The organism is Mesorhizobium vachelliae, from assembly GCF_033977325.1.
Lineage (GTDB): Bacteria > Pseudomonadota > Alphaproteobacteria > Rhizobiales > Rhizobiaceae > Mesorhizobium > Mesorhizobium vachelliae.
Map to the genome: position 1 here is coordinate 57,270 of NZ_JAVIIR010000016.1, position 55,222 is coordinate 112,491.

Sequence of the window (55,222 nt, forward strand, 5' to 3'; positions counted from 1 at the left end):
CCGCTATGACGGCACGGACACGGCGCTGCCGGTGAATTTCGAGCATGGCTCGATCTTCCGCGCCAAAGGCGACTTCGAGGCGGCGCATAAGGCGCAGTTCGGTTTCGTCTATGACGACAAGCCGATCGTCGTCGAGACCGTCGCCGTCGAAGGCATGGAAGCCGCTCGACAGGACAAGGCCGAAGCCTACGCCCCTGCGGGACCGGCGGGAGCTGAGGTCAGGTCTTCGGAAAGCCGGCGCATCTACACCGAGGGCCGCTGGCACGAGGCCGGCGTCCATCGCCGTGAAAACCTGCTTCCATCCCACACGGTCGCAGGGCCCGCGCTGATCATTGAGCCGAACCAGACCATCGTCGTCGAGCCGGGCTGGCGCGCCGAAATCACCGATCTCAACCACGTCGTGATACGCCGGACGGAACGGAAGGCGCGCGCCGCGGCGCTCGGCACCGAGGCCGATCCGGTGATGCTGGAGGTCTTCAACAACCTTTTCATGTCGATCGCCGAGCAGATGGGCGTGACGCTGCAGAACACGGCCTATTCGGTGAACATCAAGGAACGGCTCGATTTCTCCTGCGCCGTGTTCGATCGCCATGGCGCGCTGGTCGCCAATGCGCCGCACATGCCGGTGCATCTGGGCTCCATGGACCGTTCCGTGGAAACCATCATCCGCCTGAATTCCGGCGACATCCACCCTGGCGACGTCTTCGCGCTCAACGCCCCTTACAATGGCGGCACACATTTGCCCGACATCACGGTGGTGACGCCCGTCTTCGACGATGCGCGCAACGAGATCCTGTTCTGGGCGGCCTCGCGCGGCCATCATGCCGATGTCGGTGGCACCGCGCCGGGTTCGATGACGCCTTTGGCCACGACGGTGGATGAGGAAGGCGTGCTGTTCGACAATTTCCGCATCGTCGATCGCGGCCGATTCCGCGAGAAGGAATTGGAGACTCTGCTCACCGACCACCCCTACCCCGCACGCAATCCCATCCAGAACATCGCCGACCTCAAGGCGCAGATCGCCGCCAACGAAAAGGGCGTGGCGGAGTTGCGCAAGATGGTCGCGCATTTCGGCCTCGACGTCGTCGAAGCCTATATGGGCCATGTCCAGGACAATGCGGCCGAGAGCGTGCGCCGCGTGATCGAGCGGCTTCCCGACAGCGCGGTTTACGAATACCCGACCGATACCGGCCAGGTGATCAAGGTGAAGATCACCGTCGACCGGCAAAAGCGCGAGGCGACTGTCGATTTCACCGGCACCTCGCCCGTCATGAAGAACAATTTCAACGCGCCGGAGCCGGTGGCCCGCGCTGCCGTGCTCTATGCTTTCCGCGTCATGGTCGAGGACATGATCCCGATGAACGCCGGCTGCCTGAGGCCGATCAACATCGTCATCCCTGACGGCTCGATGCTGAAGCCCGCCTACCCTGCCGCCGTCGTCGCCGGCAATGTCGAGACCTCGCAGCATGTCACCAACGCGCTGTTCGGCGCGATGAGCGCGATCGCCAACGCGCAAGGCACGATGAACAACCTCACCTTCGGCAACAGGAAATACCAGTATTACGAGACGATCTGCTCCGGCTCGCCGGCCGGCCGGATGAATTCCGGCCGGGGCTTTGCCGGCACTTCCGGCGTCCACACGCACATGACCAATTCACGCCTTACGGATCCCGAGGTGCTGGAACTGCGCTTCCCCGTCGTATTGGAGGACTTCCATATCCGTGAGGGTTCCGGCGGCAAGGGCAAGTGGAATGCCGGCGACGGCACCAGGCGCACCATCCGCTTCCTCGAAAAGATGGAATGCGCGATCCTGTCCTCCCACCGAAATCGGCCTCCCCAGGGCCTTGAAGGCGGCGGCGACGGCGAGGCCGGCTCGACCAAGGTCAGGCGCAATGACGGATCGGTCGACGTCCTGAAGGCGTGCGACCAGACCACGCTCGACGCCGGCGAGGCCGTCATCGTCACGACGCCGACACCCGGAGCGTTCGGAAAGGCGTGAGATTGCGTCAACAGGCTGTCACCTGCCTGTCATGACGCTGCGCTAACCGCTTGCGCCAACGCAAACGGGGAATCACCTTTCCATGTCGGATGTTTCCGGAGAACTCGTTTATCGCCGAGGCAAGGAAGTCGGAAAGGCCGTCTACCAGAACCGCGCATTGTCGAAGGACGGCATTTCCGAGCGGTTGTTCGCTTTCCTCTTCTCCGGCCTCGTCTATCCGCAGATCTGGGAAGACCCGGATGTCGACATGGAGGCCATGCAGCTCGGCGCGGGCCATCGCGTCGTCACGATCGCGTCGGGCGGCTGCAACATCCTGGCCTATCTGACCCGCTCGCCGGCCCGGATCGACGCCGTCGATCTCAACGCCGCGCACATCGCGCTGAACCGCATGAAGCTGGAAGCGGTGCGCCATCTGCCGTCGCAGGGCGATCTGTTCCGCTTCTTCGGCGCCGCCGGCACCAGCCACAATTCGGATGCCTATGATCGCTTCATCGCGCCGCATCTCGATCCGGTGAGCCGCCATTACTGGGAGCGCCGCAACTGGCGCGGCCGCCGCCGCATCTCGGTCTTCGACCGCAATTTCTACCAGACCGGCCTGCTCGGCCTCTTCATCGCCATGGGCCATCGCGTCGGCAAGCTGTTTGGCGTCGACCCGGCCGGCATCATGAAGGCCGAGAACATCGGCGAGCAGCGCCGCTTCTTCAACGAGGAGCTGGCGCCGGTTTTCGACAAGAAGCTCTTGCGCTGGGCGACCTCGCGCAAGGCTTCGCTTTTCGGCCTGGGCATCCCGCCGGCGCAGTACGATTCGCTGATCACTTCCGGCGACGGTTCGATGGCGAGCGTGCTCAAGGCGCGTCTTGAAAAGCTCGCCTGCGATTTCCCGCTGAAGAACAACTACTTCGCCTGGCAGGCCTTTGCCCGCCGCTATCCGCAACCCGGCGAGGCGGCGCTTCCTGCCTATCTCGAACAGCGCAACTATACGACGATCCGCGACAACATCGACCGCGTCGCCATCCACCACGCCAACCTGATCAAGTTCCTGGCCGCCAAGGACGCGGGTAGCGTCGACCGTTTCGTCCTGCTCGACGCGCAGGACTGGATGACCGACGACCTGCTCAACGCGCTGTGGACCGAGATCACCCGCACAGCCTCGGTCGGCGCGCGCGTCATCTTCCGCACCGCGGCCGAACCGAGCCTGCTGCCCGGCCGTGTCTCCAGTTCGCTGCTCGCCCAATGGACTTACGAGGCCGACGCCTCGCGCGAATTCTCGGCAAAAGACCGCTCGGCCATCTATGGCGGCTTCCACCTCTATGTGAAGCGCGCCGCATGAGCACGACGGAGCTGCCGGCCAGCCATGCCGAACTGATGGACGGCGTCTATCGCTGGCAGCGCCACATCTATGACCTGACCCGCAAATATTACCTGCTCGGCCGTGACAGGCTGATCGACGGGCTGGACGTGCCGCAGGGCGGCACCGTGCTTGAGCTCGGCTGCGGCACCGGCCGCAATATCGCGCTTGCCGCCCGCCGCTATCCGGACGCTCGCTTCTTCGGCCTCGACATCTCAGCCGAGATGCTGGAGACGGCGAGCGCGGCCATCGCTCGCGAAGGTCTCTCCGATACGGTCAAGCTGGCGTGCGGCGACGCCACCGATTTCGACGCCAAGGCTCTCTTCGGCCTCGAGCGCTTCGATCGCGTCTTCGTATCCTATTCGCTGTCGATGATCCCTGGCTGGGAAAAGACCGTATCGGCCGCGCTTGCCGCGCTTGCGCCGGGCGGCTCGCTGCACGTCGTCGATTTTGGCCAGCAGGAAGGCCTGCCGCGCTGGTTCCGTGACCTGCTGCGCGGCTGGCTGCGGAAATTCCACGTCACGCCGCGCGCCTCGCTGCGCGACGTGCTTGAATCGGAATCGCAACGCGCCAGCGCAACCTTCCGTTTCAGGACGCTTCATCGCGGCTATGCGTGGCTGGGCGTGATTAAAATCCCCGTCTGATTTTGCAATTTTGAAGCGGTGCTGCTCCAGTCAGCAGCGCAACCACCAAGCATTGCGCTTGTGACCCAAGGGGTGGTACACTATCTCTACCTTGGAAGCATGAGATGATTGTCGGCTTTAGAGATGGATGGCTGCGGGCCTTCTTCGTGGACGATACCCACTCCCGCAATATTCCGTCCGACCTCGAAAGCCGTTTGTTTCGTAAGCTCCAGATGATCGACGACGCGGCAACCGATCAGGATTTGCGCGTACCGCCCAGCAACCATTTCGAGAAGTTGCGTGGCAATCTTGAAGGCTTTCATTCGATCCGCGTCAACAAACAATGGCGGCTGATCTTCCGCTGGGATAGCAGCCGTGGCGAGGCGTGGGATATCTATCTGGACGACCACAGCTATAAGTGAGGTGCGACATGTTGATGACCACACGCAAGCCCGCGACGGTGGGCGAAATCCTTACGGAAGAATTCATGCAGCCGCTCGGTTTGACCCAGGCGGCCCTGGCCGAGGCAATGGGTGTCCAGCGCAAGCATGTGAACGAATTGTGCAACGACCGCCGCAGCGTAACGGCGGCGACGGCGCTCATTTTGGCGCGTGTGTTCGGCAACAGCGCGGATTTCTGGCTGAATGTCCAACGCCGCAGCGATCTTTGGCAGGTCATGAACTCGCCTAACGAGCGGGCGCGCGTGGATCGTGCTAAACCCTTGCCGACAGCCGCATAGGCAGGCTGCTGCCGGTCAGTGCAGCGCCTTCACCAGCGCGCCAACCATCGCTTGTGGCCGATAGCCGAACTTGGCCGGGGTCAGCCCAAGCCGAACCACCACCAGTTGCTCCGAAGGGATGATCGCCACCGTCTGGCCGTCATGGCCCTCCATCCAGTAGATGTCCTTTGGCAGGCCGGCGGCGGCACCCGCGCCGGGCTTTTCTTCGTCGCCCGGCCCCTCGATCCATAACTGGCCTTTGCCGTAGACCTTCGAGGCCGGCGCCGGCTCGCGCATCCAGTCGACGAAGCCGGCAGGCAGGATTTGGTTGCCGTTCCAGACGCCGCCCTGCAGCAGGAACTGGCCGAAGCGCGCCCAATCATGCGCGGTGGCGTAAAGATAGGACGAGCCGACGAAGGTGCCCTGCTCGTCGGTTTCGAGCACCGCGCTATGCATGCCGAGCGGCTCGAAGAGCGCCGTGCGTGGCCAAGCCAGCGCTTTGGCCTTGTCGCCGATGGCGTTCTGCCAAAGGCGGGACAGCATCACGGCCGTGCCGCTCGAATAGGAAAACACCTTGCCGACCTCGCCGGTCAGCGGCTTGGCCTCGGCGAAGCCTGCCATGTCCGGCTCGAGATAGAGCATGCGCGTTACGTCCGCGACGTCGCCGTAATCCTCGTTGAACTCCAGCCCGCTCGACATCGCCATCATGTCGGCAAGGCTGATTGCGGCACGCCCGTCTGTCTTCCACGGCGCGAACAGGCCCTTGTTGTCGATCGCCAGCTTGCCGTCCTTGACCAGCGTGCCGACGATCGCGGCATTCACCGTCTTGGTCATCGACCAGCCGAGCAGCGGCGTCTTGGCCGAAAAGCCTTCGCCATAGCGCTCCGCGACGACGCGACCGTTCTTCGCCACCACGATGGCGCGCATGCCGATGCCGGCCATGGCGGCATCGTCGACGATCTTCGCGACTTCAGGGTTCTGCGAAGCATCCACCCGCTCGCCGTCGGGCCAGAGCGCGTCGGGCTGCGTCGCCGCCGACGGCGCATTGCGCAACGATGTCTGTCTTGCCTTGCCGGTATCGCCGTCGGGAACCGAGGCGCAGCCGACGCCATCGCGTTCCACCGCGACGCTCTTGCCGAGAACCCAGAGCAGGCCGGCCGAAACCAGCCCTCGCTCCTTGTCGACAGAGACCTTCATCAGCTTGAGCAGCGGATGGCCCGGCGCCTGCACATCGACGGCCAGGACCTCTTTGGCGTCGCGGCCGGCGATGAAGACGTTCGAGCAGACGATCTTGGCCGAATAGCCGGAGCCGACACGGATCAGCTCGGGTGGGGCGAAATAGAGCCAGGCGAAGAGCGCCGCGACCGCCAGGATCACAAGGCCAAGCAGCCATTTGATGAACTTTACGACAGCCCGCATCTTTCCCCGCCTCTTGGATTCGCCGGCTCGATTTATGTCATTGATTTGCCGCCATTGCTTTCGCAAAATCACCGGCGTTGTCGAGCGCCGTCAATGGATTCTCAACCATGTTCGGCGATCTACTGCTTCATGCCGCCCAAAAGTGCGCAGCGGTTTTGGGATGACGACATGGACAGACAACAGCAGTTGGGGCGGTCCTGTGGGGCGACCGTCCGGAGGGGCCTGCGCAAGCAACGGCCATCTGCAAAGACCCATCAGCGGCCGGCTGGACCCGGCTCGGGGAATGTCATGCGCCGTCTTGCGGCCATCCTGATGCTGACGCTGCTGGGCGCCTGCTCGACCGTCGACGACCTTTCGCCGTTGTCGCCCTCCGCGCAGACTGTTGCCGTGCATGCGCCCAAATTCGAGGACTCGAAGCCGCATGAGTGGGACAGCGGCGCGCCGTGGAATTATGCCATCCACGGCACGGATGTTTCCAAATACCAGACCTCGGTCGACTGGCCGACCGCCAGGGCCAGTGGCATCTCGTTCGCCTTCATCAAGGCGACTGAGGGCGGCGATCGTTTCGACGACTATTTCAGCGAGCACTGGGCGCGCACCAGGGCAGCCGGAATTCCACGCGCCGCCTATCACTTCTTCTATTTCTGCACGCCGGCCGAGACCCAGGCGCGCTGGTTCATCGCCAATGTCCCGCGGGACCCGTCGGCAATGCCGCCGGTGCTTGACATGGAATGGAACCCGAAATCGCCGACCTGCCGGCTGCGCCCCGATCCGGCCACCGTGCGCAGCGAAATGAGCGTTTTCCTGCAAATGGTCGAGCGCCATTACGGCAAGAAGCCGATCATCTACACCTCGCTCGATTTCTTCGACGACAACCAGCTGGCGACCTTCCGCGGCTATCCCTATTGGCTGCGCTCGGTCGCCGGCCATCCGCGCGAAAAATACGGCAGCCACCCCTTCACCTTCTGGCAGTACACCGGCACCGGCATCGTGCCCGGCATGACCGGCAAGTCGGACATCAACGTCTTCAACGGCTCGGAAGCCGCCTGGAAGAAGTGGCTGCGGCAGAACACCCGTTGACAACCGATCCCCCGCCTGCTTTTCGACACGGCGGGCGGCGAAACATGCAACCGCTGGTAATCCGGAGCGGCGCACTCGCGCGAGTGCCTGGCGCGGCTCCCGAGCTTTGAAATCCTCGCATGCGCCTGTCCGATCCCGGTCCGGGGTCACGATGGGGTCATGCGCCGGTCTCGAAAGGAAAGCGATGCGATTGCGCGTTGAAATCCTGGCGGCGCTTTTCGTCGGCGCATTTGCGCTGCCTGCTGCGGCACAGGAATGCGGCGGCGATTTCGAGGCCTGGAAGCAAGGCGTCGCGGCCGAGGCCAAGGCGGCCGGTGTCGGCGCCATCGGGCTTGACGCGCTGGAGGACGCCACCATCGACGAGCGGGCACTGGCGCGCGACCGCGCCCAGGGCGTCTTCACCCAGACCTTCACCGAATTCGCCAACCGCATGATCTCGGCCTATCGCCTGAAGCAGGGCGCGGCCAATCTGAAGAAATATGCCGGCGTCTTCGACCGCGCCGACAAGGAGTTCGGCGTCCAGCCGGCCATCATCGCCGCTTTCTGGGGGCTGGAGACTGATTTCGGCGCCGTGCAGGGCGATTTCCACACGCTGAATGCGCTGGTGACGCTCTCGCATGACTGCCGCCGCCCTCAGCTCTTCCGGCAGCAATTGGTGCCACTGCTCACCTTGATTGACCGCGGCGTGCTGCCGGCCGACGTCAAGGGCGCCTGGGCCGGCGAGATCGGCCAGACGCAGATCCTGCCGACCGACTATCTTGCCAAGGGCGTCGACGGCGACGGCGACGGCAAGGTTGATCTCAGGAACAGCGTGCCGGATGTCATCATGACGACGGCCAACAAGATCATGTCGCGCGGCTGGAAGCGCGACCAGCCCTGGGTGCAGGAAGTGCGCGTTCCCGACGAGATGCCATGGGACCAGACCGGCCGCACCAACAAGCTGCCGCTGTCGCAATGGGCCCAATGGGGCGTCACCGAACCCAACGGCAACCCGCTCATCGACAATGGTCTGAAAGCCGGCCTGGCGCTGCCGATGGGCCGCAAGGGGCCGGCCTTCCTGACCTACGACAATTTCGACGTCTATCTGGAATGGAACCAGTCCTTCACCTACGCGCTGACGGCGGCCGTGCTTGCCACGCGCCTTGCCGGCGCGCCGCAATTCGATCCGCGCACGCCCGAGCAGGGCCTGAGCGGCGACCAGATGAAGGCGTTGCAGACCAAGCTCGAAGCCAAGGGCTATGACGTCGGCACGGTCGACGGCATCCTGGGCACCAACACGCGCGAAGCGATCCGCAAGGAGCAGACACGGCTCGGATTGCCGGTCGACGGCTGGCCGACGCCGGAACTGCTGGCGAAGCTGTAGATTTCTCGGGAGCGGTCAGTGAGCCGGTTCGACTCAAAGAACAGCTACACCCCGCTTACCGCGCCGCCAAGGCCGTGGGCCGAGATCGAGGCGTTTTATACCTCTCTCACAGCGGCCGCGTTCGATCAGCAGTCGATGGTTGACCTGGTTCGCCACATACGTTCCGCATATGCGGAGGGCAGATTCCACGCCCTCACCTCGATGCACACGCTGGTAGTGAGCGTGAACAATCCTATCGAACTCGACCGCGAAAACCTGCGAATGGATTATCACTTCGCCGATCGCGAATGGGAATTCGATTACAGGTCAAAGCCCTTCAAACCGGCCGAATTCACCAGGCGCTATCCCGCATCGTCCGGCATCGAGAAATTCGACGCCTTCGTGAAGATGATAGGCTGGTAGTCCGCCGTCTCCGGTATGTTCCTAATCCGCCATCGTCTCCAAGCTCGCGAACCCCTGCGGTGCGTCGCCTTCGTCGAACGGCGTCGTCACTTCGACGAATGTGTCGGGGAAGAAGCCGTTGAAGCGGGTCCTCAGCGACAGCGAATAGGCGCCGATATGGCCGATCTCGATCCAGTCGCCGGTGTCGACCGTTTCCGGCAGCCAGAATGGCCTGGACAGGATGTCGACGGAGTCGCAGGTCGCGCCGCAGACCTTGAACGGCACGATGGTTTTCTCATAGCCGTTGCGCGTGCGGATCGCGGGATCGGGGATGAAGCGGGCCGGCAGCGCGATCTTGCCCGTCCACGAATCCGACAGCGACGCCCAGATGCCGTCATTGATGTAGAGCCGCTTGCCCTTGCGCAACAGCACCCGCACGATGAGCGACAGGCAGCGCGCCACGATCACGCGACCCGGCTCGGCCACCAGGGGGATCTGGTCGAACTGGTATTCCTTGAGGTCGCCGGCCAGCCGCGACATCAATTGCCCGAGCGACGGCATCTCGACCTGCTTGCGGTTGGGATCATGGCCGTATTCGGCGGGAAAGCCGCCGCCGACATCGAGCCCGGCAATGTCGAAGGTCAGGCGGTTGCGCACCCAGTCGGCCGAGGCGAGCGCCCGCTCATAGGTGTCGGGATCCTCGATCTGGCTGCCGACGTGGAAGCAGAGCCCCACTTTATAGCCGGTGCGGTTCAGGCGCTCTGCGAGCTCGACCGCATTGGCCGGCCCGGCGCCGAATTTCTTCGACAATTCGTAAGCCGCATGGCCCTTGGTCTGGATGCGCACGAAGACGGTGATGGCGCCCGGGTCGATGTCGAGCGCCCGCACCACACGCGTCAGCTTGGTGATCTCGTCCTCATGGTCGACCGAGATCACCCGGATGCCGTATTTCTCCAGCGCCAGCTTGATGTCCGATTGCGCCTTGACCGGGTGCATGTAGAGCATCTCGGCATCCGCCGAGACCGCGCGCACAGCGGCGAACTCGCCGGGCGACGCGACGTCGAAGGTGCTGACGCCTGCCTCCACCAGCGTCCTCAGCACGATCTGCTCGCCATTGGTCTTCACCGCATAGGCGGTCTTGCCGGGAAACATGCCCATGAACTGCAAGGCATCGGCCTTCAGCACCTGTGGGCGGAAACAATAGACCGGATCGTCGGGACGAAGCGCCAGCGCCGCATCAAGGGCATTTTCGAATCGCTGCATGGACGAATCCTCAGGTCTGGAGCGCGCACAATTAATCCTAGCTAGCCGCCAAAGAAAACAGTTCTGTGTCTGGCCATCCCACGCGGCCAGCCGCACTCTTTCGCCAACACTAAACCACCAGTCAGGTTTCGGGTGGCCCTTGCCGCCGAACGCGATATCGGTTGGTGAGATGTTGACGGGCTGAGGTTGCGATCGGCTCGGGGGAGGAACAGGACATGTCAACTATAGCCGGCGCCGTGCCGACGCGCGGACCGATGACGCTCAAGGATTGGGCGCAGCTTCTCCTGCTCGGCGCGATCTGGGGCGGTTCGTTCTTCTTTGCCCGCATCGCCGTGTCGGAAATCCATCCGCTGGCGCTGGTGCTGTTTCGCGTCGCCATCGCCGCGATCGCGCTCCAGCTCTATCTGGCGGTACGCGGCCCCTCGTTCCGGCTCGCCTTCCCACATGCCGGCCTGTTCTTCCTGCTGGCGCTCACCAACAACGTCGTGCCCTTCTCGCTGATCTTCGCCGGCCAGACGCAGCTCGGCGCCGGCGTCGCCTCGGTGCTCAATGCGACGACGCCGTTCTGGACGCTGGTCTTGGCCAACGCGCTCACGACCGACGAGAAGCTGTCCTGGAACAAGCTGGCCGGCATCGCGCTCGGCGTTGCGGGAACGGCGGTAATGATTGGCCCGGGCCTTGTTGCCGGCCTCGGCGGCCCTGTCTGGGCCAAGTTCGCGCTGATCGGCGCCTCTGTGTCCTACGCGATAGCCTTGATGATCGCGCGCCGCTTCAAGGGCGTGCCCTCGCCGGTCATCGCCACCGGGCAACTGACCGCCTCGACCATCATCATGGTCCCGATCGTGCTCATTGCCTATGGCCCGACGGGCTTGTTCTCGGCCTCGCCACCGGTCTGGGCCGCGGTGCTGGGGCTGGCGCTGCTGTCCACCGCCTTCGCCTATATCCTCTATTTCAACCTCGTCGCCTCGGCCGGCGCCACCAATGCCTCGCTGGTCACGCTGATCGTGCCAGTCAGCGCGGTTCTGCTCGGCTTCCTCTTCCTCGGCGAGCGGCTGGCGCTGTTCGAGATCGGCGGCATGACGCTGATCGGACTCGGCCTGATCACCATCGACGGGCGATTGTTCGGCAAATGGTAGCGGTGTCATGCCACACCGCCGCCACAATTTATTCACAACGGCGAAGCCGGCTTTTGCCGAAGAGTTTCAACGGCTAACGGCAAATTCCAGGTCGCGAATTCCACATTCATGTCGCATTGCAGCACGTTTTCCGCTTGCCTGTGGCACAAATGACCCTAGACTCCTGCCATAGCTCTGAAGAGGAGGCTATGACATGGGACTGACGAGGCCAATCAACGCTTTGATGATTTGTGCCGCATTCGCATTCATCGGTGCCCTTATCATAGGTGTTCTTCCCTGACCCGCCAAAGCCAGGAAGATCAAGTACCGAGAATAGTCCAACAGTTCGAAAAGGCCGGGTTTCTACCCGGCCTTTTCCATTGCAAACCCTGAGTTCCGTTAGCTTTAGTTCACGCGTTACAGCGCTAAAGCATGTCTCCCGAAAGTGGGAACCGGTTTCGGGATGAAGACATGCGTAAAATCAAAAACCTGAAGCGCATGGAGCGAATCTGAAAGATCACGACGCGCTTTAGCTTATGCAGCGGCCGAACCGGCAGCCTCCGCCTCATGTGAGCGGATGCCGATCATGTGGCAGACGGCGAAGACGAGATCGGCGCGGTTCATCGTGTAGAAATGGAAGTCGCCCACGCCGCGCTCGACAAGGTCGAGCACCTGCTCGGCCGCCACGGCCGAGGCCACGAGGGCATGTGTCTGCGGATCGTTCTCCAGTCCCTCGAAGCGTTCGGCCAGCCAGGCCGGCACCAGCGCGCCGCAGCGCGACGAGAAATTGGCGACCTGGGTGAAATTATGCACCGGCAGGATGCCCGGCACGATCGGGATATAGATGCCAGCGCGGCGCGCCCTCTCAACATAGCGTTCGTAAAGGTCGTTGTCGAAGAAGAACTGGGTGATCGCCCGCGTCGCGCCATTGTCGACCTTGCGCTTCAGCATGTCGATGTCGGTGGCGAAATCCGGGCTTTCCGGATGCTTTTCCGGATAGGCCGAGACCGAGATGTCGAAATCGCCGAAGCTCTTCAGCGCGCCGACCAGTTCGGCGCCATTGGCATAGCCATCGGGATGCGGGCGATAGCTTGTGCCCACGCCGGCCGCCGGATCGCCGCGCAATGCCACGAAGCGCTTGACGCCCATGTCGGCGAACTCGCGGATGACCGTGTCGACCTGATCGCGCGCTGCATCGACGCAGGTCATATGCGCCGCCGGCGTCAGCAACGTCTCGTTGAGGATGCGCTTGACAGTACGCGCCGTGCGCTCGCGGGTCGAGCCGCCGGCGCCATAGGTCACCGAGACGAATTTCGGCTTGAGCGGCTCCAGCCTTGTGACCGTGTCCCAGAGCCTCGCTTCCATCTCGTCGGTCTTGGGCGGGAAGAATTCGAACGAGACGCGGACCTTGTCGCCGATGTCGGGGCGGCGGGAAAAGCGGAACTGGTTCATCAGGCTGTTTCCCTTACTTGCAAGGAATCGTTGGACGGATCGGCGATCAAAAGGCGACGGTCGCGGCCGAGCCAAAGCTTCACCGTGAGCCTTGCCTCGTTGCCGCCGCGCGGCTCGAATTCCTGGCTGTCCTCGAGGTCGAGGCCGGCCTCCTCGAACCAGTCGGACATCTGCCGGTCGGAGAAGCCCAGCCGCATATGCGCATGCTGGTCGCGCAGGAATTCGAGATTATGCGGCGCGAAGTCGACGACGATCAGCCGGCCCGATGGCCTGAGCAGCCGCGCCGCTTCGGCTATGGCGCGCGCCGGATCGTCGAGATAGTGCAGCACCTGATGGATGGTGACGAGATCGAAGGCGTTGCGCTCGACCGGCGGCGAGAAGATATCGCCCTGGCGCACCTGCGCATTGGCGATGCCGGCCTTGTCGAGATTGGCGCGCGCCACGCTCAGCATCTCGCGTGACATGTCGATGCCAACCCCGCGCCGGTAGAGCGGCGCGAAGATTTCGAGCAGCCTGCCCGTGCCGGTGCCGAGGTCGAGCATCGACTGGAACGGCCGCTTGCCGACGAGCTTGATGAGTGCCGCCTCCACCGCGCGGTCCGGCACATGCAGCGAGCGGATGTGGTCCCAGCTCGCGGCATTCTCGGAGAAATATTCGGCCGCCCGGTCCTGACGCTTGCGCTTCACCGCCGCCAGCCGCTCGAGATCGCGCACCACCTGCGGATCGGCCTCGCTTATACCCGACACCAGACGCTGCACGAAATCGCGCGAATTATCGATGTCGGTCAGCCTGAAGAAGGCCCAGGACCCTTCCTGGTAACGGCCGATCAGCCCGGCATCGAGCAAAAGCTTCAGATGACGCGAGACCCGCGGCTGCGACTGCCCAAGGATCTCCGTGAGGTCGGAGACGGTGAAATCGCCGCGCGAAAGCAGCACCAGGATGCGCAGCCGGCTGGATTCGGCCGCCGCCTTCAATGTATCTACCATTGTGTCGAGCGAGACATGCATGAGCGGGTTCTCGTTGAAAGATATAAAGATATGTTTATGTCGATTTCGAAACTCGCGCAAGGGCTATGTCGCTTCCGGACAAGAAAATGGCGCAGCCGTGATCCGCGCCGGGCAGACGGTTGTTCCGAGGGATGATGAGGATGTTTGAGACGCGCGAAGGTGAGACGCTTCTTGCAGCCGATCCGGCGGAAATGCGGCCGGACGCCCATGTCGTCTTCATCGGCCGCATCGTCTCGCCCTGGGCGGCTCGCGAGGAGTGCCCGAAGAACATGCGCGCCGCCCGCGAATCCGGGCGGCCCGCGACGGTCCTGATCGACGAGCCTTATCGCCCGGGATTGCAAAACCTGGAACGCGCCAGCCACGTCGTCATCCTGTCCTGGCTCCATCATGCGCCGCGGAATCTGATTGTGCAGAAACCGCGCCATGCGGCTGAACCGAAAGGCGTTTTCTCGCTGCGCTCCCCTGCCCGGCCGAACCCTGTCGGCCTGCATGTGGCGAAGCTTGTCGCACTCGACATCGATGCCGGCCGGATCGGGATCGACGCCATCGATGTGCTCGACGGCACGCCGGTCATCGACATCAAGCCCTACTACGCTTCCACGGATGCCTTCCCCGAAGCGACCATCGCCGGGCGCGACGAGAAATGAGCGCCCCCACGGGTCGCCGCCGCGCCATCGCCAAGGCGCTGACCACGCTTTTGCCGCTCGCGCCCTACGCCGACATGGAAAGGATCCGCGCCGACGCCGGTTCGGTGCATATGAAGACCCTGCCGCCGACGATCGCGGTATGGCTGGCAACCATCGCCCATATCCGCCACGCCCACACCGACTACGAAAAGCTCCTCGCCGAGGGCTACGACCGGGATTCGGCGCGCTTCTTCGTCATCGAGCAGACCAATGTGATGCTCACCCGTTGGCGCGCGACAAGGCTGCTCGAGGAAGACGACGAGGACGAGTGAGGTCGGCGCGATCGCCGGGCGCCTGATAGGCGTACTGCTGGGAAGCATGACGATCCGGCATGGTCGGGCGCGGTCTGCTATCCTTGACCTGCGCTCCAAATAATTCCGGCGGTGCCTCTGGAAAAACGCCGAAAGCGCCGTACATGCAGCAAGCGGAGTATCCTCCGCTTATATCCGGAATATATCGTCACCAGAGCAATTCCAGGGAAAGCGCGTAGCGGTTTTCCGCCCGGAATTACGCAAAAACAATGACTTGGAGCGCCTCGGCGATCATGACAGGCGCTGCACTGCTCCAAGGGCAAGGATCACAGATCATGACTGATAAGGTTTGGTTCATCACCGGATCATCGAAGGGCTTTGGCCGCGTCTGGGCCGAGGCCGCGCTTGCCCGCGGCGATCGCGTCGCGGCAACCGCGCGCGATGCCGGCACGCTCGCCGATCTCGTCCAGGAATATGGCGACAAGGTCGCCGCCATTGAGCTCGACGTCACGGACAAAAAGGCGGTCGATGCCGCGATCGCCGAGGCGCATAAGCGCTTCGGCCGGCTCGACGTCGTCATCAACAATGCAGGCTACGGCCATTTCGGCGCCGTCGAGGAGGTCACCGAGCGGGAAGCGCGCGACCAGATCGAGACCAACGTCTTCGGCGCGCTTTGGGTGACGCAAGCCGCGCTGCCCATCATGCGGGCGCAGCGCTCCGGCCACATCATCCAGATCTCCTCGATCGGCGGCGTCAACGCCTTCGCCTCGATCGGCCTCTACCACGCCTCGAAATGGGCGCTGGAAGCCTTCAGCCAGTCGCTCAGCCTGGAGGTCGCCGGTTTCGGCATCCATGTCACCCTTGTCGAGCCGGGCGGCTTCTCGACGGACTGGGCGGGACCGTCGGCCAGGGTCTCCAAGCCGTTGGATGCCTACGAACCGGTCCGTGCGGCGATGGCCGAGCGCCGCAGCCGTTCCGTCGCCGGCGATCCGCAAGCGACCGGCCCGGCGATGCTGGCGATCGTCGATGCCGCCGAGCCGCCGCTCAGGGTCTTCTTCGGCGATGGCGGCCTGCCGATGATCAGGCAGGAATATGCCAACCGCATCGCCACCTGGGAAAAGTGGGACCATGTCTCGGTGATGGCACAGGGCGCCAACAAGAACCGCAAAGCCTGATCAAACGCCCGAGGCCACGCTGCTTCAACAGCGTGGCCTCATGCCTGATAGATCCACTGCTCCGGCACCCGCACCGAAATCTCCTCGCCGGCCCGAATGACGCCCGGCTTTTCGACCCAGGCGACAAGCCCGCGCAGCCGTTTCGCCTCCTTGGGAAAGAGCAGCGCGGTGGCATTGAGATCCGCGGCGCCGACATGCTCCGCGATCGACTGTCCGGCAACGCGGCACGGCTTGTTCTGGCCGTCGACCTTGAGCGTCACGCCCCCCTTGAAGAACATCAGCGAGCCGGCCGGCAGCATCGACAGATGCGGCACGCCTTCGACTACAAGATTGGCGCCGATCCACTCCGGCTTGATCTCACCGAGCCCCATGCGTTGGGCGACGATGGCGAGCTCGTCCGCCGCGACAAGCGACAATTGCCGCTCGTTACGCATCTCGGTGCCGCGCGGATACCAGGGCTCGCGCCCACCCGAACGCCGCGTTGCGCCCGCATGGAAGTCGCCGGCGATACCGTCGAAGCCAAGCCGCAGCTCCGCGACCGCCCTCGTCTCGAAATGATCGTGCGGAGCAGCATAGAGCGCCGCGGCCTTTGCCGTCACCTTGCGGCCTGGCACGATGTCGATCACCGGTTCCGCCACGGGAAAAAGGTCCAGGTTCGTTTCCTGCATGCCGCTGGTCTAAAGATGCCGAAGAATGCGGTCCAGTCGAAAGCGCTGATGATCCGATCACGCCGCTTGATGGCGATCACGACGTTATTACCAAAAAACGCCACCCTCGCCGCACCACGTCGCATTGCCGCCGCGACGGCGGCATAAACGATGGCGCCAAATCGGGAGGAGGCTCGATCATGCAGGTTGGACACGCTGTCGCCGCCCTCTGGCTGTTCTGGGTGGTATCCTGGGTTCTTGCCTCTGCCTGGGCCGATCCGGCGCAAAAGCGCGTGGATCTCAGGTCGGAGGCACGCTACCGGGTCCTTTGGCTGGCCGGCACAGTGCTGATGTTCGTGCCCGCGCATGGCTATGTCGGCCGGCTGCGGCTCTGGATGCCGACGCTCACCGAAGCCTGGATTTGCGTCGCCCTGATCGCCATCGGCATCACCTTCGCCTGGTGGGCGCGCCTCCATCTTGGCCGCTTGTGGTCGGCCAATGTCACCGCCAAGGCCGATCATCGCGTGATCGATACCGGCCCCTATCGCCTGGTGCGCCACCCGATCTACACCGGACTGCTGCTGTCCGTCCTCGCCACCATGGCCGTCAAGGGCACGGTTTGGGGCATTGCCGGCGCCGCCCTGCTGCTTGTCGGCGTCGTCGTCAAGGCGAGACTGGAAGAGAGCTTCCTGCGCGGCGAGCTCGGCCCGGCCTATGACGACTACGCCAGGCGCGTGCCGATGCTTGTGCCCTTCGCGCCGGCTTGACGCGGCAGGATATGCTTCACAACATCCTGAGCAGCGCGCCGCCGATCGAATAGCCGGCGCCGAAGGCGCAGATCAGGCCGAAATCGCCGGCCTTCATGTCGGCATGATTTTCCGACAGCGCCACGATCGCGCCGGCGCCGGCGGTGTTGCCCAGCCGCTCCAGCACCATCGGCGCGCGGTCATGGTCGACGTCGTGGCCGAAGGACAGTTTCAGGATCATCGCATTCATGCGCGCATTGGCCTGATGCAGCCAGAAGCGGCGGATGCCTCCCGGCGTCAACCCGTGCTCGGCCAGGAACTCGACGATGAATTTCTGGCCGGCAACGGTGACTTCCTTGAACACCTTGTTGCCGACCTGCTTGATGAGGTTGCCTTCCAGGTTGATCATGTAGGGATCGTCCTGTGCCGTGCGCGTATGGTAGCCGAGATTGGTGCGGATGTTGTTCGACATCTGCGTCCAGGTGCGCGTGTCGAGCACCTCGAAACGCCCCGGCCGCTTTTCGCCTTGCGCCAGTCCCTCGACGACCATGGCGACAGAGGCGTCGCCGAAGATGAAATGCGTCTGCCGGTCGCGGAAATTGAGGTGGCCGGTGATGATCTCAGGCGTCGACACGAGGATGCGCTTGTGCGCCCCCGACCTGACAAGGTTGACGGCGACATGCAGCGCGGCCGCGGCCGAAGAACAGCCAAGCCCCATGTCGAAGCCGGCGCCTTTGGTGCCCAGCGCCTGCTGCATCTCGATGGCGATGGCCGGATAGGGCCGCTGATGGTGCGAGGCCGAGCAGATCACCAGGTCGATATCCGACCCGTCGACCCCGGCATGGGCGAGCGCCTTCCTGGCCGAGGCGATGCCGAATTCCGCCTCCAAGGACAGCGCGTCGTCCGGCCGTGCCGGAATGCGCGGCGACATGCGGGTCGGGTCGAGGATGCCCTCGCGCTCGATGACGTGGCGGCTTTTCACGCCCGAGGCGTGCACGATGAAGTCGCTGTCCGATTTCTGCAAAAGCGGCTCGCCGGTGTCGGCGCGGCGCGCATTCTCGGTGTCGACCCAGCTGTTGAAGCTTGCGACCAGCTCTTCATTGGTGATGACGGGTTCAGGGATTTCGGCGCCGATGCCGCTGATGATGACGCGATGCATGTCCAATCCGTCTAGAGCAGGGCCTTGATGTGGGCACCGAAGCAGCCCGGCGCCACCCTTGTCGCATTTAGCCGGTTTATGCCAGCTTAAACCACCGGGTCACGCCCGCTTGGCGACGATGAATATCCGCGGGAAGCGCAGCAGCACCTTGCCGTTCGCCGTCTTGGGATAGGCCTTGGCGATCTTTGCCGTGTAGCTGTCGAGGAACACCTTCTTCTCATCCGTGTCGAGCGGATCGAGGAAAGGCTTCAGCCCGGTCGCCTTGACCCATTCCACGATCGCTTCGGCATCGGCCAGCGGGTGATTGTAGATCGTGTGCCAGATGTCGAGCCGGTCGGCGAGCGGCGACAGAAGATCGTAATAGAACGACACCGGCGGCAGCGGGCCACGCGCGGCGCCCTCGAGCTTGGCTGCAAACGGCGCTTCCGCCGCCGTATCGCGCATCAGCTGGTGCGAGGCCTCGCCGAGATTGTCCGGCATCTGGACGGCCAGGGCGCCGCCGGGCGCGAGCAGCCCCATCAGCCGCTGGAACACCGCCGGGTGCTCCGGCAGCCACTGGAAGACGGCATTGGCGAAGATGACGTCGACGGGATGCTCGGGCTGCCATCCGGCGGCGTCCGCCAGCTCGAAGCTGACATTGGGCAGCCGCGCCCGCGCCTTCTCGATCATGTCCGGCGAGGTGTCGAAGCCGCTGACCTGCGCATCCGGCCAGCGTTCGACCAGCAACTCGGTCGAGTTGCCCGGACCGCAGCCGATATCGACGACGCGCCGCGGGAAATCGACCGGCACCTGCGCCACGAGATCGCGCGCCGGCCGCGTGCGTTCGTCCTCGAACTTCAGATATTGGGCGGCGGACCAGTCTTTGCCCTCGCGTGTCATCATAACCCAATCTGTAGTTGACCCGGGCACATGCTGATATCACTCAAAGCCAAAAGGGCAATCGACTTTTTGCAACGCTATCAGGCTCTTGATCGCCGCAGTTCCATAACGGTAGATTCAGATATTGACGTCCCCAGATGGTCTGACTGCGAATGAAATTTGGTTTCGAGGAAGCGCAAGCCAAATACGTCAGCGGTTCTCAGCGCGCGAGGGTATGGACTGAACAGTGGGTTTCTCAGTGGCTTTATTGCCCTAACTGCGCAGGTTTGCGACTGACCCAGTTTTCCGCGAACCAGCCCGTTGCCGATTTTTTCTGCGGTCATTGCAGCGACCAATTCGAGCTGAAAGGCCAGAAGAAAGCGTTCGGCGCGAAAGTTGCTGATGGTGCGTATTTCACCAAAATCGATAGGCTGGCCTCGTCAACCAACCCAAACCTGATATTGCTAAACTATGATTTGAACAAAATGGCGGTATTAAACGTCTGTATGGTGCCTAAGCACTTCTTTGTTCCAGACATCATAGAAAAGAGAAAACCGCTTGCGCAGACAGCGAGAAGAGCGGGCTGGATCGGCTCCAACATACTGCTAAGCCGCATACCGAATTCGGGCCGAATCTATATCGTTCGAAACAGCATCCCGATCCCAAAGGAATCTGTCATAGAGCAATGGCAGAGGACCCTTTTTCTTCGCGAGAAAGGAGCGGAAGCCCGCGGATGGCTGGTCGAAGTTATGAAATGCGTCGACCTGATCGGCCCTGTGGAATTTAATATCGAGCAGGTCTACGCCTTTGAAGGAAGATTGAGCGCTCTATATCCGCATAACAGGAATGTTCGGCCAAAGATTCGCCAACAGCTGCAAATCCTTCGAGACAACGGATATCTCGATTTCGTGTCTCGTGGTCGCTATCGCATCAGAAGCAATCCGCTATAGTACTGCCACGTACGGAGGCGCGACATGGCTTGGTATGCGAACCACTACGAATGCTATAGATGCGGTGAACACTGGATCGACGAATGGTCATGCGCGTGTGACGACGAGTGCCCGTACTGCGGCGCACGCCATGCAACTCCCGTAGAGAGCGATGACCTCACGTTTCAGGTTATTGTCGAAGCTGGAGCTTTTGTCGTTCTGAAGTCGCCGGACAGTGCAGAACACCGCCCAGACTACAAAGAGATTGGACGCTTCGCTAGCGAGACGCTAGCGAAGCAATTTGTTGCGCAGTTCGAGGCTTTGTAAGGCTCTACCGCGTCAGCCGCTTGTGCGTCATGCGGTGCGGGGTCGCCGCTTCGGCGCCGAGGCGGCGCAGCTTGTCCTTCTCATATTCCTCGAAATTGCCTTCGAACCACTCGACATGCGCGTCGCCCTCGAAGGCGAGCATGTGGGTGGCCATGCGGTCGAGGAACATGCGGTCGTGGCTGATGATGACGGCGCAGCCGGCATAGGCTTCGAGCGCGTCTTCCAGCGCGGCGAGCGTTTCGGTATCGAGGTCGTTGGTCGGCTCGTCGAGCAGCAGCACATTGCCGCCGCCCTTCAGCATCTTGGCCAGGTGGACGCGGTTGCGCTGGCCGCCCGACAGATTGCCGACCTTTTGCTGCTGGTCGCCGCCGCGGAAGTTGAAGGACGAGCAATAGGCGCGGCTGTTGACCTCGTGCTTGCCGAGCTTGATGACTTCGGCGCCGCCGGAGATCTCTTCCCACACCGTCTTGTTCGGGTCGAGCGCGTCGCGGCTCTGGTCGACATAGCCAAGCCGCACGGTCTCGCCCTTGCGGATCGAGCCGGCATCCGGCGTCTCCTGGCCGGTGATCATCTTGAACAGCGTCGTCTTGCCGGCACCGTTCGGGCCGATGACGCCGACGATGCCGCCCGGCGGCAGCTTGAACGACAGATCCTCGATCAGAAGCTCGTCGCCAAAGCCCTTGTTGAGGCCCTCGACCTCGATGACGACATTGCCGAGGCGCTCGCTCGCCGGAATGACGATCTGCGTGTCGGTCGGCTTGCGGCTCTGCGACTGCTCGACCAGTTCCTCATAGGCCTTGATGCGCGCCTTCGACTTGGTCTGGCGCGCCTTCGGCGAGGACTGGATCCACTCGCGCTCGCGCCAGATCGACTTCTGGCGCGCGTCGTCCTCGCGGCCTTCCTGGATCAGGCGCTTGGCCTTGGCGTCGAGGTACTTGGTGTAGTTGCCTTCGTAAGGGATGCCGCGGCCGCGATCGAGCTCGAGGATCCAGCCGGTGACGTTGTCGAGGAAGTAGCGGTCGTGGGTGATGATCAGCACCGAGCCCGGATAGTCGCGCAGGTGCTTTTCCAGCCACTGCGTGGTCTCGGCGTCGAGATGGTTGGTCGGTTCGTCGAGCAGCAGAAGGTCGGGCTGCTCGAGCAGCAGCCGGCAGAGCGCCACGCGGCGGCGTTCGCCACCGGAAAGGTTGGTCACCTCGGAATCCGGCGGCGGGCATTGCAATGCGTCCATCGCCATCTCGACCTGCTGTTCGAGGTCCCACAGGTTCAGGCGATCCATCTCGTCCTGGAGCTTGGCCGACTCGTCGGCCGTCTCGTCGGAATAGTTCATCATCAGCTCGTTGTAGCGCTCGATGATGGCCGTCTTCCTGGCGACGCCGTCCATGACGTTCTCGCGCACGGTCTTCGCGTTGTCGAGCTGCGGCTCCTGCGCGAGGTAGCCGACGGTGGCGCCCTCGGCCAGCCACGCCTCGCCCTGGAACTCCTTGTCGAGCCCGGCCATAATGCGCAGGATGGTCGACTTGCCCGAGCCGTTGGGGCCGAGAATGCCGATCTTGGCATCCGGATAGAAGGACAGGTGAACGTTATCGAGCACCTTCTTGGTGCCATAGGCCTTCGACAGGCCGGACATGTGATAGATGAACTGGCGAGCCACGCGCGCTTTCCCTGGAAACTGAAGTGTCAAGGTGAATGGGGGTTGCGCGCTATGTAGGCGATGAAGCGCCGAACGGCAATCGCTTTCGGCACGCGACGGCCAATCCGCGCGCATTCGACGATTTCGCCCCGAAGTCCGTTCACAGCTTTTCGTGCCCTCGATCTTGCGAAAGAGGCGGTTAACCATTCGCCTTCAAAACGATGCTAGGTTGGGAAATCGCGGCCATGCCGCGGTTTCGGGGAAAGATCGGATCGACGACGTGCTGAACGGTGCCCTGCTCCTTGCCGAAGCGGTTCTCTATTTCGGCGCCATGGTCACGCTTTTCCGCTTCCGGCGCCGCATCGGGCTTGGCGTGTTCATCTGCGCGCTCGGCGTCATGCATTTCCTCGAAACCTATCTCGCCAGCGTCTTCTATGTCGCCCTGCCGTTCGGCCTGGTGTCGCCGGGCTCCGCCGTGCTCTTCTCCGGCAAGCTGGTGATGATCCTCTTGCTCTACATGAAGGAGGATGCGGCCACCGTCCGCCAGCCAATCTACGGCCTTTTGCTCGGCAACGCCCTGATGATCGGCCTGGTGCTGATCCTGCGGCTGCATGCCGTTTCGCCGCTACCCGACGGCAGGATGCCCAACATCGCCTTCATCGACGAGATGGGCTGGCTGATGGTCTGGGGCACTTCGCTTCTCTTCGTCGACGCCATCCTGATCATCCTGCTCTACGAGAAGCTCGGCGCCTATCTGCGCGCGAGGCCGTTCGCCCGCATCCTCGCATCGGTTGCCTGCGTGCTCACCTTCGATCAGGCCGGCTTCTTCACCGCGCTGCATTTCGTTGCCGGCGCGCCGATCGAGGTCTTCTTCGGCGGCTGGTTCGCCAAGATGGGGGCCGCGCTTGCCTATAGCGGCATGCTCGTCGCCTATCTCAAATGGGTTGAGGACAATGATGTCGCCGTGCCGCGCGGGCTCTCCGACATTTTCGACACCCTCACCTATCGCGAGCGCTACGAAGCGCTGATCAAATATGTCGGCCGCGACGGCCTCACCGGCCTGCTGCATCGCGGCAGTTTCGATGCAGACGGCGAATCCGCGGTCTCGGCCGCCATCAGGATCGGCAAGCCGCTCAGCCTGCTCATCGTCGACGTCGACCACTTCAAGTCGATCAACGACCGCTTCGGCCATGCCGAGGGCGACAAGGTGCTGAAATCGATGGCTGCGCTGCTCGCCGAGTCGGTCGCCGGCAACGATCAGGTGTTCCGCATCGGCGGCGAGGAATTCGCCGTGCTGACGCAGCAGTCGCACACAGCCGCCAGGCTGCTTGCCGAGACCATCAGGAACGCCGCCAGGACCTCGGCGCATACAGGCCGCTTCAACATCACGGTGAGCGCTGGCGTTTCCACCGTCAGCGAGACGACGCGCTGCCTCGCCGACATTTTCGCGCTCGCCGACCAGCGCCTCTACAAGGCCAAATTGAGCGGCCGCGACCGCGTGGTCGGCGAACCCGGCAGCGAGGCGATCATCCTGCAGGCGGCCCCCAAATCAGCCTGACGAAAGATCAGCCTGACCAGGGCCTGCCGCTTACTGGAAGCCGATCGGATCGACCGAGCCCTTCGGACAACCGGCTTTGGCAGTCGGCGCGGACGCCATCAAGAGATCGGCAAGCTTGCTGTCCGGGCCAATCGGACCCGACAGGCCGAGGGTGAGCTCGCCGATCATGCGTCGGCCGCTCGACGGGTCGACAAGGCAGGAAACACGCACGCGGTCGCCGGCGCCGGCACCAAAGGCCTCGTTGAAGGCGCCGCGGATCTGGTCCGAGGTCAGTTGCTTGCCGATGTTCTTGTTGAAGAGATCGCGCACCGCCGAGCCGTTCACCGCGCGCATCAAATTGAGCGCGTCCGAGAAATACTCCTGCTGGTTCTTGCCGTAGCAGGTGCCGTGCTTAATCCATTCGTGGCGCTCGAGCCTTGAGGCAGTGCCCGGCATCACTTGGTTGAGCTCGGCGCGCGTGTTGGCGTCGAGATCGACCGGCGGCAGGTCTCCCCAATGCGCCGGATTGTCATTGGCCTTGTCGCTTGCCGACACCTGGCAATAGAAATTGCCGTTCGGTTGCGGCCAAAGCCCGTGCAGCGTGAAATGCGACGCGTCGAACTCGCTTGGGCTCTGCGCCTTGCATTCGGGTTTGCTCGCCTTGGTCTCGCAGAAGGCCGGCTGCCAGCTCAGCGCAAAGACATATTCGGGTTTTCCGGAGGCGGACGACGGCCTGGTCTGACCGGAAGGCGCTGGGGTGACAGCCGCGCTGCCGCCGCTGACATGGCCGCAGCTGATCTTCACCCAGCGCCGCTCCGGATCGGCTCCAGGCACCTGGATGAGGTAATGGGTGGGCTCGTCCTTGTTGCCGGCAAGAAGCTCATAGCTCTTCCCGGCTTCGGTCGAGATGTTGCCGGGATTCTTGCCGCTCTTGATGGCCTGCGTCGCCGGACAGGCACTGTCGGCCATGAAAGTCCCGCTCATCTTCACGTCGGCATGCGCCACGCCGGCGCCGACCAGGGCCAGCGCCATCGAACCCCACAATGCCCAAACCCGCATCCCGCTCTCCCGGCGATCATTGAACCGTATTGGATTTGTCACACTAGAACAGCCGGCGTGTCAGAATTGCGATCTTTTTCGCCGCGCGAAAAAACTATCCCCAGCTCAACGCTCCATCGGCGTGTCCGGAAGTCCCTTGAACGCCTGTTCGAGCCGACGGATTGTCGGCATTGCATATCGGCAGGTGCGCTCATCCACTTGACGCCGGCGAAGCCCTCGCCCAACAGTCGACTAGAGCATGATGCCGAAAAGTGTGAAGCGGTTTTCGGACACCATCATGCCCTATCTCTTGGGTTAGAGCCGGATGATTTCAGGTCGATCCGACCTAATCATCCGGCTCCGGGGAGCGGGACAATGCCATTCGACAAGCAGACCAGGCTGGCCTCACCGACCGGGGCCGACCTCAACCTTTATGTGAAACGAGCCGCCGGAAATCCGCGCGCGGTCGTCCAGATCAATCATGGACTGGCTGAGCATGCGGCGCGCTACGACCGCTTTGCCGATTTCCTGGGCGGGCGCGGATTCCACGTTTACGCCCATGACCATCGTGGCCATGGCGCGACGAAGGCGCCCGACGCCCCGCTTGGCAAATTCGCCGACAGCGACGGCATCGCCAAGGTGATCGCCGATGTCGACGCCGTTCACGACCTGATCGCTGCCGAGCATCCGGGCTTGCCTGTGATCGCTTTTGGACATTCGCTCGGCGCCTCGGTCGCGCTGAATTTTGTCCTGCGCCACTCCGAGCGTGTCCATGCCGCCGCGATCTGGAACGGCAATTTTTCGCAAGGCCGGCTCGGTCAACTGGCGCTTGGCATTCTAGGCTGGGAGCGGATGCGGCTCGGCTCCGACGTGCCGTCGCGGCTTCTGCCCAAGCTCACCTTCCAGGCCTGGGGCAAGGCGGTGCCCAATCATCGCACCCTTTTCGACTGGCTGTCGCGCGATCCGGTCGAGGTCGACAAATATATCGCCGACCCGCTTTGCGGCTGGGATGCTTCGGTCTCGATGTGGCGCGATGTGGTCGACATGGCGCTTCACGCCGGCAAGGATCAGAGCTTTGCCGGCGTCCGGCGCGACCTCTTCGTCAATCTTGTCGGCGGCGAGAAGGACCCCGCGTCGGACTACGGCAAGGCCGTCCATCACCTGGCAGAGCGCATGCGGGCAATGGGCTTTTCGAATCTGGTTTCAAAGGTTTACCCGGAAACGCGGCACGAAAGCCTGAACGAGGTCAATCGAGATGTCGTCATGGATGATTTCGCCGCCTGGGCCGACGGCGTGCTGAAGTCCTGATCTAAGCAGGTTCCGCAAAAGTGTCCCACGGTTTTGCGATCAAAACCTGCGAGAAACGGGGAATCTAGGCAGATAGTCGTGGGGCATCCCACGAATATCTGCTTAGCGTGGCCCACTGCAAGGGCCGTGACAGGGGCGGCTGCTGTTGATAGAGGCTGCGCTTTCGACCCCATTACGGTGATCCATGGCCGAACCTCCGCTGAAAGGCATCCGCGTTATCGAACTCGCCCGCATCCTGGCCGGCCCCTGGGCCGGGCAGCTGCTCGCCGATCTCGGCGCCGATGTCATCAAGGTCGAGAGCCCGGATGGCGGCGACGACACCCGCAAATGGGGCCCGCCGTTCGTCATGAGCCATGACGGCGAGAACCTTTCGGCCGCCTATTACCATTCCTGCAACCGCGGCAAGCGCTCGATCGCCATCGACTTTTCCAAGCCCGAAGGTGCCGAGACGCTGCGCAAGCTGGTCGCCAACGCCGACGTGCTGATCGAGAACTTCAAGCTCGGCGGCCTGAAGAAATACGGCCTCGACTACGAGAGCCTGAAGGCGATCAATCCACGCCTCGTCTACTGCTCGATCACCGGCTTCGGCCAGGACGGTCCCTATGCGCCGCGCGCGGGCTACGATTTCATCATCCAGGCCATGGCCGGCATGATGTCGATCACCGGCGAGCCGGGTCGCGAGCCGCAGAAAGCCGGCGTCGCCATCTCCGATCTCTTCACCGGCCTCTATTCGGTGATCGCCATCCAGGCGGCACTCCGCCATGCCGAAATGACCGGCGAGGGCCAGCACATCGACATGGCGCTGTTCGACAGCCAGATCGCGGCGCTCGCCAACCAGAACCTCAACTATCTGGTTTCCGGCAAGTCGCCCGTACAGATGGGCAATGCGCATATGAACATCGCCCCTTACGAGGTGCTGCCGGTGAGAGACGGCCACATCATCCTCGCGGTCGGCAATGACGGGCAGTTCGGCAAGTTCTGCGCCGTGGTCGGCCTCGCCGACCTGCCCGCCAATCCGGATTTCGCCACCAACCCTGCCCGGGTCGCCAACCGCGTGAAGCTGCGCGAGACGATCGTCGAAACCCTCGCGACCTGGGACCGCGATCCGTTGCTTGCGAAGCTGGAAGCGGCTGGCGTTCCGGCGAGCCCGATCAACACGATCGGCCAGATGTTCGACGATCCGCAGACCGTCGCGCGCGGCATGCGGCTCGACCTCGACGACGGCCATGGCAACCGCCTGCCCTCGGTGCGCGCGCCGATGGTGATGTCGGGCACGCCGCTCGTCTATGAGCGCCCCTCGCCGCGCCTTGGCGAGCACACGCAAGAAATCCTTGCCGAACTGGAGAGATCGAAATGAAGACCGGCGGACAACTGATCGTCGAGGCGCTCGAAGCGAACGGCACCGACCGCATCTTCTGCGTTCCGGGCGAATCCTATCTTGCTGTGCTCGACGCGCTGCATGACTCTTCGATCCGCACCATCGTCTGCCGCCAGGAAGGCGGCGCCGCGATGATGGCCGACTGCCAGGGAAGGCTGACCGGCAAGCCCGGCATCTGCTTCGTCACCCGCGGTCCCGGCGCCACCAATGCCTCGGCCGGCATCCATATCGCCATGCAGGATTCGGTGCCGATGATCCTGTTCATCGGCCAGGTCGCCAGCCACGCCAAGGAGCGCGAGGCCTTCCAGGAGGTCGACTACAAGCGTTTCTTCGGCGACATCGCCAAATGGGTGGTCGAGATCGACGATGCCGCGCGCATCCCCGAATTCGTCACCCGCGCCTTCGCCGTCGCGACTTCCGGCCGGCCCGGCCCGGTGGTCATCTCGCTGCCGGAAGACATGCTGATCAGCGAGGTCGAGGCTCCGGAAGCGCTGCCGCACACGCCGGTCGAGACACGCCCGGGCGAGGCCGAGCTCGATGCGCTGCAGATGCTGCTCGCCAATGCAAAGCGTCCCTTCGTCATTCTCGGCGGCACGCGCTGGAACGAGGAAGCGGTGGCGCATATGCGCGCGATCGCGGAGACGTGGTCGCTGCCGGTCGGCTGCTCCTTCCGCCGCCAGATGCTGTTCGACCATCTGCATCCGAGCTACGCCGGCGATGTCGGCATCGGCATCAATCCGAAGCTTGCGGCGCAGATCAAGCAGGCCGACGTGGTGCTTTTGATCGGCGGTCGCCTGGGCGAGATGCCGTCTTCCGACTACACGCTGTTGAAGAGCCCCTATCCCGACCAGGCGCTGGTGCATGTCCATGCCGATGCCGGCGAGCTTGGCCGCGTTTACCGGCCGACGATAGCCATCAACGCCTCGCCCGCCGCCTTCGTCGAGGCCTTTGCCCGGCGCAAACCCGCTGCCAGGCCTGCCTGGGCGGCCGAGATCGAAAAGGCGCATGCCGCCTATCTCGAATGGTCGACGCCGCCCCAGACCGGCCCGGGTGCCGTCCAGATGGGTCCGATCATCGAATATCTTGGAAAAGTGCTACCGGAAGACGCCATCCTCACCAACGGCGCCGGCAACTACGCCACCTGGGTGCACCGCTTCTACCGCAACCGCCGCTTCGGCACGCAGGCAGCGCCCACGTCCGGCTCGATGGGCTACGGCACGCCGGCCGCGGTCGCCGCCAAATCATTGTTCCCGGACCGCACCGTGGTTGCCTTCGCCGGCGACGGCTGCTTCCTGATGAACGGCCAGGAGTTCGCGACGGCTGTCCAGTATGATCTGCCGATCATCGTGATCGTCGTCAACAACGGCATCTACGGCACGATCCGCATGCATCAGGAGCGGGAATATCCGAGCCGCGTCGTCGCCACCGAGCTCAGGAACCCGGACTTCGCAGCACTTGCCCGCGCCTATGGCGGCCATGGCGAGACGGTGGAAAAAACCGCCGACTTCGCGCCGGCCTTCGAACGCGCGCGTGCCAGCGGCAAGCCGGCGATTGTCGAGATCAAGCTCGATCCCGAAGCGATCACGCCGACCCGCACGCTGACGCAGATACGGAACAAGAACTGAGCGCCGGCAAGGGTTAAAGCATGTCTCCCGAAAGTGGGAACCGGTTTCGGGATAAAGACATGCGTAAAATCAAAACCTAAAGCGCATGGAGCGAATCTGAAAGATCGCGACGCGCTTTAGGCCGAGTTCCTTCGCGCCGACTTCCGAATGGATCGCGATTCTGGCGGGGGCTACATCGCCCCGCCCGCCTTCTCGATCTGGCCGCGGATCTCGCCGTCCTTGTTCTTGGCGGTATGGACGTTGACGTAATATTTGCCGGCCTCGAGATCGGCCGCCTGCGCATCGGTCAACGTCGCCGACCCCTTGATCGGGCTCTTCAGCGTCTTGAACGGGATGACCGGATCCGCGTTCGCGCCCATATCCGCCGGCCCGTGAATATGGGCGGCCACGGCCGGCCCGCTGAGACCGGAATATTTGACGTTCCAGCTGAGCTTCTTGCTGGTGGTGTTGTAGGTGAGTGTCGCTGTACCCTTGCCCTTGGTGGTGACGGGCGGGTTCTGCTGGCTGCCGTCGAGCGTCGCCTTGAATTTCATCGTCTCGGCCATGGCCGGCGATGCGAGAAGGAAAGCTGTCGAAACGGCTAGAGCCGAAAGCATCGGCACGGATAGGATGCGCATGAAGGACCTCCGTTGATTGCAGCATCCTTCGCGGCTCCCCGACGTGCGGATGCCTCAGTGCAACGGTTGGGCGGCCCGATGTATCCCTGCGCACGTTTATTTTACCACAAAAGCACGAAAAGGGGCGGTCGCCCGCCCCTTTCCATCTTCCGCATCCAGAGCATGATTCCGAAAAATGGGAACCGGTTTTCGGAAAAGATCATGCTCCAGCAAAGAGTTAGAGCGGACCTTACTTGATCGCCTTGTCGGTGATCGCGGTCGTGTAGGCGCCGCTCGCTTCCTTGCTGATGATCTTCTGGTCGAGCAGCGCCTTGGCCGTGCGCTCGTAAGCGGCCGGGATCAGCTTGCCATCGGCATTGTCGATCAGCTTGGCAACTTCCTTCATCATGAACTTCTGGTGGTTCTCGTCCTGTCCGCCATTGTCCACGACGATCCCGGCCGCCTCGTCGGTGTTCTCCGTGGCGTATTTCCAGCCCTTCATCGAGGCGCGCACGAAGCGCACCATCTTGTCCTCGAAGGCCGGGTCCTTGAGCTTGTCCTCGAGCGTGTAGAGCCCGTCCTCCAGCAGGTCGTTGCCCATGGCGGAGTAATTGAACACGACAAGGTCTTCCGGCTTGTAGCCGGCGTCCAGCACCTGACCGTATTCATTGTAGGTCATCACCGAGATGCAGTCGGCCTGCTTCTGGATCAGCGGCTGCACGTCAAAGCTCTGCTTGAGCACGGTCACGCCGTCCGGGCCGCCATCGGTCTTGAGACCGATCTTGTTCATCCAGGCGTAGAACGGATATTCGTTGCCGAAGAACCAGACGCCGAGCGTGTGGCCCTTGAAGTCGGCTTCGGTCTTGATCGGCCCGGCCTTGGGGCAGACCAGTTCCATGCCCGCCTTCTTGAACGGCTGGGCGATGTTGACGAGCCCCACGCCCTTGTCGCGTGCTGCGAGCGCGCCACCCATCCAGTCGACGATGACGTCGGCGCCGCCGCCGGCGATCACCTGCTCGGGCGCGATGTCGGGGCCGCCCGGCTTGATGTCGACGTCGAGGCCTTCGGCGTCATAGAAGCCCTTGGCCTTGGCGACATAGTAGCCGGCGAACTGGGCCTGCGTGACCCATTTCAGCTGCAGTGTCACCTTATCGGCGGCCATCGCTTGGAAAGCGGCCAGCGACATGGCGCCGGCCAAAGCAGAAATCAGCAGTCTTTTCATGTTATTACCCTCTGAAGTTAGCACCCAAACCCACCGCCCCTATCCACCTCGGACAGAGGGATGCCAAAACGTGACGGCTCTCTCGATGAGAGCCACCACGCCATAAAAGACCGAACCCGCAAGTGCTGCAACTGCGATTTCGGCCCACACCATGTCGATGTTCATCCGCCCTACTTCCGTCGAGATGCGGAATCCCATGCCGACCACGGGCGTGCCGAAGAACTCGGCGACGATGGCGCCGATCAGCGCCAGCGTCGAGTTGATCTTCAGTGCGTTGAAGATGAACGGCATTGCCGCCGGCAGCCTGAGCTTGAGAAGCGTCGGCCAATAGCCCGACGCATAGGTGCGCATCAGGTCGCGTTCCATATGCCCGGATGCGGCGAGCCCCGCGACCGTGTTCACCAGCATCGGGAAGAAGGTCATGATGATGACCACCGCGGCCTTGGAAGGCCAGTCGAAGCCGAACCACATGACCATGATCGGAGCCACGCCGATGATCGGCAGCGCCGAGACCATATTGCCGATCGGCAGCAGACCGCGCCGCAGGAACGGCACGCGGTCGGCGAGGATGGCGACGATAAAGCCGGCGAGATTGCCGACGATGTAGCCGATCAGCACCGCCTTGAAGATCGTTTGCCGCACATCCGAGCCCAGGATCGGCAGCGAGTTGGCGATGCGCGCGCCGATTGCGCTCGGCGGCGGCAGAAGGATGAAGGGGATGCCGGCGCCGCGCGTCACCGCTTCCCAGATGATCAGGATCCAGGCGCCGAAGATCGCCGGGATGATCAGGCGCAGCGCGTTCCTTGAGACGCTCTCGCTCGGACGCAACGAGGAGAGCAAGGCGACGCAGCGCCAGGCAAGCAGCCAGGCCGCGGCAAGCAGCAGGAAATATGGCGCCAGCGCCGTGCCCTCGAAACCGGCTATGCCCTTGATCAAGAGCCAGGCGGCGGCATGCGCGCCGACGAACAGCACGATGGCTTCCGCGACCGGCGTCAGCCTTACGGACGAAACCAGCGCCGCGATAAGCAACAGCCCGATGATCAGCCCCTTCGCGCCCATATAGGGATAGGCCAGCGTCGTGGCCGGCTCTGCCAGCGCGGCGGCTTCCGGCTTCGTCATTGCGCCGAGCGCGAAGGCCACGAGGCAAAGAAGGATGGCAAACGCCGCCTGCCATGATGGCTTCAGCCAATTCATGCCGGCCTCCCACCCATGGCGCGGTCGACCAGCCGTCCCGCGATACCCACCACCATCACCAGCAGAGCCGCGACGATGGAACCGGCGACCAATGCGGACCAGATATCGATCGTCTGGCTGTAATAGGCGCCCGCGAGCAGCTTGGCGCCGATGCCGGCGACAGCGCCTGTCGGCAGCTCGCCGACGATGGCGCCGACCAGGCTTGCCGCCACCGCCACCTTCATCGAGGTGAACAGGAACGGCACCGAGGCCGGCACGCGCAGTTTCCAGAAGGTCTGCGAGGCGCTGGCGTTATAGGTATGCATGAGGTCGAGATGCATGAGCTCGGGCGAGCGCAGACCTTTCACCATGCCGACCGCGACCGGGAAGAACGACAGATAGGTCGAGATCAGCGCCTTGGGGATCAGGCCGGTGATGCCGATCGCCGCCAGCACCACGATGATCATCGGCGCCACCGCCAGGATCGGAATGGTCTGGGAAGCGATGATCCACGGCATCAGGCTACGGTCCAGCGTCGCCACATGCACGATGCCGACCGCGATGACGATGCCGAGCGCCGTGCCGAAGGCAAAGCCGAGCAGCGTCGAGGACAGCGTTACCCAGGCGTTGTAGACCAGGCTGCGGTTCGATGTGACGGACCGCAGGAAAGTGTTTTCGAAGAAATTCACCGCCACCTGGTGCGGCGCCGGCAATGTCGGCTTCGGCTGCGACAGCGTCTTGCCGATGAACTCGACCGTGCCGGGCGTTTCATTGCCCCTGGTGTCGAGATCGCGCTGGAACGGTGCGTTGAGGATGACGGCGAACACGTACCAGAGCACCACCACGCCGGCCAGGATGGTGGTGACGGGAACGATCTTGGAGCGGAAAGAGTCCATCAGCGCTCCCCTCCTCCTCTCCCCAGCGGGGAGAGGGTGGCCGGAGCGAAGCGAAGGCCGGGTGAGGGTGAGTGTATCCGCCCCTCGAGCACCGCTAGAATCGTATCCAGCACCGCGCGGCGCTCGGTCAGAACCTCCTGATTCCAGAATCGAAGCACAGAGTAGCCGTGATCGTTCAACCAGGCGGTCCTCGCCGCGTCGGTTGATGAGTCCGCGTGCTGGCTACCGTCTATTTCGACAATCAACGCTTTCTCACGACACACAAAATCCGCGAAGAAAGGCCCCAGCGGCACTTGCCTCACGAACTTGTAGCCGTTGAGGTGCCGCCCTCTCAGTTCGCCCCAAAGCCTGTATTCCGCTTCGGTCTCATCAATCCGGAGTTCACGGACTCGGGCCGTTGCACCTACTTTTCTTTTGGTTGGGTCCGTAGACGCCCCCTCACCCGACCTCCGCTTCGCTCCGGCCACCCTCTCCCCGGTGGGGAGAGGAGGGAGTTCTTCCCCCTCAATCATCATAGCTGTGCCCTGCCCTCAGGCCGTCGCGCACGCGCGCGGCGATCGCCAGGAATTCCGGCGTCTCGCGAATATCGAGCGGCCGCTTCCTCGGCAGCGTCGATTCGATGACGTCGGTGACGCGGCCGGGCCGCGGCGACATCACCACGATGCGCGTCGACAGATAGACCGCCTCCGGGATCGAATGGGTGACGAAACAGATCGTCTTGTTGGTCCGGTCCCACAGATCGAGGAGTTGCTCATTGAGATGGTCGCGCACGATCTCGTCCAGCGCGCCGAACGGCTCGTCCATCAACAGAAGGTCCGCATCAAAGGCCAAGGCGCGCGCGATCGAGGCGCGCTGCTGCATGCCGCCGGAAAGCTGCCAGGGATATTTCTTCTCGAAGCCCGAGAGGTTGACCAGCGCCAGCGTGCGCTTGATGCGCTCCGCCTGTTCGGCCTGGCTGAGGCCCATGACCTCCAGCGGCAGCGCGACGTTGCGCTCGATCGTGCGCCACGGGAACAGGGCGGCGGCCTGGAAGACATAGCCATAGGCGCGCTTCTCGCGCGCCTGCTCCGGCGTCATCCCGTTGACGGAGATCGTTCCCGAGGTCGCCTTCTCCAGATCGGCGATGACACGCAGCAAGGTGGTCTTGCCGCAGCCCGACGGGCCGATGAAAGAGACGAATTCGCCCTTGCCGATGGTGAGATCGACATTGGAGAGCGCCTGCACCGGACCGTCATTGGTCTGGAAGGTAAGGCCGAGCTTGCTTGCCGAGACGACGGCTGGCGGCTGTTCGGTCATTGGCTGAAGCCTGCCTTTCGCAGCCCCTGCCGCCCTGTCCGCAATGCGGTTGATTTTATGATAGCGTTGCTTTCCACTCGTCCTGTCCCACCCGATCGACGCCGCCCGGAGCCTTGCCGATGTCGCCTAAACCCACCTGTCATCTCGTTCGCCCCGAAAGCACCTATCAGGGCAAGCAGGGGCTGAGCTATTTCGCCGGCATCGCCGCCGAGACCGTCGGCTCTTCCGGCATCTGCATGCATCTTCTCACCATGCCGCCCGGCGCCCGCGCCAAGGCCCATATGCATGAAAGCCACGAGACGGCCATCTACGTGCTCTCGGGTGAGGTTCACACCTGGTACGGCGACCGGCTCGAGCACCACGTCGTCACCAGGGCCGGCGACCTCTTCTACATTCCGGCCGGCGTGCCGCATCTGCCCGCCAATCTGAGCGGCGCGCCCGCCTCCGCGGTCATCGCCCGCACCGATCCCAACGAGCAGGAAAGCGTCGTCCTGCTGCCGGGGCTGGATGGCCTCGTCGCCTAGGGGGAGCAAAAAGTCTCTCGCCGTCATCGGCACCGGGAGCCCCAGGGCTTTGATGGATCGATGCTGGTTGCGGCGGCCAGGCAACCAGGCAGCAAGGCTGCCGGCGCGATGGCAGGACGAACTCCGCGCACGCTCAAACTCCGGTCGCCGGAATGCCGGTACGCTCCACCTTGCGCGGCGCGGAAATCTCCTTCCAGGTCGACAGCGCCCGATTGACCGCGGCGTTCGGCTCGCGGGCGACGAACTCGCCATGGCCGGCCTTGGCCTTCACATCCGCTTCCTCGATCGAGAGCTCGCCGCGCGAGAAGACGAAGCGTGGCAGGCCGGTCACCTCGATGCCCTCGAAGACGTTGTAGTCGATCACCGACTGCTGCTTCTTGGCCGAGATCGTCTTCTGGCGCTTCGGGTCCCAGACGATGATGTCGGCGTCGGCGCCTTCGACGATCGCGCCCTTCTTGGGGTACATGTTGAGGATCTTGGCGATGTTGGTCGAGGTCACCGCTACGAACTCGTTCATCGTCAGCCGCCCGGTGTTGACGCCTCTCGTCCACAGCACCGGCAAGCGGTCCTCGAGCCCGCCCGTGCCGTTCGGGATCTTGGTGAAGTCGCCGACGCCGTTGCGCTTTTGGCTAGTGGTGAAGGCGCAATGATCGGTCGCGACCACCTGCAGCGATCCGGCCTGCAGGCCGGCCCACAGCGAGTCCTGATGCAGCTTGTTGCGGAAGGGCGGGCTCATCACGCGGCGCGCCGCGTGATCCCAGTCCTTGTTGAAATATTCGGTCTCGTCGAGCGTCAGATGCTGGATCAGCGGCTCGCCAAAGACGCGCATGCCTTTCTGGCGCGCGCGGCGGATCGCTTCGTGGCTCTGCTCGCAGGAGACATGCACGACATAGAGCGGCACGCCGGCCATGTCGGCGATCATGATGGCGCGATTCGTGGCCTCGCCTTCCACTTCCGGCGGGCGCGAATAGGCATGGCCCTCGGGACCATTGTTGCCGGCGGCGAGCAGTTTTTGCGAAAGTGCTGCAACCACGTCGCCATTCTCGGCATGGACCAGCGGCAGCGCGCCGAGGTCGGCGCAGCGCTGGAACGACGAATACATCTCGTCGTCGTCCACCATCAGCGCGCCCTTATAGGCCATGAAATGCTTGAACGAGGTGATGCCCCGGTCGACGACTTGAGCCATCTCGTCGAACACCTGCTTGCCCCACCAGGTGATCGCCATGTGGAAGGAATAGTCGCAGGACGCCTTCGAGGTCTTGTTGTCCCACATCTGCAGCGCTTCGAGCAGCGACTGCTGCGGCGCCGGCAGGCAGAAGTCGACCACCATGGTCGTGCCGCCGGAAAGTGCTGCGCGCGTGCCGGATTCGAAATCGTCGGCCGAATAGGTGCCCATGAAGGGCATTTCCAGATGGGTATGCGGATCGATACCGCCCGGCATGACGTAGCAGCCCGTGGCGTCGAACTCATGGTCGCCGTGCAGGTTCGAGCCGATGGCGACGATCTTGCCGTGCTGCATCAGCACGTCGGCCTTCCATGTGCGGTCGGCGGTGACAACGGTGCCGTTGCGGATGACTTTGGTCATATCTGTTCCCCTGTTCTTTCGCGCTTCTTGGCGAGCGGCGTTGCGAGGTGATTGGTCTAGTCGATCATTCAGGCGGTCTCGGCCGTCATTGGTTCTTTTGCGGACAGCGCGTAGTCCCGGGCCAAATCGAAGAAACTGGCTGATCTGGCGTGCCCTTCGGCATCAGGCCTGACAACATTGATCGAAACGCCCTTCTCATATTTCCCATTCAAAAACGATATGGCGTCTTCGTACTTCCTCTCGTCTAGCAAAGACACCACCTTCGTTGTCGAAAGCATCCCAAACGGGTCTGCCTTTTCAGCCAGAACATCTGAGAAAGGTCTCGAAGACAGCTCTCGCAAAATCGACGACCTTTCGGACATTGCAAACTGCACGAAGTCAGAGGCCATTTGCTCTGGAGCCCCGCAATCAACGATTGACTCGGCAAGAGTCGGCGCTTCGCAAATAAATGCGCCCCACTTTCTGAACGATAACGGCTCTGTCTCGTTGTCCTTAGCTCCGATAATCTTCCACAGAAGCGGGTCCAGTGTCATTGGCTTGGCTTGCAGAAGAAACTGCAGCCTGCGCGTCGGCCAGAGGAGAACGCATTCCGCGCAGATGAACCAAGGGCCATCCTGCCTCGAAATTGAACTCCAATACTTGCGCCATCCCCTTCCCTTGATTGCGGGCCGCAGCCCGGCCTCCCAGGCCTTTCCATAAGCCTTTCGCTGCCGATCGTCTTCCCGGATGCCCAAGGGCTCACTCCACAATCCCCGCGGTCTCCACCACCGCGTGGAACAGCACGTCGGCGCCCGCCGCCGCCCACTCCTTGGTGATCTCCTCGGCCTCGTTGTGGCTGAGCCCGTCGACGCAGGGGCACATCACCATCGCGGTCGGCGCGACGCGGTTGATCCAGCAGGCGTCGTGGCCAGCGCCCGAGACGATGTTGCGATGCGAGTAGCCCAACCGCTCGGCGGCGTCGCGGATCGCCTTGACGCAATCCTTGTCGAAGGTGACCGGATCGAAATGACCGACCTGCTCGATCTCGTATTTGATGTCGAGCGCATCGCAGATCGTGTCGATGCCTTCGCGGATGCGGCCATCCATGGCGTCGAGCACTTCCTTCTCCGGCGAGCGGATATCGATGGTGAAGACCGTGCGGCCCGCGATGATGTTGCGCGAGTTCGGATAGGCCTGCATGTGGCCGACCGCACCGACGGCGTCCGGCTGGTAGTCCATGGCGATCTCGTGCACCAGTTCGATCACGCGCGCCATGCCGAGCCCGGCATTGCGACGCTTCGGCATCGGCGTCGAGCCGGTATGCGCTTCCTTGCCGGTCAGCGTCACCTGCAGCCATTTCAGGCCCTGGCCGTGCGTGACGACACCGATGTCGATGCCCTCGTCCTCCAGGATCGGCCCCTGCTCGATATGCAGTTCGAAGAAGGCGTGGATCTTGCGATCACCGACCTTTTCCGTGCCCTTCCAGCCGATGCGCTCGAGCTCCTCGCCGAACTTTTTGCCGTCCTTGTCGACATGCTGGTAGACATCGGCCTGGTCGAGCACGCCGGCGAACACGCCGGACGCCATCATGGCCGGCGCGAAGCGCGCGCCTTCCTCGTTCGTCCAGTTGGTGACGACGATCGGATGTTTCGTCTTGATGCCGAGGTCGTTGAGCGAGCGTACGACTTCGAGCCCGCCCAGCACGCCGAGCACGCCGTCATACTTGCCGCCGGTCGGCTGCGTGTCGAGATGGCTGCCGACATAGACGGGCGGCAGGCTGGGATCGGTGCCCTCGCGGCGGGCAAACATGGTGCCCATCTCGTCGAGGCCCATTTCGAGCCCGGCGGCCTCGCACCAGCGCTTGAACAAATGGCGACCCTCGCCGTCCTCGTCGGTCACGGTCTGGCGATTGTTGCCGCCGGCAATGCCGGGGCCGATCTTCGCCATCTCCATGATGGAATCCCACAAGCGGTCTGAATTGATTCGCAGATTTTCGCCGGGTGCGGCCATTTGCGGTTCCCATTTTCACCAGGGGTCTTGTCGCCCCTTGAGTGGTTTGCATCCTGACCGTATGGTCAGCTTTCAGACTACACAAGCTGACCAAGCGGTCAACGAGAATCTTGGGGGAGACATGACCGAATCCACCCGTCCCATGCGGCGCCAGGACATAAGGCGGGAGAATGAAAAAGCCATTCTGCTCGCCGCCGAAAAGGTGTTCGCAGAGGCAGGGTTCGGTGGCGCCACGATGCAGCTGATCGCCGATCTGGCGGGGCTGCCAAAGGCAAATCTCCACTATTATTTCGCCACCAAGGAAGAGCTCTACCGGTCCGTCGTCCAGAACATTTTCGAGATCTGGCTGCAGGCGGCCAATTGCTTTGACGCGGCGCGCGGCCCGGTGGACGGCATCAGTTCCTATATCGACGCCAAGATGGAAATATCGCGCCGCCACCCGGACGGTTCGAAGGTCTGGGCCTCCGAGGTGATGCACGGCGCGCCGGTGCTTCAGGACTATATGGAATCGACGCTGCGCGAATGGACCGACGGCCGCGTCGAGATCATCAGGCGCTGGATCGAGGAGGGCAAGATGGACCCGGTGGACCCGCGGCATCTGCTTTACATGTTATGGGCCACGACCCAGCACTACGCCGATTTCGGCCACCAGATCGAGACGCTGAACGGCGGCAAGTCGCTCTCGGACCGGCAATGGCGGGAAGCCAAGGAAAACATCAAGCGGGTCATCCTGACCGGCATCGGCGCACAGCCGGCCTGACTCTTGCAGGCCGTTGCGGCAAGGGATTGGTTGACGCGCTGCGCGTTCTATTGGGCGGCTTGCTATGCCTTCAATTCATCGAGGAACATCTGCGCCAGCCGAGGCTCCCCTGGCTGATTGGGCCCACGTTCCGCCCTGAGTTCAGCCAGTCGCTGCATGGGAGCAAAGAGGTCGACAAAACCCATTTTTTCCCGAACCGCGACAAGTTCGGCTCCTATCGCGGCGAGCCGCTTTGCACTTTCCGGCAAATGGCGGCTTTCCAGGAAGGCAGGAAGCGTTCCTTCGTTCTGGTCGAACAATCCCCATCTGCCGTCAGCGCAGTCGCGAAGCGCAACCAGCAAGGCATCGGAATAGGCAGCCTCGAGAGACTGCCTTTCCTGTTCCAAGGCCGCTTCGCGTTTGGCAGAGACCATTCCCGACCTTTTAGTCGATCGACCTCAGCACGTCCCTGACATGGTCGATCAGTTCGTTGATCTGGCCCTTGGTGATGATCAGCGGCGGCGACAACGCGATGATGTCGCCGGTGGTGCGGATCAGCGCGCCGCGCTCGAACGCCTTCACGAAGGCCGAGAAGGCACGCTTGGTCGGGCTGCCGGCGATCGGCGCCAGCTCGATCGCGCCGATCAGGCCGATGTTGCGGATGTCGATGACATGCGGCTCGCCCTTCAGCGAATGCAGCGCGTCTTCCCAGTAAGGCGCGAGCTCCTCGCCGCGCGTCAGCAGGCCTTCTTCCTTGTAGGTATCGAGAGTGCCGAGCGCCGCGGCGGAGGCGATCGGGTTGCCCGAATATGTGTAGCCGTGGAAGAACTCGATCATGTGCTCGGGGCCGGTCATGAAGGCGTCGTGGATCTCCTTCTTCACGAACACCGCGCCCATCGGGATGACGCCGTTGGAGACGCCCTTGGCAGTGGTCATGATGTCCGGCGTGACGCCGAAATAGTCGGCCGCGAACGGCGTGCCGAGGCGGCCGAAGCCGGTGATCACTTCATCGAAAATCAACAATATGCCGTGCTTCGTGCAGATTTCCCGAAGCTTCTGCAGATAGCCCTTCGGCGGCAGGATGACGCCGGTGGAGCCGGCGACCGGCTCGACGATCACGGCGGCGATGGTCGAGGAATCGTGCAGCGCAATCAGCCGCTCGAGGTCGTTCGCGAGCTCCGCGCCATGTTCCGGAACGCCCTTGGAGAAGGCGTTCTTCTCGGGCAGGTGCGTGTGCGGCAGATGGTCGACGCCGCCGAGCAGCGTGCCGAACATCTTGCGGTTGGAGACGATGCCGCCGACCGAGATGCCGCCGAAATTCACGCCGTGATAGCCGCGCTCACGGCCGATCAGGCGGGTGCGCGAGCCCTCGCCCCGAACGCGGTGATAGGCGATCGCCATCTTCAGCGCGGTCTCCACCGATTCCGATCCGGAATTGGTGAAGAAGACATGGTCCATGCCCTTGGGCGCGATATCGACCAGGCGGTTCGCCAGCTCGAACACGACCGGGTGGCCCATCTGGAAAGCAGGCGCGTAGTCGAGCTCGGCGGCCTGGTGCTGGATGGCCTCGGTGATCTTCGGCCGGCAGTGGCCGGCGTTCACGCACCACAGGCCCGCCGTGCCGTCGAGCACCTTGCGGCCGTCGCTGGTGGTGTAATGCATGTCCTTGGCGGACACCAACATGCGTGGCGCCTGCTTGAACTGGCGGTTTGCCGTGAACGGCATCCAGAATGCGCTGAGATCGTTCGGCGTGACTTTCAGCCGGTTGGACATGACCAGGACTTCCCCTTGTAACGTGTTTCGGTGCGGCCAACGCTTGGTCTTCGCTGCGTTTTCGTGCTACGCAAAATTTTGACCGGTTGGACAAACGTTAGCGCCGCCTGTCGGCGGTCAAAGGATTACTAGCGGAAATGCGGCATAAAAAGCGCGCTCCACAGCCCAAGGAAAAACTGGTCCAGACAATTGGTCCAGAGAGCCCACGCGAAAACGGCCGGCAAGGATGACGGCGGCGATGGAAGGCTCCGCTCCCCGCCGCACCCGCATCCAGCAGGAAAAGCGCGAGCTCATCCTGGAAGCCGCGCTCGAAGTCTTCTCCGCCAACGGTTTTCGCGGTTCGACCATCGACCAGATCGCCGAAGCCGCCGGCATGTCGAAGCCAAACCTTCTCTATTACTTCCGCCGCAAGGAAGACATTCACGAGACGTTGATGCAGCGCCTGCTCGACACCTGGCTGGCGCCGCTGCGCGAGCTTGACGACATCGGCGATCCGCTGACGGAGCTTAGAAGCTATATCCGCAGGAAGCTCGAAATGGCGCGCGACTTTCCGCGCGAAAGCCGGTTGTTCGCCAATGAGATCCTGCAGGGCGCACCGCGCATCAAGCCGATGCTGGAGGGCGAGCTGAAGACCTTGGTCGACGAGAAGGCCACCGTCATCAAGGGCTGGATGCGCGCCGGCAAGATCGCCCGCACCGACCCCTGGCACCTGATCTTCTCGATCTGGGCGACGACGCAGCACTATGCCGATTTCGACGTGCAGGTGCGCGCCGTGCTCGGCGCCGACCGCGGCGGCGACGGCCGCTTCGAGGACGCGGCGCGCTTCCTGGAGCAGCTGTTCCTGGATGGGCTGAAGCCTAAGGGCTGACCGGCGGTGGATGGCTCAGGCGCTGCGCCGCTCAGTTGGCAGGTCGTCGAGCAGCTTCTTGAGCTTTGCCACCGAATTCTGCTCGGCAAGCGGCGTGTAGACGATCAATCGCATATCCGAACCGTCGTCGATCGACAGGCTCATATGCTCGAATGTCATCGCGCCGGCGATCGGGTGGCGCAGATGCTTCAGGCCGGAAAGCCGGTGCACGACATCGCGCTGCGGCCACCATTCGCGGAATTCGGGGCTTGAGCGCATCATCAGTTCGATCAGCCGCTCGAAATCCGGATCGCCGGTGTATTTCGCGCTCTCGGCGCGGAAGGCGGCAAGGGTCGCGCGCGCCAGCTGCTCCCAGTCCACCAGCAGATGCCGCCGGTGCGGATCGGTGAACACGCCGTGGATGATGTTGCGGGCATCGCCCTCCAGCAGGCCGTAGTCGCCGAAGATGGCGACGGCCGCGTCGTTCCAAGCCAGCACGTCCCAACGCGGACCGACGACATAGGCGGGCTGCAGCACCAGGCTCTGCAACATGTGCAGCAACGGTCCCTCGACCTTTCCCGCAACGATGCGCCGCCGCTCGGGCTGCTGGCGCCCGGCGAGCGTGAACAGATGCCGCTGCTCGGCCCCGTCGAGCCGCAGCGCCTGGCAGAGCGCGGTCAGCACCTCGATCGAAGGCCGCACGTCCCTGCCCTGCTCCAGCCAGGTGTACCAGGTCGTGCCGACGCCGGCGATCATCGCCACTTCCTCCCGCCGCAGCCCGGGCGTGCGCCGACGCCGGCCGGCGGCGATGCCGGTATCCGAGGGCGAGAGCCTTTCGCGGCGGGAACGCAGGAAGGCGCCGAGCTCGCGCCGGCGATGATCTTCGGGGGAATGAGCGATGGCGTCCATGTGCCTATTATAGCAGTACCGGTACCAGGATAAAGTTTGAACTGTTTGAGATACGCGCCGTGTCCCATCTTTCCGTTCAGAGCAGCGCAAGGAGGCTCTGATCATGGAACTCAAGGACAAGACAATTCTCGTCACCGGCTCGACCGACGGCGTCGGCCGCGTGGTCGCCGAAAGGCTCGGTGCCGCGGGCGCGCGGGTGCTGGTGCATGGCCGCGACGCTGACCGCGGCAAGGCGACCGTGGCCGCCATAGAGGCAAAAGGCGGCAAGGCGGAATTCCTCGCCGCCGACCTCGCTTCGCTTGCCGAAGTGCGCCGCCTCGCCGAAGCGGTGCGCGCCAGGACTGACCGGCTCGACGTCCTGATCAACAATGCCGGCGTCGGCACCGGCGGCCAGGGCGCGAAGCGACAGGTCAGCGCCGACGGCTACGAGCTGCGCTTCGCCGTCAACTATCTTGCGGGCTTCCTGCTGACGTCGGAACTGCTGCCGTTGCTGAAAGCAAGCGCGCCGGCACGCATCGTCAACGTCGCCTCGGCCGGCCAGCAGGCGATCGACTTCGACGATGTCATGCTGACGCACGGCTACAGTGGCGTGCGCGCCTACTGCCAGAGCAAGCTGGCGCAGATCCTGTTCACCGTCGATTTGGCTCAGCAGCTCGACGGCACCGGCGTCACCGTCAACGCGCTCCATCCGGCAAGCTACATGGACACCACCATGGTCCGGCGGGCCGGCGTCACGCCATGGAGCTCGGTCGAGACCGGCGCCGACGCCATCCTGAGCCTCGCCACGTCGCCGGCGCTCGAGGGACGCAGCGGCCGCTATTTCGACGGCCAACGGGAATCGCGCGCCGACGGCCAGGCCTATGACGAAAAGGCCCGCCGCCAATTGCGGAGCTTGAGCCTCGAACTGACCAGACAATCTTCCACGACAGCCAGGGAAAAGCATTCATGAGCGAGACCATCCAACATTGCGTCATCATCGGCGGCTCATCCGGCATCGGCTTCGCCACGACCAAACGGCTGGTCGGTCCCGGCATGAAAGTGACCATCACCGGTCGCAACGAGGAGAAGCTCAAAGGCGCTTGGAAGGCCCTTGGCGGCACTGTCGGCAAGGCCGTGTTCGACGCCGCGAAGCCGGATGAGGTCCGGAATTTCTTCGATGGTCTCGGACCGTTCGATCACCTGGTTCTCGCCGCGAGCGGCGGCAAGGGTCTGGGGCCTTTCGCGACGCTGGACCTTGCCGATATCGGCAGCGGCGTCGATGAAAAGATCCGGCCGCAATTGTCCTGCCTGCAGGCGGCCCTGCCGACCTTGAACAAAGCCGGATCGGTGACCTTCATCTCGGCCGTCTCGGCGCAGATCGCGGCGCCCGGCGTCGCCGGCATCGGCGCCATCAACGGCATGCTGCTCACTGTCGCGCCGATCCTGGCTGTCGAGCTGAAGCCGCTGCGCGTCAATGTCGTGGCGCCCGGCGTCATCGACACGCCATGGTGGGACTTTTTGCCGGACGAGCAGCGGCAGGCGGTCTTTGCCGAATATGCCGGCAAGACGCCGGTTGGCCGCATCGGCCGCGCCGAGGACGTCGCCGAGGCGATCGCCTTCCTGGTCTCCAACGGCTTCATGACCGGCCAGGTGCTGACCTGCGACGGCGGCCTCAGGTTCGCGGCCTAGCCCTGGGCCGTCAAAGCGAATGCGCGATCAGCGCCAGGAACCTCCGCCCAGCGCGAAAACGAAAAGCGTGGGCCCATCAACGGGCCCACGCTATCGAACGATAAACTCAGGCGGCCTTGGCGGACGGCATCGGATGGATGGAGTGGAACGGAATGCAGAGCCGGTTCCAGGTGTTGATCATGCCGAGCGCCACCGAGAGCTTGACCAGTTCCTCTTCCGAAAAATGCTCGAGCGTGCGGGCGTAGAGCTCGTCCGATACGCCATTGTCGGCGATCAGCGTCACGGCCTCGGTCCAGGCGAAGGCGGCGCGCTCGCGTTCCGAAAACAGCGGCGATTCCTTCCAGGCGGCGACGAGATAGAGCCGGGTTTCGGTCTCGCCGTCGCGCCTGGCCTCGCGGCTGTGCATCTCGACGCAGTATGAGCAGCCATTGATCTGCGAAGCCCTGAGCTTGATCAGATGCAGCAGGCTCACTTCCAGTCCGCACTCATCGACGGCCTTGTTGAGCGCCGACACCGCCTTCATGATTTCCGGCGCCTTGGCAAAGAACTGCAATCTCTGTTTCATCGTCTTTCCTTCCAGGTTTTGAGTGGGTTTAGATCTGCTTGGATGAAGCGGATTTCTGCGGTCGTTGGTGACGCTCGACGAAGGCGCAGCTCGCGGCGTAGGATCGCGGATCGCCTTCAGCCGCATATTCCGCGACGATGTCGGAAATCCTCACTTCGGCGAGCGCCGCCCGATAGGCGCGCTCGGCCTTCAGCATCGCGGCATTGATGCCGCACGGCTTCACATAAGCCGAGGCACCGATCTTGACCGGGCCGCGCTGGCGGATCTCGCTGCAACGAAACGCCGGCTCACGCCCCTCGATGGCCAGCACGACATCGAGCAGCGTGATTTGTTCCGCCGCCCGCGCCAGCCGGTAGCCGCCCGCAGGTCCGGGCAGCGATTCCAGGATGCGCGCCGCGGTCAGTTGATTGAGATGCTTGAGCAGGTAGCTCGGCGACAGACCGAATGCCTCAGCGAGAGCAGCGCCCGGCATCGTGCTGTTGCCATCAACGCTGGCCAGCGTGGCGGTGCAGTGGATAGCCGCCTCGACCCCTTCGCTCAGCTTCATGGCCTCGATCTCCTATTCGTAGATATATTTTATCCTGGATAACTTTTATCTGCAATAGGCGAAATGAAAATTAACCTCAATTCGCAATGGCAGCGTGAGAGAGAACGGGCTTCGCAGGACTTGGGTTCCTCGCGCCCCGCGAAGCGGGGGGGAGAGGTGGCCCGGCGAAGCCGGGACGGAGAGGGGGACGACCTACGCGAAGCCAGAGCCGGTGAAAGACGCGACGGAAGAAAATAAAGAAAATCGAGGGCCTGGGCGGTCGTCCGGAGGCCCCTCTCCGTCCCGGCTTCGCCGGGCCACCTCTCCCCACTGCGTAGGCCGAGGAACCCAGCTATTCCGCAGCCACCTTGGCCATCGGATTGTTGGGGTGCGTCGTCCAGTTGGCGTAGATCGGCGACACCGGCTTGCCGGTGCGCTGGTCCATCGCGCCCGCGGCCAGCGGCTCCATGGTGATGCAGCCTTCGACCGGGCAGACATTGACGCAGAGATTGCAGCCGACGCATTCGGCCTCGATCACTTCGAAATGCCTCGCGCCATCGACCATGCTGGTTATTGCCTGGTGCGAGGTGTCCTCGCAGGCGATATGGCAGCGGCCGCATTTGATGCAGGCATCCTGGTCGATATGCGCCTTGGCGACATAGTTGAGGTTGAGATACTGCCAGTCGGTGACGTTGGGCGTAGCGCGGCCGATGATGTCGGAGAGCGAGGCATGCCCCTTCTCGTCCATCCAGTTCTCCAGGCCTGCGATCATCTCCTGTACGATCTTGAAGCCATAGGTCATCGCCGCCGTGCAGACCTGCACGTTGCCGGCGCCGAGCGCCATGAATTCGGCGGCATCGCGCCAGGTGGTTATGCCGCCGATGCCGGAGATCGGCAGGCCATGCGTTTCCGGATCGCGCGCGATCTCGGCCACCATGTTCATGGCGATCGGCTTCACCGCCGGGCCGCAATAGCCGCCGTGCGAGCCCTTGCCGTCGATGGTCGGCTGCGGCGCGAAATTGTCGAGGTCGACGCCGGTGATGGAGTTGATCGTGTTGATGAGCGAAACCGCATCCGTGCCACCGGCGTGCGCTGCCCTCGCGGGCTTGCGGATGTCGGTGATGTTGGGCGTCAGCTTGGTGATGACCGGCATGCGCGTGTACTGTTTGCACCAGCGCACCACCATTTCGATATATTCCGGCACCTGGCCGACCGCCGAGCCCATGCCGCGTTCCGACATGCCGTGCGGGCAGCCGAAATTGAGCTCGATGCCGTCGGCGCCGGTCTCCTCGACCATCGGCAGGATCGCCTTCCAGCTCTCCTCCACGCAAGGCACCATGATAGAGGCGATCAGCGCCCGGTCCGGCCAGTTCATCTTCACCTGCTTCATCTCGCGCAGGTTGGTCTGCAGGTCGCGGTCGGTGATCAGCTCGATATTGTTCAGGCCAAGCAGCCTGCGGTCGGCGCCCCAGATCGCGCCATAGCGCGGACCGTTGACGTTGACGACTGGCGGGCCTTCTTCGCCGAGCGTCTTCCACACCACGCCGCCCCAGCCGGCCTTGAAGGCGCGCTCGACATTGTACGCCTTGTCGGTCGGCGGCGCCGAGGCCAGCCAGAACGGATTGGGCGACTTGATGCCGATGAAGGTGTTGCGGATGTCTGCCATGCTCATGCCCTCCCGTTAGAGGTCAGTGCCCGGTGGATGCTCTCGGCCGCGTCGCGCCCCTGCGCCACCGCCGATACGGTCAAATCGTCGCCGCCGAAGATGCAGTCGCCGCCGGCCCAGACTTTCGCCAGCGATGTACGGCCTTCTGCATCGACCTTGATGCGGCCGCCTTCGAGTTCAATCGATTCGGCGCTGCCGTTGAGATGCGCCGGCACGAAGCTCTGGCCGATCGCCTTGAACACCTGGTCGGCATTCAGCCGCAGCGTTTCGCCGGTGCCGGCAAGCTTGTCGCCATTCATCGCGGTGTATTCGAGCTCGATTGCCGAGACCTTGCCGTTCTCGGCAATGACGCGCTTGGGCTGCAGCCAGTGGCGGATGGTGACGCCGTTGGCGGCGGCAAGGTCCTGCTCGAAACCGGAAGCATTCATATGCTCCTGGCCGCGCCGGTAGCAGATCGTCACCTCTTCCGCGCCGAGCAGTTTCGACTGCACCGCGGCGTCGATCGCCGTCATGCCGCCGCCGATGACGACGACGCGCCGGCCGACTGGCAGGCTGGAGAGGTCGCTTGCCTGGCGCAGTTCCGAGATGAATTCCACCGCATTGGCGACACCGTCGGCGTCTTCGCCTTCGGCGCGCAGTGCGTTGACGCCGCCGAGCCCGAGACCGAGGAACACGGCGTCGTAGTTGCGCATCAGGTCGGCCAGTTGGAAGTCGCGGCCGAGCGCCTTGCCGTTCTGGATGTCGATGCCGCCGATCGCGGTGACATAGTCGACCTCGGCCTGGGCGAAATCATCGACACTCTTATAGGCGGCAATGCCATATTCGTTGAGGCCGCCGGCCTTCGGCCGCGCCTCGAGGATCGTTACGTCATGGCCGTGGCGGGCAAGGCGATGCGCCGCCGCGAGCCCGGCCGGTCCGGCGCCGACCACGGCGATGCTCTTTCCGGTCGGCTCGGCGCGCTTGTAGAACTGCTTGCCTTCACCCATGGCGACATCGGTGGCGTAGCGCTGCAGCCGCCCGATCTGCACCGGCTTGCCTTCGGCCACTTCGCGCACGCAGACCTCTTCGCACAGCGTCTCGGTCGGGCACACCCGAGCGCACATGCCGCCGAGAATGTTCTGGTCGAAGATGGTCTTGGCCGAGCCCAGCGGATTGCCGGTGGCGATCTGCCGGATGAACAGCGGGATGTCGATCGACGTCGGGCACGCATTCATGCAGGGCGCGTCGTAGCAGAAATAGCAGCGATCGGACTCGACCAGCGCCTCATGGTGATCAAGCGGCGGATGAAGGTCGGAAAAATTGTCGGCATATTGCTCGGAAGACAGCCGGCCGCCGGCTATGCCTTCGATGAAATGACCAGTCGCCATTCCAGTTCCCCTTGTTGTCGTTTTGGGGAAGGCTAGCACGTTTTATTTTTTTATCAATTGGTCAATTTTTGGCCAAGTCACTGAAATGGTTGAGTAAAAACATGACAAATAAAGTCATGTTATGGCCACCTCGGTAACCTCTGCGGTGTCGTGGCTTAAGACCCTGTGGCCGTGCACCGACCGTATCTCGTCCGCCACCAATTCCTGCAGCCGCCACAGATTGCGGTCATGGATGCCGGAGGTCTCGAGATGGCTGACGGTATTGTAGAGATATTCGGCGCCGGAGCCGACATGGCCGCACGCGCGCCAGCACCCAAGCCACCTTCTCCAGCGGCTGCCCGAGCGACCTCCCCCTGCCTGTCACGCCGACCCAGAAGCCCAGCGCCCGCACCCGGCCTCGCGCCGTCCGCACCGGAACCCATCTGACGGAAGCGACGCTCTCGTGGTCGTCGATCTCGCGTCGCAGCAGCCTCTCGATCTGGGCCGGCTTTTCCCCGTCCGGCAGGCGGTAGATGACGCCGTCGCAACGCCCGCCGCGTTCCAGAGCCATCATCAGCCCCGGCTGCGCGGCGCTGCCTCGCCAGCGCACCATGTCAAGGCAGAAGGAGCGATGCCAGCCATGGGCCGAGGCACGCTGCTGCCCGACCGACTCGAAGGCCGGTTTCCAGATCAGCGAGCCATAGGCGAACACCCAGAGCGGGCCCTCGTCGGCTTCGCCGGCGAGACGCGCGGCGAGCGCGCTGAAATCGTCGTCGTTGAGTTGCGTCCACTCCCCGCTCGGACCGGGATCGATCTCCTCGCGATGGCAAAGAGCCACTAGCTCGGGCGTGAGCGACATCTGGCGCATGGAAAAACGCGAACCCCTCTTTGACGGGAGCAAAGTCGAAAAGCGCTGGCTATGCAAGATCAGGGAGCGCAGCGCCTTGCCGACCGGGATTTTCGGCCCATGTCGGATTTCTGTCGCCAGGATCGTCCTAGGATGGATCGAATCGCGATCGCTGCCTGAACCGGTGAGGAGACCGACCATGCCGAAATCCCCGCAACCTTTCTTCTGGTACGAACTGATGACCACCGACCTCGACGCCGCCGAGGCCTTCTACACCGCTGTCGTCGGCTGGAAGGCCGAGCCTTTCGACAAGACGCCCGGCATGCCCCGCTACATCGTCGTGAACTCCGCCGTGCGCGGCGTCGGCGGGCTGATGACGATGCCGGAAGAGCCCGCCAAGAGGGGTATGCCGCCAGCCTGGGTGGGCTACATCTACACCAAGGACGTCGACGCTTCGACCAAGGCGCTACAAGACGCGGGCGGTGCGGTCCATCGCGCGCCGGATGACATTCCGGGCGTCGGCCGTTTTGCCGTCGTCGCGGACCCGCAAGGCGCTGCCTTCATGTTCCTTGAGCCCAATCAGCCCGAGCAGCCGCCGGTGCCGGCGACCACGCCCGGCCATATCGGCTGGCACGAGCTCTACACCTCGGACTGGAAAGCCGCTTTCGATTTCTATTCCAGCCAGTTCGGCTGGGAGAGTGCCGGCGAGTTCGACATGGGCGAGATGGGTATTTACAAAACCTTCAGCGCCGGCCCCGAATCCGGCGGTGGCATGATGAACAAGCCACCACAGATCCCGGTTCCCGTCTGGCAGTTCTATTTCAACGTCGACGCCATCGACGCCGCCGCCAAGCGCGTCACCGACAATGGCGGCAAAGTCATCATGGGGCCGATGGACGTGCCGAGCGGCCAGTGGATCATCCAGTGCCAGGACCCGCAAGGCGCGCATTTCGCGCTGCTGGCGCCGGCGCGGTAGCGCGCCGACTCGCTGGCTGGCGCCGGATCACTCCGGCGTCAGCACCGCCACCCTGAGATCGGCCTTTTTCGCGCCGCTGAACTGGACGATGGCCGCGCCACCCGCGAGCTTGAAGCGTACGCTCTTGCGGATGCCCGGGCAGGTCTTCACACCGCTGAAGGCCGACGATTTTACGGTCTTGCCATCCTGCACGACATCGTTCCAGGCCTCATCGGACAGGCTGAGCTGCAGCTCGCCATCAGGCGGCACGGTCACGTTTGCCGTCGCGCCGAAGGTGCCGGCTGCCGGTGCGCGTTCCGGCGGCACTTCAAAGCTGACCGTGTCGACGGCCTCGAGCGAGAAATCCACCGCTTGCCCGACCGTCAGGGTCGCGCCGGACTGGGCGGCCGGCGCCGCCGGGAACAGCGCCTGCTCACGCGTAACCGGCCATTTGAAGGCGTCGCAGCCGGCGTCCGCGGCCGCGGCGAAGCCGGTGCTGGCGAGGATTGCGAATAGGCTGATGACGACTTTCTTCATGGCAAAGCGGATCCGTTGGTTTGATGCCTTCACATCATCGATACAACCATAAGGATAAATATGCAACCATTGCGAGAATAAATATCAGGATGTGAAACCATTCCACTCACCGATTGTTGATGCCGAGCCATGGGAAGTGAGTGGTCCGCTGCCGGACGATAATCTATGGCCGGACGGGGGGGTAAAATGGAGTATTAGATGAAGCTTTTTGAAAGCCTCGCCCAGTACCGTCCGCAAGCGCTGGGCGTGCTGCGTATCATGACCGCCTTGCAGTTCATCGAACATGGCTCGCAGAAGCTGTTCAACTTCCCGGTCAGCGGCCAGCCGCACGCCCTCACCGGGCTGACGACGGCTGCCGGCATCCTCGAATTCGCCGGCGGCATCCTGTTGGCGCTCGGCCTCTTCACCCGGCCGGTCGCGTTCCTTCTGGCCGGCGAAATGGCCATCGCCTATTTCACGGCGCACTTCCCGCGCGGCTTCTTCCCCGTCAATAATGGCGGCGACCTGGCGATCTCCTTCTGCTTCATCTTCCTCTATCTGATCTTCGCCGGCTCCGGTGCCTTCGCACTGGACAACCGTCGCAACGCTTGAAGCGACCGATGGATACGCGCTCCGCTTTCAGGCGCGCAGCCGCTCGAAATTGGCGTCGAACAGCGGAGCGGCCTGAATGCGCGCCGCATGGCGCTTGCCGAGGATCTCGATCTCGAAACCGGCCGGCCTGTCGGCGATCTCCTTCGGCACGTATCCCATCGCGACCGACTTCCTTGCATTATGCGCATAGCCGCCGGAGGTGACCCAGCCGCGCACGACGCCGTCATGCCAGATCGCCTCGTCGCCGATCACATCGGCATCGCTGGCATCGACGACAAAGGCGCGCAGTCTGAGCTTGCCGCCCTCCTTGCGCTCGGCGAGCGCCGCTTCCTTGCCGATGAAATCGGCGTCCTTGCCATAGGCGACGAAACGGTCGAGCCCGGCCTCGACCGGCCCATAGATCGGCCGGTACTCGCGCGCCCATGAGCCATAGTTCTTCTCGAGCCTCAGTGCGTTGAGCGCGCGCGAGCCGAACAGGCCGATGCCGAATTCCTCGCCCGCAGCCAGCAGCGCCTGGTAGGCGGCGCGCTGGTATTCCGGCGCCACCCAGATCTCGTAGCCGAGATCGCCGGTGTAGCTGACGCGGCCGACAAGGCACGGCGCCATGCCGATATCCATCCTGGCCGCCGCCATGAAGGGGAACGCTGTGTTGGAAACATCGGCGCGGCTGACCTTGGCCAAAACCTCCCTCGCCTTCGGCCCGGCAATCGCAAGGCCGGTGAGCTTCTGCCCCAGCGCCTCGATCTCCACCGAGCCGTCCTTCGGCAGATGCGCCTCGAACCAGCGCATGTGGTACTGCTCGGCGATGCCGGAGCCGGCGATGAACCACTCTGCGTCGTCGATATTGGCTAAAGTGAAATCGCCGATCAGCTTGCCGTCGTCCTTCAGCATCGGCGTGAGCGTCATGCGGCCGCGCTTGGGCAGCTTGCAGGCAAGCATCCGGTCGAGCCAGGCGGCCGCGCCCTCGCCCGTCACCTTGTATTTGGCGAAGTTCGAAATCTCCGACAGGCCGACGCCGTTGCGCACCGTCGCGACCTCCTTGGCGACATGGTCGAAATCGGTCGAGCGCCGCCACGAGAACTCGTCCTTGACGCCGTCCGGCGCATACCAGAGCGGCACTTCGAGCCCATAGGACACGCCCCATTGCGCGCCCTTGTCGGCAAGCGTGTCGTAGAGAGGCGTCGTCTTGAGCGGACGCCCGGCCGGCAGTTCCTCGTTCGGGAAGCGGATCGAGAAGCGCCGCGAGTAATTCTCGCGCACCTTGGCGTTGGTATAGGTCATCGTCGCCCAGTCGCCATAGCGCGCCACGTCCATCGCCCAGATATCGGCGCCCGGATCGCCCTCGATCATCCAGTTGGAGAGCGCGAGCCCGACGCCGCCGCCCTGGCTGAAGCCGGCCATGACGCCGCAGGCGACCCAGAAGCCCGGCAGGCCGCGCACCGGACCGACCAGCGGATTGCCGTCCGGCGCGAAGGTGAAGGGGCCGTTGATGATCTGCTTGATGCCGGTCTTCTGGAAAGCGGGGAAATGGCGGAAGCCGACTTCCAGCGACGGCGCGATGCGGTCGATGTCCGGCTCCAAGAGCTCATGGCCAAAATTCCAGGGGGTCTGGAACTCGGACCAGACCTTGTTGGCCTTTTCATAGGTGCCCATCAGCATGCCTCCGCGCTCCTGGCGCAGATAGAGCTCGCCGTCGAAATCGACCGCATGGATGATTTCGGTGCCGGTCTTCTTGTTCCAGTCGGTGACCTCCGGCATGTCCTCGGTGATCAGGTACATGTGCTCCATGGCCAGAACCGGCAGTTCGAGCCCGACCATGCGCCCGACCTCGCGCGCCCAGAGCCCGCCGGCATTGACGACATGCTCGGCAATGATATCGCCCTTGTTGGTGATGACCCGCCAAAGGCCGTCAGGCCTGCGCACGATGTCCTCGACCTTGGTGAAGCGCTCGACTTCCGCCCCCAGTTTCCGCGCGGCCTTGGCATAGGCATGCGTCACGCCGGATGGGTCGAGATGACCGTCTTCCTTGTTGCGCACGGCGCCGACGAACTGGCTGGGGTCGATAAGCGGCATCAATTCCGCCGCTTCCTTGGCCGAGATCACCTCGAGGTCGATGCCGAGATAGCGGCCCTTGGACACCACGCTGCGCAGCCAGTCGAGCCGCGCCTCGGTCGCCGCCAGCAATACCCCGCCGGTCAGGTGCACACCGGTGGCTTGGCCCGAAAGCTCCTCGATCTCCTTGTAGAGCGAGATCGTGTATTTCTGCAGCTTGGCGACGTTGGGATCGCCATTGATCGTGTGCATGCCGCCGGCTGCGTGCCAGGTCGAGCCGGACGTCAACTCGTCGCGCTCGAGAAGCACGACGTCGGTCCAGCCATGGCGGGCAAGATGGAACAGCACCGAGCATCCGACGACACCGCCGCCGATGACCACGACCTTTGCATGCGATTTCATGGGTTTTTCTCGTTGGTTCAGTGAGTTGAGAGATTGAAATGAATCAGGATGGGAAGCTGTTCCCTTACGGCTCACCTTGCCCGATCGCTTCCTTGCGACGCGCCATATAGGCTTCGAGCGCTTCGCGCACGGCAGGGTCCATGGCCGGCTGGACATACTCCTCCAGCGCTTTCTTCCACAGCCGCGTCGCACGCGCCGTCGTGTCGAGCCCGCCGGCTTCCTGCCAGGCCTCGTAATTCTGCCAGTTGGAAAGCATCGGCTGGTAGAAGGCGGTGGCATAGCGCTCCAGCGTATGCGGCTCGCCGAAGAAATGGCCACCGGTCGGCACCACGCCCAGCGCCTCGACCGCGAGCTCCGGCTCGTCGACGACGATCGGCCGCAGGAATTCCATCATATGCTGGATCATCTCGACATCGATGATGAGCTTTTCGAACGACGCCGTCAGCCCGCCCTCCTGCCAGCCGGCGGCATGATAGACGAGATTGCCGTGGCCGAGCACCGCGCCCCAAAGCGCCATCATCGTCTCGTAGGCGCCCTGCGCATCGGCGGCGTTGGAGGCCGAGCCCGGCGTCGTGCGATAAGGCAGATTGTAGCGTCGCGCCAACTGCCCGGAAGCGATGTTGGCCTTGGTGTTTTCCGGCGTGCCGAAGGCCGGCGCGCCCGACTTCATATCGACATTGGAGGTGAAGGCGCCATACATCACCGGCGCGCCGGGGCGCACGAGCTGCGTCAGCACGATACCGAACAGCGCCTCGGCGTTCTGCTGCGCCAGCGCGCCGGCCAGCGTCACCGGGCTCATCGCACCCATCAGCGTGAACGGCGTCACCGCCACCGACTGGCCGTATTCGGCCATCGTCATCAGCCCTTCGGCCATCATCTCGTCGAAGCGGCGCGGCGAGTTGACCGAAATGACGGTGGTGACGCCCGGATCCTTCGACATCTCATCCAGCGTCAGCCCGCGCGCGATCGCCATCATCTCGATGCCGTCGAGTGCCCTGCCCCGGCCGATCGCCGAGACGTGGAAGCATTTGTCGGTCAGCGTCAGATTGGCGAAATAGGTGTCCATGTGCCTTGTGTTCGCCGGCAGCTCGATCGGCGCGCAGACCTGGTTGCCCAGCATGTGGATGCAGTTGAAATGCTGCGCCAATCGGACAAGGTCTTGATAGTCCGGCATGTTGCCGGCGCGGCGGCCGCGTTCCATGTCATGCACATTGGGCGGGCCGGCGACGAGCGTGAAGTTGATGGTGCTGCCGCCGAGATGGATGATGCGCGCCGGGTTGCGAGGCGTCAGCGTGTATGTCGAACGCGTCGACTTCAGCGCCTCCTCGACCATGCCTCGATCGATGCGCACATTCATCGAGCCGTGGTCGACCTTGGCCCCGGCGCGCTCGAACAGCGACAGCGCGCGTGGGCTCATCACCTCGATGCCGAAGTTTTCCAGTATGTGCATCGA

Annotated in this window: 53 protein-coding genes and 1 pseudogene (2 of these 54 only partly in view); 25 read left to right on the forward strand and 29 right to left on the reverse strand. The window is 63.4% G+C overall.

Translation table 11 applies throughout. The features are described 5' to 3' along the window. From RFM41_RS27520 to RFM41_RS27540, 5 genes are all read left to right on the forward strand, one after another. Window positions 1–1,999: the 3' portion of a hydantoinase B/oxoprolinase family protein gene (locus RFM41_RS27520; RefSeq protein ID WP_320252576.1), read on the forward strand. The gene continues 1,634 nt to the left of window position 1, outside the view; only the last 1,999 of its 3,633 coding nucleotides appear in the window; its start codon lies beyond the left edge, outside the window; its stop codon occupies window positions 1,997–1,999. Window positions 2,000–2,081: 82 nt separating this feature from the next. Next, window positions 2,082–3,329, forward strand: a complete 1,248-nt coding sequence (locus tag RFM41_RS27525) for a BtaA family protein (RefSeq protein WP_320252575.1) — start codon at window positions 2,082–2,084, stop codon at window positions 3,327–3,329. Continuing rightward, a complete protein-coding gene (locus tag RFM41_RS27530; RefSeq protein WP_320252574.1) occupies window positions 3,326–3,991 on the forward strand; it encodes a class I SAM-dependent methyltransferase in 666 nt (221 codons plus the stop codon). The genes RFM41_RS27525 and RFM41_RS27530 overlap by 4 nt, the downstream gene beginning before the upstream one ends. A 104-nt stretch (window positions 3,992–4,095) precedes the next feature. Further along, window positions 4,096–4,392, forward strand: coding sequence for a type II toxin-antitoxin system RelE/ParE family toxin (locus RFM41_RS27535; RefSeq protein ID WP_320252573.1), 297 nt, complete (start codon window positions 4,096–4,098; stop codon window positions 4,390–4,392). An 8-nt stretch (window positions 4,393–4,400) separates the two neighbouring features. Beyond that, on the forward strand, window positions 4,401–4,709 hold the full coding sequence (locus tag RFM41_RS27540; RefSeq protein WP_320252572.1) for a HigA family addiction module antitoxin: 309 nt from the start codon (window positions 4,401–4,403) through the stop codon (window positions 4,707–4,709). Between the two features lie 15 nt (window positions 4,710–4,724). Here the strand turns inward: RFM41_RS27540 and RFM41_RS27545 are convergent, their stop codons facing one another. Continuing rightward, window positions 4,725–6,107 (reverse strand): serine hydrolase domain-containing protein, encoded by a 1,383-nt coding sequence (locus tag RFM41_RS27545; RefSeq protein WP_320252571.1) that lies wholly within the window; start codon window positions 6,105–6,107, stop codon window positions 4,725–4,727. 288 nt (window positions 6,108–6,395) lie between these two features. Between RFM41_RS27545 and RFM41_RS27550 the strand changes: the two genes are divergently transcribed. The 3 genes from RFM41_RS27550 to RFM41_RS27560 all read left to right on the forward strand — a co-directional run bounded on the left by RFM41_RS27550 (window position 6,396) and on the right by RFM41_RS27560 (window position 8,952). Next, complete coding sequence (locus tag RFM41_RS27550; protein ID WP_320252570.1) at window positions 6,396–7,187, forward strand: glycoside hydrolase family 25 protein; 792 nt, start codon at window positions 6,396–6,398, stop codon at window positions 7,185–7,187. 184 nt (window positions 7,188–7,371) lie between these two features. After that, on the forward strand, window positions 7,372–8,550 hold the full coding sequence (locus tag RFM41_RS27555) for a lytic murein transglycosylase (RefSeq protein WP_320252569.1): 1,179 nt from the start codon (window positions 7,372–7,374) through the stop codon (window positions 8,548–8,550). An 18-nt stretch (window positions 8,551–8,568) separates the two neighbouring features. Next, entirely contained in the window at window positions 8,569–8,952 is a 384-nt protein-coding gene (locus RFM41_RS27560) for a hypothetical protein (RefSeq protein WP_320252568.1), read from the forward strand. Window positions 8,953–8,973: 21 nt separating this feature from the next. On the opposite strand, the gene RFM41_RS27565 is transcribed toward RFM41_RS27560, so the two are convergent. Next, entirely contained in the window at window positions 8,974–10,194 is a 1,221-nt protein-coding gene (locus tag RFM41_RS27565) for an alanine racemase (protein ID WP_320252567.1), read from the reverse strand. A gap of 215 nt (window positions 10,195–10,409) precedes the next feature. Between RFM41_RS27565 and RFM41_RS27570 the strand changes: the two genes are divergently transcribed. Beyond that, window positions 10,410–11,330: a DMT family transporter gene (locus RFM41_RS27570; RefSeq protein WP_320252566.1), complete on the forward strand. Its 921-nt coding sequence runs from the start codon at window positions 10,410–10,412 to the stop codon at window positions 11,328–11,330. Between the two features lie 513 nt (window positions 11,331–11,843). On the opposite strand, the gene metF is transcribed toward RFM41_RS27570, so the two are convergent. Further along, a complete protein-coding gene (gene metF, locus RFM41_RS27575; protein WP_320252565.1) occupies window positions 11,844–12,761 on the reverse strand; it encodes a methylenetetrahydrofolate reductase [NAD(P)H] in 918 nt (305 codons plus the stop codon). Then, complete coding sequence (locus RFM41_RS27580; RefSeq protein ID WP_320252564.1) at window positions 12,761–13,768, reverse strand: ArsR/SmtB family transcription factor; 1,008 nt, start codon at window positions 13,766–13,768, stop codon at window positions 12,761–12,763. The genes metF and RFM41_RS27580 overlap by 1 nt, the downstream gene beginning before the upstream one ends. Before the next feature lie 140 nt (window positions 13,769–13,908). Between RFM41_RS27580 and tsaA the strand changes: the two genes are divergently transcribed. The 3 genes from tsaA (at window position 13,909) to RFM41_RS27595 (ending at window position 15,880) form a co-directional block, all read left to right on the forward strand. Further along, window positions 13,909–14,415, forward strand: coding sequence for a tRNA (N6-threonylcarbamoyladenosine(37)-N6)-methyltransferase TrmO (gene tsaA / locus RFM41_RS27585; protein WP_320252563.1), 507 nt, complete (start codon window positions 13,909–13,911; stop codon window positions 14,413–14,415). Further along, entirely contained in the window at window positions 14,412–14,726 is a 315-nt protein-coding gene (locus tag RFM41_RS27590) for a DUF2293 domain-containing protein (RefSeq protein ID WP_320252562.1), read from the forward strand. The genes tsaA and RFM41_RS27590 overlap by 4 nt, the downstream gene beginning before the upstream one ends. A 314-nt stretch (window positions 14,727–15,040) precedes the next feature. Further along, window positions 15,041–15,880, forward strand: a complete 840-nt coding sequence (locus RFM41_RS27595; protein WP_320252561.1) for an SDR family oxidoreductase — start codon at window positions 15,041–15,043, stop codon at window positions 15,878–15,880. A gap of 38 nt (window positions 15,881–15,918) precedes the next feature. Here the strand turns inward: RFM41_RS27595 and RFM41_RS27600 are convergent, their stop codons facing one another. Then, entirely contained in the window at window positions 15,919–16,548 is a 630-nt protein-coding gene (locus RFM41_RS27600) for an MOSC domain-containing protein (protein WP_320252560.1), read from the reverse strand. Between the two features lie 179 nt (window positions 16,549–16,727). Here RFM41_RS27600 and RFM41_RS27605 point away from each other — a divergent pair, with 179 nt between their 5' ends. Beyond that, the gene (locus RFM41_RS27605) at window positions 16,728–17,294 is read left to right on the forward strand and encodes a methyltransferase family protein (protein WP_320252559.1); all 567 of its coding nucleotides are present in this window, start codon (window positions 16,728–16,730) and stop codon (window positions 17,292–17,294) included. Between the two features lie 16 nt (window positions 17,295–17,310). Here the strand turns inward: RFM41_RS27605 and RFM41_RS27610 are convergent, their stop codons facing one another. Together RFM41_RS27610 and tam are read right to left on the reverse strand one after the other, a co-directional pair. Next, complete coding sequence (locus RFM41_RS27610) at window positions 17,311–18,432, reverse strand: beta-ketoacyl-ACP synthase III (protein ID WP_320252558.1); 1,122 nt, start codon at window positions 18,430–18,432, stop codon at window positions 17,311–17,313. 99 nt (window positions 18,433–18,531) lie between these two features. Continuing rightward, window positions 18,532–19,314, reverse strand: a complete 783-nt coding sequence (tam, locus tag RFM41_RS27615) for a trans-aconitate 2-methyltransferase (protein WP_320252557.1) — start codon at window positions 19,312–19,314, stop codon at window positions 18,532–18,534. 149 nt (window positions 19,315–19,463) lie between these two features. Here tam and RFM41_RS27620 point away from each other — a divergent pair, with 149 nt between their 5' ends. Beyond that, window positions 19,464–20,240, forward strand: coding sequence for a DpnI domain-containing protein (locus RFM41_RS27620; RefSeq protein ID WP_320252556.1), 777 nt, complete (start codon window positions 19,464–19,466; stop codon window positions 20,238–20,240). A gap of 310 nt (window positions 20,241–20,550) precedes the next feature. On the opposite strand, the gene ettA is transcribed toward RFM41_RS27620, so the two are convergent. Continuing rightward, a complete protein-coding gene (gene ettA, locus RFM41_RS27625) occupies window positions 20,551–22,200 on the reverse strand; it encodes an energy-dependent translational throttle protein EttA (RefSeq protein WP_320252555.1) in 1,650 nt (549 codons plus the stop codon). A gap of 259 nt (window positions 22,201–22,459) precedes the next feature. Between ettA and RFM41_RS27630 the strand changes: the two genes are divergently transcribed. After that, window positions 22,460–23,737, forward strand: a complete 1,278-nt coding sequence (locus RFM41_RS27630) for a GGDEF domain-containing protein (protein WP_320252554.1) — start codon at window positions 22,460–22,462, stop codon at window positions 23,735–23,737. Window positions 23,738–23,767: 30 nt separating this feature from the next. On the opposite strand, the gene RFM41_RS27635 is transcribed toward RFM41_RS27630, so the two are convergent. Continuing rightward, the gene (locus RFM41_RS27635) at window positions 23,768–24,775 is read right to left on the reverse strand and encodes a ribonuclease T2 family protein (protein ID WP_320252553.1); all 1,008 of its coding nucleotides are present in this window, start codon (window positions 24,773–24,775) and stop codon (window positions 23,768–23,770) included. 354 nt (window positions 24,776–25,129) lie between these two features. On the opposite strand from RFM41_RS27635, the gene RFM41_RS27640 reads away from it, so the two are divergent. From RFM41_RS27640 to RFM41_RS27650, 3 genes are all read left to right on the forward strand, one after another. Then, entirely contained in the window at window positions 25,130–26,062 is a 933-nt protein-coding gene (locus RFM41_RS27640) for an alpha/beta fold hydrolase (protein WP_320252552.1), read from the forward strand. A 184-nt stretch (window positions 26,063–26,246) separates the two neighbouring features. After that, the gene (locus tag RFM41_RS27645; RefSeq protein ID WP_320252551.1) at window positions 26,247–27,419 is read left to right on the forward strand and encodes a CaiB/BaiF CoA transferase family protein; all 1,173 of its coding nucleotides are present in this window, start codon (window positions 26,247–26,249) and stop codon (window positions 27,417–27,419) included. Continuing rightward, complete coding sequence (locus tag RFM41_RS27650; RefSeq protein WP_320252550.1) at window positions 27,416–29,065, forward strand: thiamine pyrophosphate-binding protein; 1,650 nt, start codon at window positions 27,416–27,418, stop codon at window positions 29,063–29,065. The genes RFM41_RS27645 and RFM41_RS27650 overlap by 4 nt, the downstream gene beginning before the upstream one ends. A gap of 170 nt (window positions 29,066–29,235) precedes the next feature. On the opposite strand, the gene RFM41_RS27655 is transcribed toward RFM41_RS27650, so the two are convergent. From RFM41_RS27655 to RFM41_RS27680, 6 genes are all read right to left on the reverse strand, one after another. Beyond that, window positions 29,236–29,682, reverse strand: a complete 447-nt coding sequence (locus tag RFM41_RS27655; protein WP_320252549.1) for a CHRD domain-containing protein — start codon at window positions 29,680–29,682, stop codon at window positions 29,236–29,238. A 229-nt stretch (window positions 29,683–29,911) separates the two neighbouring features. Next, window positions 29,912–30,883, reverse strand: coding sequence for an ABC transporter substrate-binding protein (locus RFM41_RS27660; RefSeq protein WP_320252548.1), 972 nt, complete (start codon window positions 30,881–30,883; stop codon window positions 29,912–29,914). 39 nt (window positions 30,884–30,922) lie between these two features. After that, entirely contained in the window at window positions 30,923–32,077 is a 1,155-nt protein-coding gene (locus RFM41_RS27665) for an ABC transporter permease (protein WP_320252547.1), read from the reverse strand. Continuing rightward, entirely contained in the window at window positions 32,074–32,952 is an 879-nt protein-coding gene (locus RFM41_RS27670) for an ABC transporter permease (RefSeq protein ID WP_320252546.1), read from the reverse strand. The genes RFM41_RS27665 and RFM41_RS27670 overlap by 4 nt, the downstream gene beginning before the upstream one ends. Further along, window positions 32,952–33,467: an endonuclease domain-containing protein gene (locus RFM41_RS27675; RefSeq protein ID WP_430708739.1), complete on the reverse strand. Its 516-nt coding sequence runs from the start codon at window positions 33,465–33,467 to the stop codon at window positions 32,952–32,954. Before RFM41_RS27675 ends, RFM41_RS27670 begins: the two co-directional genes overlap by 1 nt. Next, a complete protein-coding gene (locus RFM41_RS27680) occupies window positions 33,457–34,248 on the reverse strand; it encodes an ABC transporter ATP-binding protein (protein WP_320252545.1) in 792 nt (263 codons plus the stop codon). The genes RFM41_RS27675 and RFM41_RS27680 overlap by 11 nt, the downstream gene beginning before the upstream one ends. Before the next feature lie 119 nt (window positions 34,249–34,367). On the opposite strand from RFM41_RS27680, the gene RFM41_RS27685 reads away from it, so the two are divergent. After that, window positions 34,368–34,772, forward strand: coding sequence for a cupin domain-containing protein (locus tag RFM41_RS27685; RefSeq protein WP_430691566.1), 405 nt, complete (start codon window positions 34,368–34,370; stop codon window positions 34,770–34,772). A 133-nt stretch (window positions 34,773–34,905) separates the two neighbouring features. Here RFM41_RS27685 and hydA read toward each other — a convergent pair whose 3' ends face one another. The 3 genes from hydA to RFM41_RS27700 all read right to left on the reverse strand — a co-directional run bounded on the left by hydA (window position 34,906) and on the right by RFM41_RS27700 (window position 38,346). Next, window positions 34,906–36,357: a dihydropyrimidinase gene (gene hydA / locus RFM41_RS27690; RefSeq protein WP_320252543.1), complete on the reverse strand. Its 1,452-nt coding sequence runs from the start codon at window positions 36,355–36,357 to the stop codon at window positions 34,906–34,908. A 68-nt stretch (window positions 36,358–36,425) separates the two neighbouring features. After that, on the reverse strand, window positions 36,426–37,091 hold the full coding sequence (locus RFM41_RS27695; protein ID WP_320252542.1) for a PDZ domain-containing protein: 666 nt from the start codon (window positions 37,089–37,091) through the stop codon (window positions 36,426–36,428). Window positions 37,092–37,095: 4 nt separating this feature from the next. Beyond that, complete coding sequence (locus RFM41_RS27700; protein ID WP_320252541.1) at window positions 37,096–38,346, reverse strand: Zn-dependent hydrolase; 1,251 nt, start codon at window positions 38,344–38,346, stop codon at window positions 37,096–37,098. Window positions 38,347–38,467: 121 nt separating this feature from the next. Here RFM41_RS27700 and RFM41_RS27705 point away from each other — a divergent pair, with 121 nt between their 5' ends. Then, window positions 38,468–39,106, forward strand: coding sequence for a TetR/AcrR family transcriptional regulator (locus RFM41_RS27705; RefSeq protein ID WP_320252540.1), 639 nt, complete (start codon window positions 38,468–38,470; stop codon window positions 39,104–39,106). A 62-nt stretch (window positions 39,107–39,168) separates the two neighbouring features. Here the strand turns inward: RFM41_RS27705 and RFM41_RS27710 are convergent, their stop codons facing one another. Then, window positions 39,169–39,492 carry a hypothetical protein gene (locus RFM41_RS27710; protein ID WP_320252539.1) on the reverse strand — a complete coding sequence of 108 codons (324 nt, stop codon included), beginning with the start codon at window positions 39,490–39,492 and terminating at the stop codon, window positions 39,169–39,171. A 37-nt stretch (window positions 39,493–39,529) separates the two neighbouring features. Then, the gene (gene aptA, locus RFM41_RS27715) at window positions 39,530–40,858 is read right to left on the reverse strand and encodes an omega-aminotransferase AptA (protein WP_320252538.1); all 1,329 of its coding nucleotides are present in this window, start codon (window positions 40,856–40,858) and stop codon (window positions 39,530–39,532) included. A 238-nt stretch (window positions 40,859–41,096) separates the two neighbouring features. Between aptA and RFM41_RS27720 the strand changes: the two genes are divergently transcribed. Next, window positions 41,097–41,726: a TetR family transcriptional regulator C-terminal domain-containing protein gene (locus RFM41_RS27720; RefSeq protein WP_320252537.1), complete on the forward strand. Its 630-nt coding sequence runs from the start codon at window positions 41,097–41,099 to the stop codon at window positions 41,724–41,726. A gap of 15 nt (window positions 41,727–41,741) precedes the next feature. Here RFM41_RS27720 and RFM41_RS27725 read toward each other — a convergent pair whose 3' ends face one another. Then, window positions 41,742–42,614 carry a helix-turn-helix transcriptional regulator gene (locus tag RFM41_RS27725; protein ID WP_320252536.1) on the reverse strand — a complete coding sequence of 291 codons (873 nt, stop codon included), beginning with the start codon at window positions 42,612–42,614 and terminating at the stop codon, window positions 41,742–41,744. Window positions 42,615–42,717: 103 nt separating this feature from the next. Here RFM41_RS27725 and RFM41_RS27730 point away from each other — a divergent pair, with 103 nt between their 5' ends. Both RFM41_RS27730 and RFM41_RS27735 read left to right on the forward strand, forming a co-directional pair. Then, window positions 42,718–43,563, forward strand: a complete 846-nt coding sequence (locus RFM41_RS27730; protein WP_320252535.1) for an SDR family oxidoreductase — start codon at window positions 42,718–42,720, stop codon at window positions 43,561–43,563. Beyond that, entirely contained in the window at window positions 43,560–44,282 is a 723-nt protein-coding gene (locus RFM41_RS27735; protein WP_320252534.1) for an SDR family oxidoreductase, read from the forward strand. The genes RFM41_RS27730 and RFM41_RS27735 overlap by 4 nt, the downstream gene beginning before the upstream one ends. Window positions 44,283–44,388: 106 nt before the next feature. Here the strand turns inward: RFM41_RS27735 and RFM41_RS27740 are convergent, their stop codons facing one another. The 5 genes and pseudogenes from RFM41_RS27740 to RFM41_RS27760 all read right to left on the reverse strand — a co-directional run bounded on the left by RFM41_RS27740 (window position 44,389) and on the right by RFM41_RS27760 (window position 49,253). Continuing rightward, complete coding sequence (locus tag RFM41_RS27740; protein WP_320252533.1) at window positions 44,389–44,847, reverse strand: carboxymuconolactone decarboxylase family protein; 459 nt, start codon at window positions 44,845–44,847, stop codon at window positions 44,389–44,391. 28 nt (window positions 44,848–44,875) lie between these two features. Next, the gene (locus RFM41_RS27745) at window positions 44,876–45,394 is read right to left on the reverse strand and encodes an RrF2 family transcriptional regulator (RefSeq protein WP_320252532.1); all 519 of its coding nucleotides are present in this window, start codon (window positions 45,392–45,394) and stop codon (window positions 44,876–44,878) included. A gap of 331 nt (window positions 45,395–45,725) precedes the next feature. After that, the gene (gene preA / locus RFM41_RS27750) at window positions 45,726–47,039 is read right to left on the reverse strand and encodes an NAD-dependent dihydropyrimidine dehydrogenase subunit PreA (RefSeq protein ID WP_320252531.1); all 1,314 of its coding nucleotides are present in this window, start codon (window positions 47,037–47,039) and stop codon (window positions 45,726–45,728) included. A gap of 2 nt (window positions 47,040–47,041) precedes the next feature. Next, on the reverse strand, window positions 47,042–48,406 hold the full coding sequence (locus RFM41_RS27755) for an NAD(P)-dependent oxidoreductase (protein ID WP_320252530.1): 1,365 nt from the start codon (window positions 48,404–48,406) through the stop codon (window positions 47,042–47,044). A 114-nt stretch (window positions 48,407–48,520) separates the two neighbouring features. Beyond that, a pseudogene (locus RFM41_RS27760) lies at window positions 48,521–49,253 on the reverse strand (gamma-glutamylcyclotransferase). Between the two features lie 178 nt (window positions 49,254–49,431). Between RFM41_RS27760 and RFM41_RS27765 the strand changes: the two are divergent. Continuing rightward, a complete protein-coding gene (locus RFM41_RS27765) occupies window positions 49,432–50,208 on the forward strand; it encodes a VOC family protein (protein WP_320252529.1) in 777 nt (258 codons plus the stop codon). Window positions 50,209–50,235: 27 nt separating this feature from the next. On the opposite strand, the gene RFM41_RS27770 is transcribed toward RFM41_RS27765, so the two are convergent. Then, window positions 50,236–50,724: a hypothetical protein gene (locus tag RFM41_RS27770; RefSeq protein ID WP_320252528.1), complete on the reverse strand. Its 489-nt coding sequence runs from the start codon at window positions 50,722–50,724 to the stop codon at window positions 50,236–50,238. A 198-nt stretch (window positions 50,725–50,922) separates the two neighbouring features. On the opposite strand from RFM41_RS27770, the gene RFM41_RS27775 reads away from it, so the two are divergent. Continuing rightward, the gene (locus RFM41_RS27775) at window positions 50,923–51,315 is read left to right on the forward strand and encodes a DoxX family protein (RefSeq protein WP_320252527.1); all 393 of its coding nucleotides are present in this window, start codon (window positions 50,923–50,925) and stop codon (window positions 51,313–51,315) included. 27 nt (window positions 51,316–51,342) lie between these two features. Here the strand turns inward: RFM41_RS27775 and RFM41_RS27780 are convergent, their stop codons facing one another. Both RFM41_RS27780 and RFM41_RS27785 read right to left on the reverse strand, forming a co-directional pair. Further along, complete coding sequence (locus RFM41_RS27780; RefSeq protein ID WP_320252526.1) at window positions 51,343–53,769, reverse strand: GcvT family protein; 2,427 nt, start codon at window positions 53,767–53,769, stop codon at window positions 51,343–51,345. Between the two features lie 64 nt (window positions 53,770–53,833). Further along, window positions 53,834–55,222, reverse strand: the 3' portion of a protein-coding gene (locus RFM41_RS27785) for a trimethylamine methyltransferase family protein (protein WP_320252525.1). Its footprint extends 150 nt past the window's final position; 1,389 of the gene's 1,539 nt are visible here — the last part of the coding sequence; the start codon falls outside the window, past its right edge; its stop codon occupies window positions 53,834–53,836.

What these genes read in the sequence shown, in the direction of transcription:
- hydA (WP_320252543.1), bottom strand. Translation starts at nt 36,357, where the DNA reads ATGACCAAAGTCATCCGCAACGGCACCGTTGTCACCGCCGACCGCACA.
- RFM41_RS27660 (WP_320252548.1), bottom strand. Translation starts at nt 30,883, where the DNA reads ATGAAAAGACTGCTGATTTCTGCTTTGGCCGGCGCCATGTCGCTGGCC.
- RFM41_RS27620 (WP_320252556.1), top strand. Translation starts at nt 19,464, where the DNA reads ATGAAATTTGGTTTCGAGGAAGCGCAAGCCAAATACGTCAGCGGTTCT.
- RFM41_RS27640 (WP_320252552.1), top strand. Translation starts at nt 25,130, where the DNA reads ATGCCATTCGACAAGCAGACCAGGCTGGCCTCACCGACCGGGGCCGAC.
- RFM41_RS27675 (WP_430708739.1), bottom strand. Translation starts at nt 33,467, where the DNA reads ATGATGATTGAGGGGGAAGAACTCCCTCCTCTCCCCACCGGGGAGAGG.
- RFM41_RS27635 (WP_320252553.1), bottom strand. Translation starts at nt 24,775, where the DNA reads ATGCGGGTTTGGGCATTGTGGGGTTCGATGGCGCTGGCCCTGGTCGGC.
- preA (WP_320252531.1), bottom strand. Translation starts at nt 47,039, where the DNA reads ATGGCAGACATCCGCAACACCTTCATCGGCATCAAGTCGCCCAATCCG.
- RFM41_RS27775 (WP_320252527.1), top strand. Translation starts at nt 50,923, where the DNA reads ATGAAGCTTTTTGAAAGCCTCGCCCAGTACCGTCCGCAAGCGCTGGGC.
- RFM41_RS27670 (WP_320252546.1), bottom strand. Translation starts at nt 32,952, where the DNA reads ATGGACTCTTTCCGCTCCAAGATCGTTCCCGTCACCACCATCCTGGCC.
- RFM41_RS27600 (WP_320252560.1), bottom strand. Translation starts at nt 16,548, where the DNA reads ATGCAGGAAACGAACCTGGACCTTTTTCCCGTGGCGGAACCGGTGATC.
- tsaA (WP_320252563.1), top strand. Translation starts at nt 13,909, where the DNA reads ATGTTTGAGACGCGCGAAGGTGAGACGCTTCTTGCAGCCGATCCGGCG.
- RFM41_RS27570 (WP_320252566.1), top strand. Translation starts at nt 10,410, where the DNA reads ATGTCAACTATAGCCGGCGCCGTGCCGACGCGCGGACCGATGACGCTC.
- RFM41_RS27770 (WP_320252528.1), bottom strand. Translation starts at nt 50,724, where the DNA reads ATGAAGAAAGTCGTCATCAGCCTATTCGCAATCCTCGCCAGCACCGGC.
- RFM41_RS27740 (WP_320252533.1), bottom strand. Translation starts at nt 44,847, where the DNA reads ATGAAACAGAGATTGCAGTTCTTTGCCAAGGCGCCGGAAATCATGAAG.
- RFM41_RS27565 (WP_320252567.1), bottom strand. Translation starts at nt 10,194, where the DNA reads ATGCAGCGATTCGAAAATGCCCTTGATGCGGCGCTGGCGCTTCGTCCC.
- RFM41_RS27525 (WP_320252575.1), top strand. Translation starts at nt 2,082, where the DNA reads ATGTCGGATGTTTCCGGAGAACTCGTTTATCGCCGAGGCAAGGAAGTC.
- RFM41_RS27725 (WP_320252536.1), bottom strand. Translation starts at nt 42,614, where the DNA reads ATGGACGCCATCGCTCATTCCCCCGAAGATCATCGCCGGCGCGAGCTC.
- RFM41_RS27545 (WP_320252571.1), bottom strand. Translation starts at nt 6,107, where the DNA reads ATGCGGGCTGTCGTAAAGTTCATCAAATGGCTGCTTGGCCTTGTGATC.
- RFM41_RS27655 (WP_320252549.1), bottom strand. Translation starts at nt 29,682, where the DNA reads ATGCGCATCCTATCCGTGCCGATGCTTTCGGCTCTAGCCGTTTCGACA.
- RFM41_RS27610 (WP_320252558.1), bottom strand. Translation starts at nt 18,432, where the DNA reads ATGCATCGCGTCATCATCAGCGGCATCGGCGCCGAAATCCCTGAACCC.
- RFM41_RS27765 (WP_320252529.1), top strand. Translation starts at nt 49,432, where the DNA reads ATGCCGAAATCCCCGCAACCTTTCTTCTGGTACGAACTGATGACCACC.
- RFM41_RS27645 (WP_320252551.1), top strand. Translation starts at nt 26,247, where the DNA reads ATGGCCGAACCTCCGCTGAAAGGCATCCGCGTTATCGAACTCGCCCGC.
- RFM41_RS27605 (WP_320252559.1), top strand. Translation starts at nt 16,728, where the DNA reads ATGCAGGTTGGACACGCTGTCGCCGCCCTCTGGCTGTTCTGGGTGGTA.
- metF (WP_320252565.1), bottom strand. Translation starts at nt 12,761, where the DNA reads ATGAACCAGTTCCGCTTTTCCCGCCGCCCCGACATCGGCGACAAGGTC.
- tam (WP_320252557.1), bottom strand. Translation starts at nt 19,314, where the DNA reads ATGATGACACGCGAGGGCAAAGACTGGTCCGCCGCCCAATATCTGAAG.
- RFM41_RS27745 (WP_320252532.1), bottom strand. Translation starts at nt 45,394, where the DNA reads ATGAAGCTGAGCGAAGGGGTCGAGGCGGCTATCCACTGCACCGCCACG.
- RFM41_RS27755 (WP_320252530.1), bottom strand. Translation starts at nt 48,406, where the DNA reads ATGGCGACTGGTCATTTCATCGAAGGCATAGCCGGCGGCCGGCTGTCT.
- RFM41_RS27555 (WP_320252569.1), top strand. Translation starts at nt 7,372, where the DNA reads ATGCGATTGCGCGTTGAAATCCTGGCGGCGCTTTTCGTCGGCGCATTT.
- RFM41_RS27705 (WP_320252540.1), top strand. Translation starts at nt 38,468, where the DNA reads ATGACCGAATCCACCCGTCCCATGCGGCGCCAGGACATAAGGCGGGAG.
- RFM41_RS27730 (WP_320252535.1), top strand. Translation starts at nt 42,718, where the DNA reads ATGGAACTCAAGGACAAGACAATTCTCGTCACCGGCTCGACCGACGGC.
- RFM41_RS27550 (WP_320252570.1), top strand. Translation starts at nt 6,396, where the DNA reads ATGCGCCGTCTTGCGGCCATCCTGATGCTGACGCTGCTGGGCGCCTGC.
- RFM41_RS27685 (WP_430691566.1), top strand. Translation starts at nt 34,368, where the DNA reads ATGTCGCCTAAACCCACCTGTCATCTCGTTCGCCCCGAAAGCACCTAT.
- RFM41_RS27590 (WP_320252562.1), top strand. Translation starts at nt 14,412, where the DNA reads ATGAGCGCCCCCACGGGTCGCCGCCGCGCCATCGCCAAGGCGCTGACC.
- aptA (WP_320252538.1), bottom strand. Translation starts at nt 40,858, where the DNA reads ATGTCCAACCGGCTGAAAGTCACGCCGAACGATCTCAGCGCATTCTGG.
- RFM41_RS27735 (WP_320252534.1), top strand. Translation starts at nt 43,560, where the DNA reads ATGAGCGAGACCATCCAACATTGCGTCATCATCGGCGGCTCATCCGGC.
- RFM41_RS27700 (WP_320252541.1), bottom strand. Translation starts at nt 38,346, where the DNA reads ATGGCCGCACCCGGCGAAAATCTGCGAATCAATTCAGACCGCTTGTGG.
- RFM41_RS27580 (WP_320252564.1), bottom strand. Translation starts at nt 13,768, where the DNA reads ATGCATGTCTCGCTCGACACAATGGTAGATACATTGAAGGCGGCGGCC.
- RFM41_RS27650 (WP_320252550.1), top strand. Translation starts at nt 27,416, where the DNA reads ATGAAGACCGGCGGACAACTGATCGTCGAGGCGCTCGAAGCGAACGGC.
- RFM41_RS27720 (WP_320252537.1), top strand. Translation starts at nt 41,097, where the DNA reads ATGGAAGGCTCCGCTCCCCGCCGCACCCGCATCCAGCAGGAAAAGCGC.
- RFM41_RS27530 (WP_320252574.1), top strand. Translation starts at nt 3,326, where the DNA reads ATGAGCACGACGGAGCTGCCGGCCAGCCATGCCGAACTGATGGACGGC.
- RFM41_RS27535 (WP_320252573.1), top strand. Translation starts at nt 4,096, where the DNA reads ATGATTGTCGGCTTTAGAGATGGATGGCTGCGGGCCTTCTTCGTGGAC.
- RFM41_RS27665 (WP_320252547.1), bottom strand. Translation starts at nt 32,077, where the DNA reads ATGAATTGGCTGAAGCCATCATGGCAGGCGGCGTTTGCCATCCTTCTT.
- RFM41_RS27540 (WP_320252572.1), top strand. Translation starts at nt 4,401, where the DNA reads ATGTTGATGACCACACGCAAGCCCGCGACGGTGGGCGAAATCCTTACG.
- RFM41_RS27595 (WP_320252561.1), top strand. Translation starts at nt 15,041, where the DNA reads ATGACTGATAAGGTTTGGTTCATCACCGGATCATCGAAGGGCTTTGGC.
- RFM41_RS27780 (WP_320252526.1), bottom strand. Translation starts at nt 53,769, where the DNA reads ATGAAATCGCATGCAAAGGTCGTGGTCATCGGCGGCGGTGTCGTCGGA.
- RFM41_RS27680 (WP_320252545.1), bottom strand. Translation starts at nt 34,248, where the DNA reads ATGACCGAACAGCCGCCAGCCGTCGTCTCGGCAAGCAAGCTCGGCCTT.